The organism is Dactylosporangium sp. CA-139066 (genome assembly GCF_050936175.1).
Taxonomy (GTDB): domain Bacteria; phylum Actinomycetota; class Actinomycetes; order Mycobacteriales; family Micromonosporaceae; genus Dactylosporangium.
The window spans coordinates 222,591-279,593 of sequence record NZ_JBNJNH010000002.1 but is presented as its reverse complement, the minus strand read 5'-3'; the positions used below and the strand labels follow the sequence as shown (position 1 = coordinate 279,593).

The following is a 57,003-nucleotide window of genomic DNA, read 5'->3' as shown; positions in this document are numbered from 1 at the left end:
CGTTGTCGCTGCTCCAGGCGACGTACGGGCGGCTGGAAGGCCTGGCGACGCCCGAGTCCACATTCGTGGTCACCGGCGTGGCACACGCGGCCGCCGTCGCTCGGCAACTGCCGAGCCTGCCGGAGGGCAACATCCTCGTCGAGCCGACCCCGCGCGACTCCTGCGCCGCGATCGGCCTCGCCGCGGCGGTGATCGCCCGCCGCGACCCGCACGCCATCATGGGCGCGTTCGCCGCCGACCAGCTCGTCCGTGACGTGGCCGCCTTCCAGGACACGCTCAACCGGGCGATCCAGGGCGCCGAGGACGGCCTGCTGATGACGATCGGCATCACGCCGACCCACCCCGAGACCGGCTACGGCTACCTGCACGTCGGGGAGCCCACGGGCACGGGCGACGTGTGCAAGGTCGCCGAGTTCGCCGAGAAGCCGAAGCTGGACGTCGCGCAGCGCTACGTCGAATCCGGTGAGTACCTCTGGAACGCCGGCATGTTCGTCTGGCGCGTCGACGTGTTCCTGGACGAGCTCGCGCGCCAGCAGCCGACGCTGCACGACGGCCTGCGCCGCATCGCCGACTCCTGGGACACCCTGACGCGCGAGGAGGTCCTGGCCGAGCTGTGGCCCGGCCTCACGAAGATCTCCGTGGACTTCGGCGTCATGGAGGGCGCCGGCCGCGCCGGCCTCGTCGGCACCGTGCCCGGCAACTTCGGCTGGAACGACGTCGGCGACTTCCACACGCTGGGCGAGCTGCTGGAGACCGACACCGCCGGCAACGTGGTGGTGGAGCTCGGCCCCGACGTGGTGATCGACCCGGGCGACCCGGCCAAGCCCGCGGTCCTGATGCAGGACGCCGAGCGCGTGGTCGTGGTGCCGCGCTCGGGCCGCCTGGTCGCCGCGGTCGGCGTCAGCGACCTGATCATCGTCGACACGCCGGACGCCCTGCTGATCTGCCCCCGCGCGCGGGCCCAGGACGTCAAGAAGCTGGTCGACTCGCTCAAGGAGCGCGGCTCGATCGAGCTGCTCTAGCGTTTCCCTGCCCAGTCCGTCACACGGGCCGGCCGCGCCTCGGGCGTGCCCGGCCCGTCCTCATGTGCGCCGGTCCTCGACCGGTCAGGAGCGCTTGGCCCAGGCCAGGGCGGGGGCGACCAGAACCTCCGTGGCGTCGGCCAGGGGGTCGGGCAGGGCGTCCGGGGCGAACCAGCCCAGGGCCGACGACTCCGCGCTGACCAGCTCGACGGCGCCGGGCGGGGCGATGGCCGCATACCGCACGTCGTAGTGCAGCGACGGGCCGCCCGAGCAGTGCACGTGGTGCACGTCGAGGCCGATCGGGGCCTCGCTGATGCGCAGGCCCACGATGCCCGACTCCTCCGTCGCCTCGCGCAGGGCCGCGCCCTGGACGGTGGCGTCCGCGGGCTCGCAGTGGCCGCCCATCTGGACCCAGCGCTTGATCCGGCCGTGCAGGCACAGCAGCACGCGCTCGGCGGAGGCGTCGACGACGAGGGCGCTCGCCGTCACGTGGCCGCCGGTGTGCTCGCGCCAGACCGTGGACGCGTCGGGGCGGACGAAGTCCAGGAAGCGCTGACGGGTGGCCTCGGCCTCCGCGCTCGGAGCGGCCCAGCCCGACAGTACGGCGAGAGCGTCATCGTGCAGCGTCATAGTGACGGCAGGCTACCGCGCCCGATCGCGAGCACGCCGAGGGGCACGCCGCCCTCGGGCACGTCCGGGGCCAGCGCGGCCGGGTCGGCGATCTCGAGCCAGGCGGTCGCGAGGCCGTCAGCTGCGAGAACGGCGCGCAGGCGCTCCGCGGTGCGGCCCGCCTCGGCGGCGGCGAGCAGGTCGCCGGCGGGGGACCACACGACGACGGCGGCCACGGTGTTGGGTGGGAGCGTCACGCTGCGTGTCGACGGGAACTGGAGGGCGGGCAGCGACACCGGGGCGTCCGGCGCGGCGAACTCCACCGCGTCGGGGAGAGCGGCGGCGGTGCGCAGGCCGCGGGCGACCGCCTCGGCCGTGCCGAGCGAGAAGAGATCGGCGTCGGCGCCGCGGATGAGCTCGGCGGCGCCGCGGCCGTGCGCGGGTGGGAAGCCGGCCGCGAAGCCGCGTACCACGGCCACCGGCACCTGGGCCGTCTTGCCCTTGACCAGCTCCGCGGCCGCGGCGAGCTGGTCGATCTGGGCCATCTGCGTGAGCTGGAGCTCGTTGCCGTACGGGTCGCGCAGGCCGCGATAGTCCACCAGGGCGTCGACGCCGGCCGCGCCGATGGCCACGTCGGTGAGGCCCAGGCGCCACGGGCGGCCCATCGTGTCGGTGATGACGACGGCGACGTCGAGCTGGTACCGGTCGCGCAGCTCCTCGCGCAGCCAGCGGGCCGAGGCGTCCGGGTCCTTCGGCAGCAGGACGAGGTGGGCCGGGTCGACGTTGGACGCGTCGATGCCGGCGGCGGCGAGGACGAAGCCGTGGTGGGTCTGCACGATGCGGGTCGGGCCGCGGCGGGCGACCACGCGGGCCGTCTCGGCGCGCAGCGCGGCCTCGCGGGCGGCCTCCCGGGCCGGCTCGTCGAGCGGGATCTCGACCAGTCGGCCCTCGGCCTTGCTCACGATCTTGCTGGTCACCACGAGCACGTCGCCGTCGGCGAGCCACGGGGCGGCGGCGGTGATGAGCGCGGCGAGGTCGTCGCCGGGGCGGACCTCGCCGATGCCCGTGACCGGGTGGATCTCCAGCGAGGGGATCATGCGACGCCGGCCGTGGACAGGGCGGCGCGGACCATCGCGACGGTCGCGGCCTCGTCGGTCATCCACAGCGGCACGGCCCGCACGGTCAGGCCGGGCACCTCCACGCCGGCGTTGGCCTCGTCGACCAGCCACGCGTCGAGCACGCCGCCGCCGGACCGGGCGCCGAGCAGGGCGCCGACGCCGGCCGGGCTGCACTCGACGCCCATGACGGCGAGGCACTTGTCGGCCATGCCGCGCACCGGGGCGCTGCCGATGATCGGGGAGAAGCCGACCACCGGCGCCGGGCCCGTGGCCACCGCGTCGCGGATGGCCGGCACGGCGAGGATCGGGGCGATGGAGACGACGGGGTTGGAGGGCCCTACGAGTACGACATCCGCGGAAGAAATGGCGTCCAGCACCCCCGCGGCCGGCTTGGCCGTCTCGGCGCCCACGAACACGAAGCGCTGGGTCGGGATGTCGGCGCGGTGACGGATCCACCACTCCTGGAAGTGGATCGCGCGGGTCGACCCGTCGACCTCCACGACGGCGTGGGTCTCCACGCGGTCGTCGCTGGCCGGCAGCATGCGGATGCCGGGCCGCCAGCGGTCGCAGAGCGCCTCGGTGACCGCGGAGAGCGGGTAGCCGGCGTCGAGCATCCGGGTGCGCACCAGGTGGGTGGCGATGTCCTTGTCGCCGAGGCCGAACCAGGTGGGCTCGGCCCCGTACGCGGCGAGCTCCTCCTTGACCGTCCAGGTCTCGCCGACGCGGCCCCAGCCGCGCTCCGGGTCGGCGCCGCCGCCGAGGGTGTACATCACGCTGTCCAGGTCGGGGCAGATGCGCAGCCCGTGCAGCGTGACGTCGTCGCCGACGTTGACCACCGCCGTCACGTCCGCGCCCAGCTCCCGCGCCAGTGCCCGCACGCCGAGCAGGAAGCGAGCGCCGCCGATGCCCCCGGCCAGTACCACGATCCGCATGCCCTCAATCCTGCCCCACGGCCGCCGGGGCCCGGTGCGGGGCCTTCTGTGCACGCGGGATTCGCCGCCGGGAGCTAGGCTGCTGGCGACCTCTTGCACGGACCTTCGACTCGACAGCACCTCGGACCGTCACTTCGGGAGAGCCAGTGAGCACCCAGCCACCCGATCCGACCCCCACGGGGGCATTCACGCCGCCCCCGGCCGGGTATCACACCCCCGCCGCCGTCCCCCAGGCGCAGCCGGTGGCCCAGGCCGCGGCGGTGCCACCGCTGGATGCCAAGAAGGCCCGCGGGCTGCTCGAGCCGTACCGCGAGCTGGCCGCCCTCGCCCTGCTCGGCGCGGCCGGCCTCAGCCTGCTGGGCGGGTTCATCGAGCTGCTCACCGGGGTGTTCAACGAGTTCATGGCGACCTCGAGCGCCGTGTTCGGCAACGTCCTGGGCTGGCAGGTGATCCTGCTGCCGATCATCGCCGTGCTGCTGGTCACCGTCATCGAGCCGGTCTCCGCCCGCGCGAAGCTCATCGTCATGGGCGCCCTGGTGGAGTACGCGGTCGCCGCCCTCTTCGGCGTCGTGCTGCTGCTCGCCGGGCTCATCGGCGACATCCAGAGCGTGTCGCCGATGGGCTACAGCTTCGCGCGCTTCCTGGAGCACCTGGCCACGTTCGGCCTCATCTGCCTCGGCCTGTTCCTCAGCGGCCGCGCCTACCTCGGCGGGTTCACCGCGCCGAAGCCGGCCGCCCCCGTCTACGGCCAGCCCGGCTACCAGTACCCGGCCGGCTACGGCTACCCGCAGCAGCAGTACGCCCAGCAGACCGGCTACGTGACCGGCGCACAGCCGTCGACCACGGCGGCTCAGCAGGCCCAGGCGTACGCGGCCTACGCGGCGCAGCAGCAACAGCAGGCCACGACCGGCTGGGCCCAGCCCGCGGCCGGCGCCCCGGCCAACCCGGCCGCTCCGGGCGTCGTCGCCGGCGCCGCGCCGGGCTATCCCGCGCAGGCCCAGTCGGCCGCCACCACCGGCTCGTTCGCCGCCCCCGGCTACGCGACCCCGACCGGCGCGCCCACCACCGGCGCCCCGACGACCGCCGCGCCCGCGTCGGCGGCCCCGGCCGCCGCGCCGACCTCCGGCGGCTACGCCCAGCCCGGCTATGCCCAGCCCGGCTACACGGCGCCCGGCTACACGGCCCCGGCGGCCGCCGCGCCCAGCTTCGGCGCCCCGGCGACCCCGGCCGCCGAAGCCCAGCCCGTCTCCGCGTCGCCGGCGCCGCTGAGCTCGCCCTTCGCGGCGTACACGGCACCGGCCCCGACCCCGGTCGCCGACGAGCCCGTCTCGGCCTCGCCGGCGCAGACCAGCTCGTCGACCCCGCCGGGCGGCTTCGCCTCGGCCGGCTGGCCCGGCGGCACCTCGACCCACCCGTCCCCGGAGACCACCGGCACCGCCGGCCTGTCCCCGGCGGAGCAGCCCACCGGCACCGCTGGGCTGTCCCCGGCCGAGCAGCCCACCGGCACCGCGGGGCTGTCCCCGGCCGAGCAGCCCACGGGCACGGCCGGGCTGTCCCCGGCCCAGCCGGACGAGGAGGGCACCGCCGTGCTTTCGCCGGTGTCCAGCAGCGAGGAGCCGACCGGCACCGCCGGCCTCCACCCGGCCCAGCCGGACGAGGAGGGCACCGCGGTGCTGCAGCCGGCCGACCCCGACGCCACGACCGTGCTCAAGCCCGGCCAGGGCCAGGGCCGGGGCGAGGACGGCGACGAGACGCAGCGGACCCAGGCGATCCCGCCGGCCTGACCGACGCTCCGGCGTGTTCCCCGCGGCCGCGCGCCGGTCGCGGGGAACTTCACACGCCGGGCTGGCGTGAATCCGCCTGACGGCGGCCTAGGCTGCAAGGCGTGACGTCTGCTGCCAGAGGTACCGAAGACAACGCGACGCGGCGAGCGCTGCGGCGGGCGTCGGACGGCCGCACGCTCGACGCGACCGAGGCGGCGGTGCTCCTGACCGCGCGGGGCGCCGCCCTCGACGAGCTTCTGGCGACCGCGGCCGCGGTGCGCGACGCGGGACTCGCCGACGCCGGCCGCCCGGGCGTCATCACCTTCTCGAAGAAGGTGTTCATCCCGCTCACCCGGCTGTGTCAGGACCGCTGCCACTACTGCACGTTCGCGACCGTGCCGCACCGGCTGCCCGCCGAGTACCTCGAGATCGAAGAGGTCCTCGAGATCGCCCGCGAGGGCGCCCGGCAGGGGTGCAAGGAGGCGCTGTTCACGCTCGGTGACCGCCCCGAGGAGCGCTGGCCCCAGGCGCGGCGCTGGCTCGACGAGCGCGGCTACGACTCGACGCTGTCCTACCTGCGCGCCTGCGCGATCGCCGTGCTCGAGGAGACCGGCCTGCTGCCGCACCTCAACCCGGGCGTGCTGTCGTGGGCGGAGCTGCAGCGGCTCAAGCCGGTCGCGCCGAGCATGGGCATGATGCTCGAGACCACCGCCACCCGCCTGTGGTCGGAGCCCGGCGGCCCGCACTACGGCTCGCCGGACAAGGAGCCGGCGGTGCGCCTGCGGGTGCTCGAGGACGCCGGCCGGGTCGGCGTGCCGTTCACGACCGGCATCCTCATCGGCATCGGCGAGACGCTCGACGAGCGCGCCGAGTCGCTGTTCGCCATCCGGCGGACGATGCGGGAGTACGGCCACATCCAGGAGGTCATTGTCCAGAACTTCCGCGCCAAGCCAGACACGGCGATGCGCGGGATGCCCGACGCCGAGCTGCAGGACCTCGCGGCCACCATCGCCGTGGCCCGGCTCGTGCTCGGCCCGAAGGCGCGCATCCAGGCCCCGCCGAACTTGATCGACGAGGAGTACACCCTCCTGATCCGCGCCGGCATCGACGACTGGGGCGGGGTGTCCCCGGTGACGCCGGACCACGTGAACCCCGAACGGCCCTGGCCGGCCCTCGACGAGCTGGCGGAAAGGACAAAGGCCGCCGGTTTCGTACTGCGGGAGCGCCTCACGATCTACCCGGAGTATGCCCGCCGCGGCGTGCCCTGGCTCGACGCCCGGCTGACCGCGCACGTCGAGGCCCTCATGGAGCGCGACACCGGCCTGGCCGACGAGGGCGCGCTCCCGGCCGGGCTGCCCTGGCAGGAGCCGGACGGCGGCCACGAGGACAGCGGCCGCACCGACCTGTTCGCCGCGATCGACGCCGAGGGCCGCAGCGCGGACCGGCGGGGCGACTTCGACACGGTGTACGGCGACTGGAACGAGGTCGCCACGAGAGTCCCGGCGGCGGCGCCCGAGCGCCTCGACCGCGACGTCCACAGTGGACTTTCGCTGGCCGAGAGCGACCCGGGCAGCCTGCTGCGGCCGGAGCACGAGTCCGCCGCGCTGGCGCTGTTCAATGTGGACGGCCCGGGCCTCGAGCAGCTCGTGCGCATCGCCGACGACCTGCGCCGCGAGGCGGTCGGCGACGACATCACCTACGTGATCAACCGCAACATCAACTTCTCGAACGTCTGCTACGTCGGCTGCCGCTTCTGCGCCTTCGCCCAGCGCGAGCGCGACGCCGACGCCTACCGTCTCTCCTACGAGCAGGTCGCCGACCGCGCCGAGGAGGCCTGGCAGGCCGGCGCGTCCGAGGTCTGCATGCAGGGCGGCATCGACCCGAAGCTCCCGGTCGGCGCCTACGCGGAGCTGGTCCGCGCCGTGAAGCGCCGGGTCCCCGGCATGCACGTGCATGCCTTCAGCCCGATGGAGGTCGTCACCGCCGCCGCGAAGGCCGGCGTGTCGATCCGCGACTGGCTGACCCAGCTCAAGGAGGCCGGCCTCGACACGATCCCCGGCACCGCCGCCGAGATCCTCGACGACGAGGTCCGCTGGGTGCTCACCAAGGGCAAGCTGCCGACGTCGGCGTGGGTCGAGGTGGTGACGACCGCGCACGAGCTGGGCATCCGGTCGAGCTCGACGATGATGTACGGCCACGTGGACCACCCCGGCCACTGGCTCGGCCACTTCCGCGTGCTCGCCGGTATCCAGGACCGCACCGGCGGCTTCACCGAGTTCGTGGCGCTACCCTTCGTACACCACAGCGCCCCCATCTACCTGGCCGGCATCGCCCGCCCGGGCCCGACGTGGCGGGACAACCGCGCGGTGCACGCCATGGCCCGCGTACTGCTCCACGGCCGCATCGACAACATCCAGTGCTCGTGGGTGAAGCTGGGCGACGAGGGCACGGTGGCGATGCTGCGCGGCGGGGCGAACGACCTCGGCGGGACGCTCATGGAGGAGACCATCTCGCGGATGGCCGGCTCGGAGCACGGCTCGGCGCGGACTCGCGAGGAGCTGGAGTCGATCGGTCACGCGGCCGGCCGCCCGGTCCGCCAGCGCACCACGACGTACGGCCGCCTCCCAGCCGACGCCTGACCCGGTCCCGTCGCGCCGCCACGGATATGTCCGCCGCGCCGCCACGGATATGTCCGCCGCTCCGCGACGGACATATCCGACATTTCGGTTATGCGCGCTTTCGCGCGCTCGCGGGGCAGGCCCAGGCACGGCTCGGCGACCGCCACCGTGGAGGCGCTGTACTACGCGATGGGCTCCGCGCGGCGCGCGGAGGCGCCTGCGGTGAAGGCCGCGGCAGCGCCCGCGGTGAAGGCCGCGGCGGCGCGCGAGGTGTGGGGCGCGCAGGGCGCGGCGCCGTGAGGGGGCGCGGCGGGGCCCGAGGCGCAGGGCGCACGGACGCGCGGGGCGCCGTGCTGCGCAGTGAGGGGCGAGGCGCGCGAGACGCGCGGGGCGCGGCCGCGTGGGGCGCGGCCGCGCGGGGCGCCGTGAGGGGCGGGGCGCGAGACGCCGGGCGCGCGGGTGCGCCGGGGCGCGGCGCAGTGAGGGCGGGGCGCGGGCGCACGGCGCGCGGGGCGCGGGGCGCGGGGCGCGGGCGCGCGGGGCGCGGGGCGCGGGGCGCGGGGCGCGGGGCGCGGGGCGCGGGCGCGCGAAGGGTGCGGCGGCTGCGAGTCAGGGTGGCGTCGTGGCGTAGGCCGCGAGCAGCGCGGCCCCCGTCGTGGGCACCATCGCGACGACCGCGACCAGCCCGCCCAGCACGAGCAGGCCCAGCACGCGCCGGCCGGGCAGCAGCAGCGCAAGGAGCAGCGCGACCCCCGTGACCTTGAACGGGTGCGTGCGCACCTGCATCACCGGCCAGCCGACGTGGGGCAGGATCAGGCGTACCGGGCCGACGATGTGCTTGCGGTCGATCGCCCGCGGGTCCGGCTGCGCGTTGGCATCGCCCTTCACCGTGAGGGCACCGTCCGCCGACTGGGAAATCACCCGGTGGGTGATGGCGCCGCGCACATCGGTGTAGGTCACGATCTCGTACACCGAAACGGAGTGGGCGTGCGGATCGACGAAGATGAGGTCGCCGGCGTGCATCGACGGCGCCATGGACTCGGACATCACGACGTAGGGCTTCCAGCCCAGGCCGGCGACGCCGACCGTGAACACGATTGCGGAGACGGCGGCGCCCAGGAGCAAGCGATGGATCATGAGCGGGCCGTAGCGTCGGATCTCAGCTTATGCCGCACATCGGCGCAGTTCGGCCGCCACGGGGGCGGCTTGAGCAAACTTGCCGAGACTCTTCCGGCGCGTCCGGCGTGTCGCCCGTTACCTCCGGTAGGGCTGCGTCGGTATGGGTACAGCACGGGGTGCAAGCGGTCGCCCGGGCGGGCCTATTTAGCAGGTTCGGCTTGACGACGCACGCATTACACGCGTGTAATTTCACGGGGGATGTTCGCCGGGTGGCTCGCAAGATGCCACCAAGCGGGCATAAGGAACACCGCGCCGAGGTACAGCAACCTTGTAGGACATGCGCCTTCCGCGTGGGGGGTTGCGTCGGCATTGACGCCGGCGCGCAAGAAGGAGGCACGCTGATGGACGGCCGACCAGTCGTGGCCGACCTGCTGGGTAACGCTCCGGAGTGGCAAGAGCGCGCTCTGTGTTCGCAGACCGACCCGGAGGCTTTCTTCCCGGAGAAGGGCGGGTCGACGCGCGAGGCCAAGCGCATCTGCTCGCGCTGTGAGGTGCGGGCGGACTGCCTGGAGTACGCGCTGGGGCACGACGAGCGCTTCGGGATTTGGGGCGGGCTCTCGGAACGCGAGCGCCGCAAGCTCAAACGACGGGCGGCTTAGCAGATCGGATTTTTGCAAATTGGGCGTCGGTTCCCGGAAAGGGACCGGCGCCCTTTTTGCGAATTCTCGAACAAATAATTATGCATCCGGGGGAATGACGCGAAGATGACCGCGGCGGCCGAGTGGATGCTGTTGATCCGGTTCCTCCCGATGTGGCGCCGGCCGGGCCGCCTCGCGCACGGCCTCGGCGAGGGCGACGAGATCGTCGTTCGTCGGCGGGGGCGGGCCGTACTCGCCCTCGTGCCGTACCAGGTCCCAACCCCGCGGCGCGGTGAGCCCGCGGGCGTGCGATTCGCAGAGGTCGTAGGAGTGCGGCTCGGCGAAGGCGGCCAGCGGACCGACAACTGCGGTCGATTCGGCATAAACGTACGTCAACGTCGCAACGGGGGGTCGGGGGCAACCGTTGCGCGAGCATCGACGTGGGGTCCTCACGGCCGAACGGTATCTCCCCACGGCCTTCGCGCCGCACCGGTAGCCCCGCGACACGCCGGGGTGACCGGGGCGACACGCTCGCTCGGGCGATAGGGTCCCCTGGCGCTACGCTGACATCGTGGCGAGCCCAGACCGACGACGCAGTGGACCCGGACGGCGCGGTCGCGATCGGCACGGCCGTGGTCTGCGCGGCCGGCTGGTCCCCGCGTCCCTGCCGATGTCCCGCACCCGAGCCGAGATGTTCGACGATCTCGTGCTCGACTCGGTCGAGCAGCTCGAGCAGCGCTTCTCCCAGGAGCTCGCCGGCGTCGAGTTCGCGGTCGAGGACGTGCCGCCGGACCTCAACGTCTACGACTCCGACGTGCTCGAGGACGGCGAGGTCCCGCTCGCCCGCCTGCTGCCCGGGCGCCCGGGCCGCCATGGCGTGCCGCCGCGGATCGTGCTGTACCGGCGTCCGCTGGAGTTTCGCGCCGCCGACCACGACGACCTCGCCGACCTGGTGCACGACGTGATCATCGAGCAGGTCGCCAACCTCCTGGGCGTGTCGCCCGACGACCTCGAGGGCTAAAGCAGCTTCCACAGCCATAGCGATGCGCTCCACTGTGGACTCGCTGGGGAGGCGCTAGTGGCCCAGGACGCGGCCCAGTAGCGCCGCGCGCCGCGACGCCCGGCCGGTGCGGGACTCGGCGGCGTCGGCCGCGGTCATCATCCGCAGGCTCGCGTTCACGCCCAGCCAGCGCAGCGGCTCCGGCTCCCAGCGGCGGGAGCGGTGCCCGACCCACGGCAGGCGCACCAGGTCGCTGTCGACGCGGCGGATGAGGTCGGCCAGCGTGCGGCCGGCGAGGTTCGAGGTGCCCACGCCGTCGCCGACGTAGCCGCCGGCCCAGGCCAGGCCCGTCGCCGCGTCCAGGCCGACCGAGGCCATCCAGTCGCGGGCGATGCCGAGCGGGCCGCCCCACGTGTGCGCGACCGGGACCTCGCCCAGCGCCGGGAAGAGCTCGCCCAGGACCCGCCGCAGCTCCGCGAACACCCGGGGCTCGCGGTCGAACGCCGGGTCGACGGCGGAGCCGAAGTGGTACGGGGCGCCGCGCCCGCCGAAGGCCAGGCGGTCGTCGGCCGTGCGCTGGCCGTAGATGATCAGGTGGCGGTGGTCGGAGAACGTCTCGCGCTGCGCCAGTCCCGCGGCCGACCAGAAGTCCGGGGGCAGCGGGTCCGTCGCGATCATCAACGAGTACACCGGGGCGATCGCGCGGCGCAGGCCCGGCAGGCCAGGCGTGAAGCCCTCCGTGGCGCGCACGACGATCGGGGCCCGCACGGTGCCGTGCGGCGTCTCGGCGCGGCCGGCGGTCAGGCGGGTGACCGGGGTCTGCTCATAGATGCGCACGCCCCGCCGCTCGCACGCCTCCGCCAGGCCGCGCACCAGCTTGGCGGGCTGGATCGCCGCGCAGTGCGGGGTGTAGGTGCCGCCGAGCACGCCGGTGGCGCCGACCCGCGCGCTGGCCTCCTCGGCCGGGAGCAGGCGCAGGTCGATGCCGAAGGCCGCGGCCTCCTCGGCGTCGTGGCGGGCGCGCTCGAGCTGCAACGGGGTCCGGGCCAGCACGACCGTGCCGCCCTTGGCGTAGTCGCAGTCGATGGCCTCGGCGGCGGCGACCCGGCCGACCTCGTCGACGGTGGCCTCCATCGCCGCGTTGAGGGCCAGGGCGGGCTCGCGGCCGTAGGCGCGGGCCAGGGCCAGCACCGACTTGGGGAACAGCGCCGAGCACCAGCCGCCGTTGCGGCCGCTGGCGCCGAAGCCGGCGGTGCGGGCCTCCAGGACGGTGACGCGCAGCGCCGGGTCGGCGGCGGCGAGGTAGTACGCGGTCCATAGGCCCGTGTACCCGGCGCCGACGATGCACACGTCGGCGTCCGCGTCACCGGGCAGCGGCGGGCGGGGCGGCGTCGGCGGCAGTACCGACATCCAGAAGCTCATCGCGCACCTCGCGGATCGGAATGACGCCGGTGGGCGGGTCCCAGCCGTCGTCCTCGGGGCCCGTCTCCGGCCAGCCGTCGCTGACCTTCAGCGACCACTCGGCCAGCGGGAGTGCCAGCACGAGCGTCTGTGCGAGCTCCTTCTTCGACGGCGGGCGGACGAGCGCCCACCGCCCCGGCACGATGTGCTCGCTGATCGCGCGAAGGGCCGGCACCTGGTCCTCGAGCACCGTGCAGGCGCCGAGGACCATTGCCGAGCGGTACCGCATCGACGTCTCGAAGGCGCTGCGGGCCAGCACCAGGCCGTCGAGCAGCGTCACGGTCAGGCAGCACGGCGCGCCTTCCGCCAGGTGGCGGAACAGCCGGCTGCCCGTCGAGCCGTGGATGAGGACCGTGTCGCCGTCGCGGGCGTAGGCGACCGGAATCGCGTACGGCTGTCCATCGTGGACGAACGCGACGTGCGCGACCGTGCCGGCGTCGAGCACGGCGTGCAGCGCCGAGCGCTCGCGGACCGCCTTGTCGGGCAGGCGGCGGATCCGCGTGCGCTCTACAGGCGCGCCCATGCCTCCGTCAGCACCGCGCGCAGGATCTGCTCCATCTCGGCGAAGTGGCTCTCGTCGCAGATCAGCGGCGGGGCCAGCTGGATGACCGGGTCGCCGCGGTCGTCGGCGCGGCAGTAGAGGCCGGCGTCAAAGAGCGCCTTGGAGAGGAACCCGCGCAGCAGCGCCTCGCTCTCCGCCTCGTCGAACGTCGCCTTGGTCGCCTTGTCCTTGACCAGTTCGATGCCGAAGAAGTACCCGTCGCCGCGCACGTCGCCGACGATCGGCAGGTCGTAGAGGCGCTCGAGGTAGGAGCGGAACAGCGGCGAGTTGGCCTGCACGTGGGCGTTGAGGCCCTCGCGCTCGAAGATGTCGAGGTTGGCCAGCGCGACCGCGGAGCCGACCGGGTGCCCGCCGTAGGTGATGCCGTGTGCGAACCAGTTGTGGCCGTCGAGGAACGGCTCGGCCAGCCGCTCGGAGGCGAGCATCGCGCCGAGCGGCACATAGCCACTGGTCAGGCCCTTGGCGCAGGTGATGATGTCGGGGCGGTAGCCGTAGCGGTCGGCGCCGAAGTACTCGCCGAGCCGGCCGAACGCGCAGATCACCTCGTCGGAGACGAGCAGCACGTCGTAGCGGTCGCAGATCTGGCGGACGCGCTCGAAGTATCCGGGCGGGGGCGGGAAGCAGCCGCCGGCGTTCTGCACCGGCTCGAGGTACACCGCGGCGACCGTGTCCGGGCCCTCGAACTCGATCGCCTCCGCGATGCGGTCCGCGGCCCACACGCCGAACTGCTCCGGCGTCATCGACTCGTCGGGCCGGCGGTAGTAGTTGGTGTTGGGCACCCGGAAGGCGCCCGGCACGAGGGGCTCGAAGTCCTGCTTGAGCACGGGGATGCCGGTGATCGACAGGGCGCCCATCGACGTGCCGTGGTAGGCGATCGAGCGGGACAGCACCTTGGTCTTGAGCGGCTTGCCGGTGCGCTTGAAGTAGGAGCGGGCGAGCTTCCACGCGCTCTCGACGGCCTCGGAGCCGCCGGTGGTGAAGAAGACGCGGTTGAGGTCGCCGGGGGCGAGCTCGGCCAGGCGGTCGGCCAGCTCGATGGCCTTCGGGTGGGCGTACGACCACAGGGGGAAGTAGGCGAGCTCGGCGGCCTGCTTGGCGGCCGCGTCGGCGAGCTCGTGCCGCCCGTGCCCGGTCTGCACGACGAACAGCCCGGACAGGCCGTCGAGGTAGCGCCGGCCGTTGCTGTCGTAGATGTAGGGTCCGTCGCCGCGCACGATAACCGGGACCGGAGACTCGGCGTAGGCCGACAGCCGCGTGAAGTGCATCCACAGATGCTCGCGGGCCGCCGCGTCGAGGTGGGCGGCGTCGGGTTGCTGATCGGTGTTCATCGTGTCCCCCACGCATAGGTCTGCTTGGCGAGCTTGAGGTAGACGAAGGTCTCCGTGGCCGTCACGCCCGGGATGCTCCGCACGGTGTCGTTGATGAGGTCGAGCAGGTGCTCGTCGTCGGTGCACACGAGCTCGACGAGCAGGTCGTAGCCGCCGGCGCAGATGACCACGTAGTCGATCTCCGGCACTGCGGCGAGTGCCTTTGCGACCGGTCGCAGAGCGCCCTGGACCTTGACGCCGATCATCACCTGCCGGGCGAAGCCCAGCGTGAGGGGATCGGTCACGGCCACGATCTGCATGACGCCGGTGTCCAACAGCCGCTGTACTCGCTGACGCACGGCGGCCTCGGACAGGCCGACGACCTTGGCGAGGGCGGCGTAGGACATGCGACCATCGCGCTGCAGCTGCTCGATGATCCGCTTGTTGACGTCGTCGAGGGCGGGCTCGGTCACGTGTGGATTCTTGCCCAGGACCCGGCCGTTTGCAACTAATTCCATGGCTGGTAAACGGAAGATCTGCGGATTCGTTAGGGCTGCCGTCGATCAGGGAACCGTGGCAGACTGTGCCTCCTCGTTTCGGCGAGGTGACAACCGTAACCTCGGCTTGATCACATAGCGCTTTTCGTTGTGCGGCCCGATCGTGACAACGGAATCCCTTGTGAGTGATGGGACATCGTGTCAGGATCGGTTGCCGGTCACCTCTGCGGAACCCCCAGGCCGGCAACCGAGATCCGTAGGAGCCTCCCGTGCGAAACCCCTCTCGCCCGCCGCTCTCGCCAGAAGCACAGGCGGTCATCAGCGCCACCGGCCTGTCCCGCCGGACCCTCATGCGCGGCCTGCTCGCCGGCGGCGCTCTCGTCGCCGGCGGTGGTGCGCTCGCGGCCTGCGGCACGAAGCCCGCGAAGAAGCCGGAGGCCGAGCAGAAGGCCTGCGTCGGCACCGACGCCTCGGCCACCGAGAAGAAGCTCAGCTGGTCCAACTGGCCGCTGTACATCGACGTCGACGCCAACGACGACAAGAAGCGCCCGTCGATCGACGGGTTCACCGCCAAGACCGGCATCGCCGTGACGTACACCGAGGACGTCAACGACAACAACGAGTTCTTCGGCAAGGTCCGCAACCAGCTGCAGCAGTGCCAGTCGATCGACCGCGACGTCATGGTCCTGACCGACTGGATGGCCTCGCGCGTGGTCAACCTGGGCTGGGTCCAGCCCTTCGACCCGGCCAAGACCCCGAACTTCACCAAGAACGTGCTCGCCACGCTGCGCAACCGCCCGTGGGACAAGGACATGAACCACGCCGCTCCGTGGCAGTCCGGCCTCACCGGGATCGCGTACAACGGCAAGGTCGCCAAGGAGGTCCGCAACCTCGACGAGCTGCTGACCCGGGCCGACCTCAAGGGCAAGATCGCGGTGCTCACCGAGATGCGCGACACGGTCGGCCTGGTGCTGCTGTCGATGGGCAAGGACCCCGCCACCGTGAGCGAAGCCGACTACGACGCGGCCCTGGAGAAGCTCAAGAAGGCGGTCAGCTCCGGCCAGATCCGCAAGTTCACCGGCAACGACTACAAGGAGGACCTGGCCAAGGGCGACCTCGCCGCCTGCATCGCCTGGTCCGGCGACGTCATCCAGCTCGCCGCCGAGGACGGCTCCCAGGTCAAGTGGGTCACGCCGGAAGAGGGCGTCATGCTCTGGTCCGACAACATGCTGATCCCGGCCCCGGCCACCCACCGGGCCAACGCCGAGCAGCTCATCGACTACTACTACGACCCCGCGGTGGCCGCCCAGGTCGCCGCGACGGTGAACTACATCTGCCCGGTCCAGGGCGCGCAGGACGCGATGACGAAGGTCGCCCCGGACCTGGCCACCAACCCGCTGATCTTCCCCGACAGCGCCACCCTGTCGAAGGCCCATGCCTTCAAGGCGCTGACCGAGGACGAGGACAAGAAGTGGGCCGCCAAGTTCGAGTCGGTGCGGGGAGCCTGATACATGACCGAGCAGCACGACACGGCCAGCGGCGCCGACCTGAGACTGGTCGGCGTGACGAAGCGGTTCGGGGCCTTCACCGCGGTCGACGACCTGACCCTCACCGTGCCCCGGGGTTCGTTCTTCGCCCTGCTGGGCGCCTCCGGGTGCGGCAAGACGACCACACTGCGGATGATCGCCGGCCTCGAGGAACCGACGACCGGCCAGGTGCTGCTCGGCGACCGTGACGTGACCCCGCTGCGGCCGTACAAGCGCCCGGTCAACACGGTGTTCCAGAGCTACGCGCTCTTCCCGCACCTGTCCATCTCCGACAACGTCGCGTTCGGCCTGCGCCGGCGCGGCGTGAAGCAGTACGCCGACCAGGTGGAGCAGATGCTCCGCCTGGTCGAGATGGAGGGCTTCGGCAAGCGCCGGCCGGCCCAGCTCTCCGGCGGCCAGCAGCAGCGCGTCGCGCTGGCCCGGGCCCTGATCAACCGCCCGCAGGTGCTGCTGCTCGACGAGCCGCTCGGCGCCCTCGACCTCAAGCTGCGCCGGCAGATGCAGGTCGAGCTCAAGCGGATCCAGACCGAGGTCGGCATCACCTTCGTGCACGTCACCCACGACCAGGAGGAGGCCATGACGATGGCCGACACGGTCGCGGTGATGAACGCCGGGCGCATCGAGCAGCTCGGCGCGCCGGTCGAGATGTACGACTTCCCGGGCACCGCCTTCGTGGCCAACTTCCTCGGCCAGTCCAACCTGTTCGCCGCCGAGGTGCGCGGCCGCAACGGCGACGACCTGCTCGTGGAGGCCTACGGCGAGCGCTACTCGGTCCCCGCCGCGCGCGCCCGCGCCACCGAGGGCACCGTGTGGCTGGGCATGCGGCCGGAGAAGATGCACCTCACCACCGGCGACGTGCCGTCGGGCAACCAGAGCGTGAGCGGCCTCGTCACCGACTCCTCCTACATGGGGGTGAGCACGCAGTACCTGGTCCGGGCGCCCTGGGGCGAGGAGCTCACCGTCTTCGTGCCCAACTCCGGCGTCGCCGCGCCCCTCGCGGTGGCCAGCGAGGTCACCGTGCACTGGCGGCCCGAGCATGCGTTCCTGCTACCTCGCCCGGCCGGGGAGACCCACGCGCCGGTCGTGGACCCGGAGGAAGTGGCGGCATGAGCGGTACGGAGCGGAGCGGAGTGGCCGCTCATCATGGACGTCTCAACTCATGCGGGCGCCGCAGCGTTGCGGAGGTGTTCGCATGAGCGCCCTGGGCCACGTTGGTGCCGCGGCCGGGACCGCGGCGCCGGTCAAGCTCGAGAAGCCTCGCCGGAAGTGGCTGCCGTACCTCTTGCTGCTGCCCGGCGGCCTGTGGCTGATCCTGTTCTTCGCGGTACCGTGCCTGCAGCTGCTGGCCACCAGCCTCTACGACCCGGACGGGTCGCTCGAGGACGGCTACGCGATGACGTGGCACTTCGCCAACTACTCCGATGCCGTCGCGGCCTACGTGGACCAGTTCTCCCGCTCGATCGGCTACGCCGCGCTCACCACCGCGTTCTGCCTCCTGCTGGGGTACCCGCTGGCGTACGCCATCGCGCAGAAGGCCGGCCGTTGGAAGAACGTGCTGCTCATCTGCGTCATCGCGCCGTTCTTCACGAGCTTCCTGATCCGCACGCTGGCCTGGAAGGTCATCCTGTCCGACAACGGCACGGTGGTGTCGGTGCTCCACGCGCTGCACGTCCCGCTGCCCGACGGCCGCCTGCTGGCCACCACCCCGGCGGTGATCGCCGGTCTGGTGTACAACTTCCTGCCCTTCATGGTCCTGCCGCTCTACGCCAGCCTCGAGAAGCTCGACCCGCGGCTCATCGAGGCGGCCGGGGACCTCTACGCCCGGCCGGTCGCGCGGTTCACCCGAGTGGTGCTGCCGCTGTCGATGCCCGGCGTCGTGGCCGGCACGCTGCTCACGTTCATCCCGGCGGCCGGCGACTACATCAACGCCGAGCTGCTGGGCACGAGCCGGCAGTACATGATCGGCAACGTCATCCAGTCGAAGTTCCTGAAGGTCGGCGACTACCCGGCCGCCGCGGCGCTGTCGTTCACGCTGATGGCGGCGATCCTCGTGCTGGTCTTCATCTACGTGAAGCGGGCCGGAACGGAGGAGGTGCTCTGATGGTCCACCGCCTGCGCCGGTTCGTCGCCGACCACTGGGTCCTCGCGATCGGGATCATCGTCCTGCTGTACCTGTTCGTGCCCATCGCCGTCGTGGCCGCGATGTCGTTCCGCGACGCCGGCCACAACGCGCCCTACACGCTCGACAACTTCAAGTTCACCTGGGACAACTGGGCGCACCCGTTCGGCGTGGCCGGCATCCAGGACGCGTTCCTGGTCAGCATCGGCATCGCCCTGGTCGCCACGCTGCTGGCGACGATCCTCGGCACGCTCATGTCCTTCGCGCTGGCCCGGCACGCCTTCCGCGGCCGCGGCGCGACCAACACGCTGATCTTCCTGCCGATGGCGACGCCCGAGATCGTCATGGGCTCGTCGCTGCTGGCGCTGTTCGTCGCGTCCGGGGTGCCGCTGGGCTTCTGGACCGTCGTCATCGCCCACGTCATGTTCTGCCTGTCGTTCGTGGTCGTCACGGTCAAGGCCCGCCTCGCCGGGCTGGACCCGCGGCTGCAGGAGGCCGCCATGGACCTCTACGCCGACGAGCGGCAGACGTTCCTGCGGGTGACGCTGCCGCTGGTGATGCCGGGCATCGTCGCCGCCGCGCTGCTGTCGTTCTCGCTGTCCTTCGACGACTTCATCGTCACCAACTTCAACTCGGGCACCCTCGTGACGTTCCCGATGTTCGTCTGGGGCGCCTCCCAGCGCGGCATTCCCGCGCAGATCAACGTCATCGGCACCGCCATGTTCCTCATCTCCTTCCTCATCGTCCTCATCGGACAGTTGCCGCGCCTGCGCCGGAAGGCCTGATACCCCATGCGACTCCTGATTGTCGGCGCCGGTGGCGTCGGCACCGCCGCCGTGCGCATCGCCGCCCGGCGCTCATTCTTCGACCATTGCGTCGTCGCCGACTACGACGCGGCCAAGGCCGAGGCCGCCGTGGCCGCGGTGGACGACCCCCGCTTCGCCGCGGCGGCGCTGGACGCCTCCGACGCCGGCGCCGTCGAGGGGCTGTGCCGCGAGCTGCGGATCAGCCACGTGCTCAACGCCGTCGACCCGCGCTTCGTCATGCCGGTGTTCACCGGCGCGTTCGCGGCCGGGGCGCACTACCTCGACATGGCCATGTCACTGTCGCAGGCGCACCCCGAGCGGCCGTACGACAAGATCGGCCGGATGCTCGGCGAGGAGCAGTTCGCCGACGAGGACCGGTGGCGCGACGCCGGCCGGCTGGCGCTGGTCGGCATGGGCGTCGAGCCCGGCCTGTCCGACGTCTTCGCCCGATACGCCGCCGACACGCTGTTTGCCGAGGTGCACGACGTCGGCATCCGCGACGGCTCCGACCTGGTGGTCGACGGCTACGAGTTCGCACCCTCGTTCTCCATCTGGACCACGATCGAGGAGTGCCTCAACCCGCCGGTCATCTACGAGAAGAACCGCGGCTGGTACGTCACGCAGCCCTTCTCCGAGCCGGAGATCTTCGACTTCCCCGCCGGCATCGGCCCGGTCGAGTGCGTCAACGTGGAGCACGAGGAGGTGCTGCTCATCCCGCGCTGGATCGACGTGCGGCGGGTCACCTTCAAGTACGGCCTGGGCAACGAGTTCATCGAGGTCCTCAAGACCCTGCACAAGCTCGGGCTCGACTCGACGAAGAAGGTGCGCGCCGGCGGCGTCGAGGTCTCACCGCGCGACGTCGTGGCCGCCTGCCTGCCCGACCCGGCCACGCTCGGCGAGCGCATGCACGGCCGCACCTGCGCCGGCACCTACGTCACGGGGCTGGGCAAGGACGGGCGGCCGCGGGCGACGTACCTGTACCACGTCGTCGACAACGCGTGGACCATGAGCGAGTACGGCTCGCAGGCGGTGGTCTGGCAGACCGCCGTCAACCCGGTCGTGGCGCTCGAGCTGATCGCGGCCGGCACGTGGAGCGGCGCCGGCGTGCTCGGCCCGGAGGCGCTGCCGCCGAAGCCGTTCCTCGATCTGCTCACCGCGTACGGGTCGCCCTGGGGTATGCAGGAGCTATGACCAGGTACGGCCCCATGTTCGGCCCGGACATCACGTTCCTCGGGGTGCCGGCCTGCGACCTGGCTTCGCTTCCCGAGGCCGACGTGGTGATCGTCGGTGCGCCGTTCGACGGGGGCACCTCGCACCGGCCGGGCACGCGGTTCGGCCCGCAGGCCATCCGCCAGGCCTGCTACCTGCCGCACGACGGCTCCCGCCCGTCGCTCGCCCTCGGCGTCGACGCCCTGCGCGACCTGCGCGTGCTCGACGCCGGGGACGTGGAGATGTACGCCGGGGACGCCGCCGCCGCGATCCGCCGGCTCGAGGACGCCGTCTTCGCCGTCGCCGACGCGGGAGCGATCCCGATCGTGCTCGGCGGCGACCACACCATCGCGTGGCCCGACGCCACCGGCGTGGCCCGCAAGCTCGGCTTCGGCCGCGTGTCGATGGTCCACTTCGACGCCCACGCCGACACCGGCGACGTCGAGTTCGGCTCCCTGATCGGCCACGGCCAGCCGATGCGCCGCCTGATCGAGTCCGGCGCGCTGCGCGGCGACCGGTTCCTGCAGATCGGCCTGCGCGGCTACTGGCCGGGCCCGGAGACGCTGGACTGGATGGCCGCGCAGGGCATGCGCTCGTACGAGATGACCGAGATCGGCGCCCGCGGCCTCGACGAGTGCCTGACCGAGGCGTTCGCCATCGCCACCGACGAGTGCGAGGGCGTCTTCCTGTCCGTGGACGTCGACGTCGTCGACCCGGGCATGGCGCCCGGCACGGGCACCCCCGAGCCGGGCGGCCTGACCGGGCGCCAGCTGCTGGACGCGGTGCGCCGCTGCTGCTACGAGCTGCCGATCGTCGGGGTCGACGTGGTCGAGGTCAGCCCGCCGTACGACCACGCCGAGATCACCGCGTTCCTCGCCAACCGGGTCGTGCTCGAGGCGCTGTCGGCGATCGCCCGGCGCCGCCGCGGCGACCCGTGGGATCCCCGCCGGCCATTGCTGGCCAGATAGCGTCTCAACCTTTCGCCCGCCCGGATCCGTCGGTTGGATGACGGCAGCGAGCGGGAGGAAGCAGATGGGCGCAGAGAGCACACAGGCCGCCTACGTCGCCTATGTCTCGGCGCGGCTGCCGGCGCTGCACCGCGCCGCGTATCTGCTGTGTGCGGGCGACTCGCACCGGGCCGACGACATCGTCCAGAACACGATCACCAAGCTCTACCAGCACTGGAAGCGCGTCTCGCGCACCGAGAACATCGACGCGTACGTGCACCGCATGCTCGTGCACGCGGTGATCGACGAGAAGCGGGCCGCATGGTCGCGCGTGTCGCTGTTCGCCGCGGCCGCCGACGTCCCGGCCGCCGAGCCGCACACCGATGTCGACGAGCGCGACCGGCTCGTCGCCGCGCTCCGGCAGCTCCCGCCCCGCCAGCGGGCCGTGCTCGTGATGCGGTTCCTGCTCGACCGCCCCATCGAGGAGGTGGCCGAGGCGCTGAACTGCTCGATCGGCACGGTGAAGAGCCAGTCCTCCCGCGGCATCGAGGCCCTGCGGGGCCTGCTGGCCAACAACAACCACTGAGGAGGTCGACATGAACCCGTTCGACGAGGAAGACGCCGGCGACGAGCTGCGCTCGCTGATGCTGGCGGTCGACGTACCGCCCCCCGGCGCCGACGTGCAACGCGCCATCACGACCGGCCGGCGGGCCCGGGTGCGCACCGCCGTCACGGGCGGGGCCACCGCGCTGGTCGTGCTCGCCGCGGTCGGCACGTTCGTCGCCTTCGGCCCGATGCGGGCCGGCCCGTCCGGCTCGGCGGCCCCGGCCGCCCCGCCCGCGCCCCGGCTCGCCTGCGCGCCGGCCGAGCTGCCGAAGCCGGCCGGCAGCGCCGACGGCACGGTCACGTCCATGGACCCGTCCGGCCGGATCGTGGGCGGCTATGTCAACGAACGGCAGCCGACGCCGGTCGTCTGGCGCGACGGCCGGCCCGAGGTGGTGCCGGGCGTCACCGGGGAGGTGACCGGCGTGACGAGCGACGGCACTGTCATCGGGTTCGAGCTGGTCGACGGGCACAACACGATCGGCTGGATCGTGCGCAACGGCCACGCGAGCAACCTGGCCCTCCCGGCCGGCTATCAGTACGCCTCCCCGATTGCCGTCAACGAGCACGGCGCCGTCGTCGGCGGGGTGGGCACCGCCGAGCCCAACAGCAGCGTGCCGGCGATCTGGTCGGCCGACGGCACGGTCCATCTGCTCACGGTCCCGGCCGGGGTCGGCGACCGGGATCTGTCCTCCGCCGCGGGAGACATCGGCGACGACGGCACCGTGGTCGGCGATGTGCACGGCCAGGCGATCGCGTGGGCGCCGGACGGCACGCCGACCGTGCTGCCCCGGCTGCCCAACGCCGCCAACGGCGATGCGATGGGGATCGCCGGCCATTACGTCTACGGCTCGTCCGGCCACGACGCGGTCCGCTGGGACCTGCAATCCGGCCGGGTCGTGCGGATACCGACGCAGGTTGATTCCGGCGCCCGGGCCGGCACGGCGAGCGGCGACGCCCTCATCAACGGCTTCGGCGTCGGCCGGACCCTCCTGCAGCCCGCGGACGGCCACGCCGTCCAGCTCCTGGGGCCCAGCGGCGGCGAGCTGACCGGCGCGGTCGCGATCAGCGCCGACGGCTCGACGGTCGCCGGCACCTTCGTGGTCGGCGACGTCAACCACCCGGTCGTCTGGCACTGCGGCTGAGTGGGGCGGCCGGTCCCCGGGCGCGAGTGCCCCGCCCGGGGGCCGGAGCCGGTCCCCGGGCGCGAGTGCCCCAGCCAGGGCCCTGGGACCGGTTCGCCCGGAGGGCGTGCGCTTCCTGATCCGGTTGACCAGCTCGTCGCCGTACAGCGGACCCGCGTCACGGGTGGACGCCAAGGCTGTCAATAACGGGCCGGCCTCAGTGTGGGGTGCGGGACAGCGCGATAGTGATCAACTTGCTTATCGTGGCGGCATGACGTCCGCGCCCACCGCTCCCGAGCCGGCAGACGAGACCGCTCCGGAGACCGCTCCGGAGACCGCTCCGGAAGGTGCGGTGGACGCTGCCCCGGACGCCGCTCCGGAAGTTGCACCGGAGGCCGCTCCGGCTGTTGCTGTGGACGCTGCTCCGGATGTTGCGGCGGAGGGTGCTCCGGAGGTTGCGGTGGACGCAGTCCCGGACGCCGCTTCGGATGTTGCGGCGGAGGCCGCCGCGGAGCTGGAGAGTGTTCCGGAGGTCGTTCGGCCGCCGAAGCGGCGCCGCCTGCTCGTCGGGGCCGCGGCGCTCGTCGTCGTGCTCCTCGCGGCCGGCGGCGTGGTGGCGTGGCGGGTGCTCAACCCCGATCCCCGTGACGTGGCCAAGGACTACTTCGCGCGCCTGGCCGCCGGGGACGCGACCGGGGCCATGCGGGCCATCGACAAGGCCTCGATCGGCGCCGACCTGCCGACCGCGAGCCCGCTGCTGAGCGACGCCGCGCTGCGGGACCCGGCCGTGCGGCCGCAGGGGATGACGATCACCCGCGTCGCCCGGGCCGGGGACACGGCGACGATGACGGTGCAATACCAGGCGGGCGGTTCGACGGTCACCCAGACGCTCAAGGCCCAGCGGCAGGGCCGGGCCTTCCTGCTGGAGTCCCCGCTCGTGAAGCTCGCCTTCGCCAACGTCGCGGACAAGGCCAAGGTCACCGTGAACGGCATCGCGGTCGACCCGGCCAAGGGCGGGCCGGCGTTCCCAGGTGCCTACGCGGTCACCGTGGACGGCAATGCGCTGTTCGTGAGCCGCTCCGCCGCCGCGGTGCCGTCGGCGGACGCCGCCACGACAATCGTTCAGCTGCCGGCGCCGAGCCTGTCGACGGAGGGCAAGACCAAGGTCGACGCGGCGATCGCGGCCGCGCTGGAGCAGTGCGCCGCGAAGAACTTCGTGCCGGACCCGTCCTGCCCGTCCGGCGCCGGCGTCTTCCAGGCGATCAAGCCCGGTGAGATCAACCCCGACGACCTCCTGAACGCCCCGGTGATCGAGACGACCGGCCCGGTCGAGAAGCTGCTCTACGTCAGGATTGTCACGACGGTCACCAAGCAGCCGGCCTGCACATACACGCCCAGTGGCGAATCCGCGGCGTTCGTCTGCGCTGACGGCGTCGTCCGCGTGGAGATGGTGCTGACGACCACTGACGGAAAGTCCGTCAGTGGTCATGACAGCGACGCGCCCCTGAAGGCGACGGGCACGGCGGCCCTCGACGGCGGCGAGATCAAGCTCAAGTTCGAATGAGTCTCAGAGGGCGGACTCCAGCAGGTCCAGGGCGCGGTCGAGCGTGGCGTCGTCCATGACGAGCGGCGGCAGGAAGCGGATCACGTTGCCGTAGGTGCCGCAGGTGAGCAGCAGCAGGCCGGCCTCGTGGGCGCGGCGCTGGATCTCCGCGGTCTTCGCCGGGTCGGGGGTGGCGCCGAGCGGCGCGCCCCGGCCGTAGCCGCGCTCGGCCGTGACAGCGCCCGGTGCGGCCGACTCGGGCACCACGATCTCGACGGCCAGCATCGCGCCGCGGCCGCGGACGTCGCCGATGAACGGGTGCCGCCGCTGGAGTTCCCGCAGGCGCGGCAGGACCTTCGACTCGATCCGGCGGGCCGCGGCGGCCAGGTCCAGCTCCCGCATCGTCTCGATCGAGGCCAGGGCGGCCGCGCAGGCGATCGGGTTGCCGCCGTAGGTGCCGCCCAGGCCGCCGACGTGCACGGCGTCCATGACCTCGGCGCGGCCGGTCACCGCGGCCAGCGGCAGGCCGCCGGCGATGCCCTTCGCGGTGGTGACGATGTCCGGCTCGACGCCCTCGTGGGTCGAGGCGAACCACTCGCCGGTGCGGCAGAAGCCGGTCTGGATCTCGTCGGCCACGAACAGCGCGCCGTTGGCCTTCGCCCAGGCGGCCAGGGAGGGCAGGAACCCGGGCGCCGGTACCACGAACCCGCCCTCGCCCTGGATCGGCTCGATGAGCACGGCGGCGACCTGGTCGGCCCCCACCTGCTTCTCGATCGTGCTGATCGCGAGCGCGGCGGCGTCGGGCCCGGCCAGCCCGTCGCGGAACGGGTAGGACATGGGCACGCGGTAGATCTCGCCGGCGAACGGGCCGAAGCCGTGCTTGTACGGCATGTCCTTCGCCGTCAGCGCCATCGTGAGGTTGGTGCGGCCGTGGTACGCGTGGTCGAACACCACGACGGACCGCCGGCCCGTGGCCCGCCGCGCGATCTTGACCGCGTTCTCGACCGCCTCGGCCCCGGAGTTGAACAGGGCCGAGCGCTTCTCGAACGCGCCCGGGGTGAGCGCGTTGAGCTGCTCGCAGACCGCCACGTAGCTCTCGTACGGCGCGATCATGAAGCACGTGTGGGTGAACCGCTCGGCCTGCGCCTTGACGGCCGCCACGACCCGCGGGTTGGCGTTGCCCACGTTGGTGACGGCGATGCCGGACGCGAAGTCGACCCACTCCCGGCCGTCCACGTCGGACATGGTGCCGCCGGAGGCGTGGTCGACGTACGACTGGATCATGCTGCTGACGCCGCGGGCGACGGCGGCGGTGCGCCGCTTGTGGATGTCCGCGGACGTCTGTGGATGCGGGTCCGTCATCAGAGCTCGATGTTGTGCATGACGTGCTTGATCCGGGTGTAGTCCTCGAGGCCGTACACCGAGAGGTCCTTGCCGTAGCCGGACTGCTTAAACCCGCCGTGCGGCATCTCGGCGACGATCGGGATGTGCGCGTTGACCCAGACGCAGCCGAAGTCCAGGCGGCGGGTCATGCGCATCGCGCGGCCGTGGTCGCGGGTCCACACCGAGGACGACAGCCCGTACTCCACGCCGTTGGCCCAGCGCACCGCCTCGTCCTCGTCGGTGAAGCGCTGCACCGTGATCACCGGGCCGAAGACCTCGTCCTGGATGATCTCGTCGTCCTGGCGCAGGCCGGACACGACGGTCGGGGAGTAGAAGTAGCCGCGCTCGCCGACCCGGGCCCCGCCCGCGTCGAGCCTGGCGTGGTCGGGCAGCCGGTCGATGAAGCCGCCGACCCGGGCCAGCTGGTTGGCGTTGTTCAGCGGGCCGTAGAGCACGTCCTCGTCGTCGGGGGCGCCGGTCTTCGTCCCGGCCGCCTGCTCGGCCAGCGCGGCGACGAAGTCGTCGTAGATGCCGGGGCCGGCGAGCACCCGGGTGGCCGCGGTGCAGTCCTGGCCGGCGTTGAAGTAGCCGGCGACGGCGATCGCCTCGGCCGCGGCGGCCAGGTCGGCGTCGTCGAAGACCACGACCGGGGCCTTGCCGCCCAGCTCCAGGTGGGTGCGCTTGAGCGACGGCGCGGCCGCGGCGGCGACCTCGCGGCCGGCCCGCACCGAGCCGGTGATCGACACGAACTGCGGCGTCGGGTGCGCGACCAGGGCGCGGCCGGTCTCCCGGTCGCCGGTGACGACGTTGAGCACGCCCGGCGGGAGGAACTCGGCGGCGATCTCGGCCAGCAGCAGCGTGGAGACCGGCGTGGTGTCGGAGGGCTTGAGCACGACGGTGTTGCCCGCGGCGAGCGCCGGCGCGATCTTCCACACCGCCATCATCAGCGGGTAGTTCCAGGGCGTGACCTGCGCGCAGACGCCGATCGGCTCGCGCCGCACATAGCTGGTGTGGCCCTTCATGTACTCCCCGGCCGAGCGGCCCTCGAGCAGCCGGGCGGCGCCGGCGAAGAACCGGATCTGGTCCACCGACGGCGGGAGCTCCTCGCTCGCCGTCATCCCGCGCGGCTTGCCGGTGTTGCGGACCTCGGCGTCGATGATCTCGCCGGCCCGGTCCTCCATGGCGTCGGCGAGCTTGAGCAGGGCCTTCTGCCGCTCCGACGGCGTCGTGTCGCGCCAGGTCTCGAACGCCTTGGCCGCGGCCTGCATGGCCCGGTCGACGTCGGCGGCGCCGGACACGGGCGCCGAGGCGAACACCTCGCCGGTCGCGGGGTCGATGAGGTCGGAATAGCGGCCGTCGGCGGGGTCGGTGTGCGCGCCGTCGATGAAGTTCTGCAACTGCTTCGTCATGTCCACTCCCTTGAGTGTTAGCAGGCCCATCCTTCCATCGAATCCGCGGTACACAACCCCCTGGGCAACTGTTTCCGCGCTGTGAACCGGCTCGAGCAGGGGTTAGGGTTGCGTTGTGACCCCGTTCTTCATCGCCGGGCGCCCGGCCAGCAGCGACGACGCCGTCGAGATCCGCCATCCGTTCGACGGGCGAATCGTGGGTACCACCTCGAATGCCACTCCCGAGCAGGTGGAGGCGGCCGTCGCCGCCGCGGCCGCGGTCGCCCGCGAGGCCGCCGCGCTGCCGGCGAGCGCCCGGGCGGCCGCCCTCGACCACGTAAGCGCCCGCCTGAAGGAGCGCGCCGACGAGGTCGCGCGGCTCATCACCGCCGAGAACGGCAAGCCGATGAAGTGGTCGCGGGGCGAGGTCGCCCGCGCCGTGTCGACGTTCCGCTGGGCGGCCGAGGAGGCCCGCCGCTTCTCCGGCGCGGTGCAGCGCCTCGACACCGACCCGGCCGCCACCGGCCGCATCGCGCTGGTCAAGCGGGTGCCCCGGGGGCCGGTGCTGGGCATCGCGCCGTTCAACTTCCCGCTCAACCTCGTCGCGCACAAGGTCGCCCCGGCGATCGCCGTCGGCGCGCCGATCGTGCTCAAGCCGGCCCCGGCGACCCCGCTCAGTGCGCTGCTGCTCGGCGAGATCCTCGCCGAGACCGACCTGCCCGAGGGCATGTGGTCGGTCGTGCCGCTGCCCAACGACCGCGCGCCCGGCCTGGTCGCCGACCCGCGGCTGCCGGTCGTGTCGTTCACCGGCTCCGGTCCGGTCGGCTGGCAGATCCGCGACGCCGTGCCGCGCAAGCACGTGACGCTGGAACTCGGGGGCAACGCCGCCGTGGTGGTGTGCGAGGACTGGGACGACCTGGAGTGGGCGGCCGGCCGCATCGCCACGTTCTCCAACTACCAGGCCGGGCAGAGCTGCATCGCGGTTCAGCGGGTGTACGTCCACGACCGCCACTTCGACGCCCTGGCCGACCGCCTCGTCGCCGCCGTCGAGGCCCAGCGCACGGGCGACCCCGGCGACGAGGCGACCGACGTCGGCCCGCTCATCAGCGAGGACGCCGCCCGGCGGGTCGAGGCGTGGGTCGGCGAGGCGGTCTCGGCCGGCGCCAAGCTGCTCACCGGCGGCGCGCGCGACGGCTCCGCCTACGCGCCGACCGTGCTCGCCGACGTGCCGGCGGACGCGAAGGTCGTCGCCGAGGAGGTCTTCGGGCCCGTGCTCGTGCTCGCCCGCATCGGCTCCGACGAGGAGGGGTTCGCGGCCGTCAACGCGTCGCAGTACGGGCTGCAGGCCGGCGTCTTCACCCGCCGCCTCGACCGGGCCTTCGAGGCGCACCGCGTGCTGGACGTCGGCGGGGTGGTCGTCGGCGACGTGCCCAGCTACCGGGCCGACCAGATGCCGTACGGCGGGGCCAAGGCCAGCGGCGTCGGGCGCGAGGGCCTGGCCAGCGCGATGGCCGACTACACCGAGGAGCGCGTGATGGTGCTGACCGGCCTGGTGCTGTAGTTTGCCGCGGCTATCGGCGGACGGTGAGGCCCGGGAGTCACGGGCCTCAACCACGGCGGACGTCGCGGTAGCTCTATTCCCAGGCCTCGCGGGATGACGACGACCCCGGCGGCCGCTCGGCCGACTCGAACAGCTTGGCGTCGAAGACGTCGGGCTCCAGGAAGATGAAGCACTCGTACGGCAGCTCGTCGCGCACCAGCTTCTCAGCCCGGTTGATCGCCGCGGCCACGTGGGCCATCGTCTCGTTGCCCTTGACCGCCACCTTGGCCGCGATCAGCAGCTGGTCGGGGCCGAGGTGCATGGTGCGCAGGTGGATCATCCGCTCGACCAGCGGCTCCCGCTCGATGGCGGCCTCGATCGCCAGCAGCGTGCGGTTGTCGGCCGACTCGCCGATCAGCAGGCTGCGCATCCGCTGCGACAGCGTGGCCGAGATGACGACCAGCAGCGCGCCGATGGCCAGGGTGCCGGCGGCGTCCCAGCGCCCGTCCCCGGTGATCACGGCCAGGGTGATCCCGGCGAGGGCGAAGGTGAGGCCGGTCAGCGCGCCGAAGTCCTCGGCCAGCACGACGGGCAGCTCGGGGGAGCGGGTGGTGCGGATGAAGCGCAGCCAGGGCACGCCGCGGCGGGACGGCTGGGCCTCGTGCACGGCGGTGCGCAGCGAGAACGACTCCAGCACGACCGAGATGCCCAGCACGGCGAACGCCCAGATCGGGTCCTCGACCGGGCTCGGGTCGCGCAGCTTCTGGTAGCCCTCGTACAGCGCGAACACGCCGCCGACGAGGAAGATCACGAGGGTGACGAGGAAGCCGTAGAAGTACCGGAAGCGGGCGTACCCGAACGGGTGCAGCTGGCTCGCCCGCTGCTGCGCGCGGCGCCCGCCGATGAGCAGCAGGACCTGGTTGGCGGTGTCGGCCACCGAGTGCACGGCCTCGGCGAGCAGGGCGGACGACCCGGTGAAGAGGAACGCGACGAACTTGCTCAACGCGATGCCGAGGTTGGCACTGAGTGCCGCGACGATCGCCCGCAGGGAGTTACCTTCCTCGGCCATGCCTCATCCTGTACCACAAAGGCTTCTCACTTCTCACATCATCAAGTCGGGACTGACACGTGTACGGAGTGCAACCGCACTAGGCTCCGTCGTAGGAACAGCGACCACGACTAGGGGTGCGAGACTGTGATCGACCTGAGCCGGATCGTCAAGGCCTACGACGTGCGGGGCACGGTGCCAGACCAGCTCAACGAGCCGGTGGCGGAGGCGCTCGGACGCGCCTTCGTCCAGACGCTGCGCTCGCGCGGGGAGTTCGCCGACAAGATCGTCACGGCGCACGACATGCGGGCCTCGGGCCCGGCGCTCGCCGCCGCGTTCGCCGCCGGCGCGCGCGCCGAGGGCGCCGACATCCTGGAGGCGGGCCTGGGCTCCACCGACCTGCTCTACTACGCCTCCGGCGCGCTCGACCTGCCCGGCGCGATGTTCACCGCCAGCCACAACCCGGCGCAGTACAACGGGATCAAGCTCTGCAAGCGGGGCGCCAAGCCCGTCGGGCAGGACAGCGGCCTCTCCGAGATCCGCGAGCGGGCGCAGGCGATCCTCGACAGCGGCGCGCCGCGGGTGACCGAGGCGGACCTGCGGGGCGGCCTGGAGCAGTACAGCCTGCTGGAGCGCTACGCGACCCACCTGCTCAAGCTCGTCGACCTGTCGGACATCCGGCCGCTGACCGTGGTCGTCGACGCCGGCAACGGCATGGGCGGCTATACGGTCCCGGCGGTGCTCGGCTCGGGGCTGCCGCTGACAATCATCCCGCTGTACTTCGAGCTCGACGGGACGTTCCCGAACCACGAGGCCAACCCGCTCGAGCCGGCCAACCTCGTCGACCTGCAGGCCAAGGTCCGCGAGACCGGCGCCGACCTCGGACTCGCCTTCGACGGCGACGCCGACCGCTGCTTCGTCATCGACGAGCGCGGCGAGGCCGTGTCGCCCTCTGTGATCACCGCCATGGTCGCCGTGCGCGAGCTGGCCAAGGAGCCCGGCGCCACGATCATCCACAACCTCATCACCTCGCACGTGGTACCCGAGATCGTCCGGGAGCACGGCGGTGTCCCGGTGCGGACCCGGGTCGGGCACTCGTTCATCAAGGGCGAGATGGCCACCACGGGCGCGATCTTCGGCGGCGAGCACTCCGCGCACTACTACTTCCGCGACTTCTGGGGCGCCGACACCGGCATGCTCGCCGCGCTGCACACGCTCGCGCTGCTCGGCAGCCAGGCCGCGCCCCTGTCGGCGCTGGCGAAGGACTACGAGCGCTACACGGCCTCGGGCGAGATCAACTCGACGGTCGCCGACCAGGCGGCGAAGATGGCCGAGATCGAGCGGACGTTCGACGTGCCGGTCGACCGCCTCGACGGGATCACCCTCAGCTTCCCCGACGGCAGCTGGGCCAACGTCCGGCCGTCCAACACCGAGCCGCTCCTGCGGCTTAACGTTGAGGCGCCGACCGCGGATCGGATGGCCGCGTTGCGCGATGAGATGCTGGCCGTCATCCGCAGCTGACGAACAGGCCCCATAAAGGAGTTGGAACGCGTGTCCGTGGACCCCGCCCTGCTTTCGATCCTGCGCTGCCCGGACGAACATCACGCCGAGCTGACCTTCGACGCGGAGGCGCAGACGCTGACCTGCACCGAATGCGGGCGGATCTTCGAGATCCGCGACGGCATCCCGGTGCTGCTGCTCGACGAGGCCGTTTCGTCTGAGGCCGCCCCGGGCACCTCTTCGGACACCGCCGACGAGGAGGGGGAGCAGTGAACCCGCTTGAGGGAACCGCGGGGGTCCGCGGACATCGCGAGGTCGACCTGGCGCTGCTCGACAACGCCGAGGCGCTGGAGCGCAACGACCCGGGCGGCATGCTGCGCGCCACGGCGTCGGCCGGCGCCCAGGTGCGGGAGGCGGCCAGCCTGGCCGCCGAGACCGACCTGAGCGCGCTGGCCGACGAGGGCCGGCCCCGCGCGGTCGTCATCGCCGGCGTCGGCACCGCCGCGCGCACGGGTGACATCCTGGAGACCGTGGCCGGGCCCCGCTGCCCGGTGCCGGTCCTGGCCCACCGCAGCGCCGGCATCCCCGGCTGGGTCGGCGCCGCCGACGTGGTCATCGCCGTCTCGGCGTCCGGCCGCTCCCCGGAGGCGCTCGCCGCCGCGGAGGCCGCCGGCCGCCGCGGCGCCCGGCTCGTCGCGATCGGCGCGCCGGACACTCAGCTGCACGCCCTCGCCGACCGCTTCCGCGCGCCGTTCATCCCGGTGCCGCGGCGCGCGCCGGCCCGGGCCAGCCTCTGGGGCCTGGCCGTGCCGGTGCTGCTGGCCGGCCGCCAGCTCGGCCTGGTCAAGGTCAACGAGGCGGACTTCGCCGAGACCGCGTCGCGGCTGGACGCCGACGCCGAGCGCTGCCGCACGGCGCTCGAGTCGTTCGTCAACCCCGGCAAGAGCCTCGCGCTGGACCTCGCCCACTCGGTGCCGATCGTCTGGGGCTCCTCGCCCCTGGCCACCGTCGCCGCCCGCCGCTTCGGCGACACGCTGTCGGCCAACGCCCGCTACCCCGCGGTCGTGGGCGCGCTCGGCGAGGCCGGCCGCGGGCGGGTCGGCCTGCTCGACGGCGTCTACGGCGGCCTCGCCGAGGCCGATCGGGACATCTTCGCCGACCCCGAGGACAGCGACAGCTCAGCGACCCGCCTGCGCCTGGTGCTGCTGCGCGACGGCGGCCTGACCAGCGACGACGAGGAGGGCGACGAGCCGGTCGCGGTCGAGGAGCGCCGCGCCGAGGCCGTGCAGGAGCTGGCCGAGCGCCGCGGCGTGCGGGTGAGCCTCATCACCGCGGAGGGTGGCTCCGCTCTGGAACGATTGGCTTCGCTCGTCGCCGTGCCGGACTTCGCCTCGATCTACCTGGGCCTCGCGCACGGCTTCGACCCCATGGCCGTTCCGGCGGTGTCCGAGATGAAGGAGCTGGTCAGTCCGTGAGCACTGAAGGTGGGACGAAGGCGATCTTGGCGGCGCTGGCCGCCAACCTCGGCATCGCCGTCACCAAGTTCGTCGCGTTCGTGCTGACCGGCTCGTCCTCGATGCTTGCCGAAGCGATCCACTCGGTCGCCGACTCCGGCAACCAGGGCCTGCTGCTGCTCGGCGGCAAGCAGTCCCAGAGGCGCGCCACCGCCCGGCACCCCTTCGGCTACGGCCGGGAGCGCTACATCTACGCGTTCATCGTCGCCGTCGTGCTCTTCTTCGTCGGCGGCGTCTTCGCCATCTACGAGGCCTGGCACAAGATCAGCCACCCCGAGCCGATCCACTCCTGGCAGTGGGTCCCGGTCGCGGTGCTGGTCGCGGCGATCATCATGGAGGGCCTGTCCTTCCGCACCGCGATCGGCGAGACCCGCAAGATCAAGGGCAAGGCGACCTGGGTCCAGTTCATCCGCCGGGCCAAGGAGCCGGAGCTGCCGGTCATCCTGCTCGAGGACTTCGCCGCGCTGATCGGCCTCGTGCTGGCCCTCTTCGGCGTCGGCATGACCCTCCTCACCGGCAACGGCGTCTGGGACGGCATCGGCACGGCGGCCATCGGCGCGCTGCTCATCGCCGTGGCCGGCGTGCTGGCCGTGGAGATGAAGAGCCTCCTGGTCGGCGAGTCGGCCACCCCGGAGCAGGTCGAGGCGATCGAGAAGGCGATCACCGACGGCCCCGAGGTCGAGTGCGTGATCCACATGCGCACCGTGCACCTCGGCCCCGACGAGCTGCTGGTCGCGGCCAAGATCGCGGTCCGGCACAACGAGACCGCCGACGAGATCGCGCGCGGCATCGACGCCGCCGAGGCCCGCATCCGCGCCGCGGTCCCGATCGCCCGCGTGATCTACCTCGAGCCGGACATCTACCAGGCGAGCAAGGCCGCCGAGTCCGGCGCCGCGGTCGCGACGACGGAGGCGCACTGACCGTGGAACTGCTCGACAGCCCCATCCGCAAGTACGCGTGGGGTTCGCGCACCGCGATCGCCACGCTGCAGGGGCGGCCCACCCCGACCGAGGAGCCCGAGGCCGAGCTGTGGATGGGCGCCCACCCGGCCAGCCCGTCCCGCCTCGCCGTCAGCGGCACGTCGCTGGTCGACGCCATCGCCGCCGACCCGCCGAAGATGCTCGGCGCGGCCAACGTCGAGCGCTTCGGCGCCCGGCTGCCGTTCCTGCTCAAGGTGCTCGCCGCCGCCCAGCCGCTCTCCCTGCAGGCCCACCCGACGCTGGAGCGGGCCCGCGCTGCGCACGCGGCGGGCCACCCCTCCTACGTCGACGCCTGGCACAAGCCGGAGATGCTGGTCGCGCTGACGGACTTCGACGCCCTGTGCGGCTTCCGCGACCCGGCCGAGGCCGCGCGCGACCTGGCCGCCCTGGGCGTGGCCCGGCTCAAGCCGACGATCGACGCCCTGTCCCGCTCCGACGTCGCCGCCGCGCTGCACGACGCGGTCGGCGGCCTGCTGTCCACGCCCGACCAGGAGCTGGTCGCCGACGTGGTGGCGGCCTGCCGCCCGCGCGCGGCCGAGCAGCCGGCCTACGGGCTCGTCGTCTCCCTCGCCGAGCAGTACGCGGGCGACACCGGCGTCATCGTCGCCACGCTGCTCAACCGGGTGCGCCTGCGCCCGGCCGAGGCCGTCTGGATGCCGGCCGGCAACCTGCACGCCTACCTGCGCGGCGTCGGGGTCGAGATCATGGCCGCCTCCGACAACGTCCTGCGCGGCGGCCTGACCCCGAAGCGCGTCGACGTCGAGGAGCTCCTGCGGGTGCTGCGCTTCGAGGTGCTCGACGACCCGGTCACGCGGCCGATCGAGCTGAGCCCGGCCCTGTCGTCGTACCCGGTGCCGGTGCCCGACTTCGCCCTGCACCGCGCGGTCCTCGACGAGACGACCCCGGCGGTGCGCCTGCCCGGCAACGGCCCGCGGATCGTGCTGTGCACGCGCGGCTCGATCCGGGTCGACGACGGTGTCGTGCCCGTCACGCTGGCCCAGGGGCAGGCCGCGTTCGCGCCGGCGGCGCGGCCGCAGCTGTCGGTGAGCGGCTCGGGCGAGGCGTTCCAGGCGGCGACGCCGGAGTAGCTCGGGGAGCCTTTTGCGTCCAGGCGCGCGATCCTTCGGGGCCGCGCGCCTTAGCGTTTCGCTCGCCCCGCCCGGCGGCCTTGCATTTGCGGCGCGGTGCGTTGCCGCGCGCCGCGGCTTGCGTCTTCCGTCTCGCCCTTCGGCCGGTGCGTTGCCGGCCGGCTCGGGCGGGGCGTTGCGGCTTGTCATCGTGCGGCGCGGTGCGTTGCTACGTGCGCTGAGGCTTGCGTCTCCGGTCTCGCGCTTTCGGCCGCTGCGTTGGTGGCGGCCGGCTCGTGCAGGGCGTTGCGGCTTGCCGTTGTGTCGCTGCGGGTACCGAATCTCGCGTTCCTGCCCCAACACCGCGCGACCGATTTATCGCCTGACGACGTATAAATCCGACAAGTCGCGGCGCGGAGCGCCCGACTTGTCGTGACTTGCGCTAGCCAAGCAAGGGAGCGTGTCCGACTTAAGAGGATTTACTTGACATCTGAGTTGCGGACGGTAGTCTTTCAGTTACGCAGGGTTTGAGACCGGGTCCGAGCCTTATGCGGGGGAACCAAACCGGGGGGAAGCACGGGGCGGTGGGAGTAATCTCACCGCCCCGTGCGCTGTCCAAGGGTCGATTGGAGTGCCGCTCCCGTGCCGCGTAACGTGAAGGGTCGCCGTTCGCCTATGCAGACCAGGAGATCGCATTGACCAGCACGCCGCCGCCGAAGACCGTCGCCGATGGTGACTTCAAGGTGGCCGATCTGTCCCTCGCCGCCTTCGGGCGCAAGGAGATCCAGCTCGCCGAGCACGAGATGCCGGGCCTGATGGCCATCCGGCGCGAGTTCGCGGCCACGCAGCCCCTCAAGGGCGCGCGGATCACGGGTTCGCTGCACATGACGATCCAGACCGCGGTCCTCATCGAGACGCTCGTCGCGCTCGGCGCGCAGGTTCGCTGGGCCAGCTGCAACATCTTCTCGACCCAGGACCACGCCGCCGCGGCCATCGCCGTCGGGCCGGAGGGCACCCCGGAGAAGCCGTCGGGCGTCCCGGTGTACGCCTGGAAGGGCGAGACCCTCGAAGAGTACTGGTGGTGCACCGAGCAGGTGCTCGTGTGGCCCGACGGCCAGGGCCCCAACATGATCCTTGACGACGGCGGCGACGCCACCCTGCTGGTGCACAAGGGCGCAGAGTTCGAGGGCGCCGGCGCGGTCCCGTCGCCGGACACCGCCGACTCGGAGGAGTACGCGGTCATCCTCGGGCTGCTGCAGCGCTCCATCGGCGAGGACAACCGCCGCTGGACCCGCATCGCGGCCGGCATCAAGGGCGTCACCGAGGAGACCACCACCGGCGTGCACCGGCTGTACGAGATGCAGCAGAACGGCACGCTGCTCTTCCCGGCGATCAACGTCAACGACTCGGTCACCAAGTCGAAGTTCGACAACAAGTACGGCTGCCGCCACTCGCTGATCGACGGCATCAACCGCGCCACCGACGTGCTCATCGGCGGCAAGGTCGCCGTGGTCTTCGGCTACGGCGACGTCGGCAAGGGCTGCGCCGAGTCGCTGCGCGGCCAGGGCGCCCGGGTCATCGTGACCGAGGTCGACCCGATCTGCGCGCTGCAGGCCGCCATGGACGGCTACCAGGTCGCCACCATCGAGGACGTCGTCGAGACCGCCGACATCTTCATCACCGCGACCGGCTGCCTCGACGTCATCACCGCCGAGCACATGGGCCGGATGAAGCACCAGGCGATCGTGGGCAACATCGGCCACTTCGACAACGAGATCGACATGGCCGGCCTGGCCCGCCGCTCGGACGTGACGCGGATCAACATCAAGCCGCAGGTCGACGAGTGGAAGTTCGACGACGGCCACTCGATCATCGTGCTGTCCGAGGGGCGCCTGCTCAACCTGGGCAACGCGACCGGCCACCCGTCGTTCGTGATGTCCAACAGCTTCGCGAACCAGTCGATCGCCCAGATCGAGCTGTTCACGAAGACCGACGAGTACCCGATCGGCGTGTACACGCTGCCCAAGCACCTCGACGAGAAGGTCGCCCGGCTGCACTTGGACGCCCTCGGCGTCAAGCTCACCGAGCTGACCAAGAAGCAGGCCGAGTACCTCGGCATCCCGGTCGAGGGCCCCTACAAGGCGGACCACTACCGGTACTGACGCAGTCGCGTTCTGACGCGTTCGCACAAGGGCCCCGCCGGCGTACACCGGCGGGGCCCTTGGTGTTCACCAGCATGACCAGGTTCACTCAACCCCCCGCGGCTTGAAGCCTCCGGTCAATGAGGTCTAAGGTATGGCTGACCTAAGTAAGAGAAGGCTAACCTGCGGAGCTCGGTATGACCGCCATCTACCTGATCGGACTGCGTGAAGGACTCGAGATCACGCTCGTGGTGTCGATCCTGGTCGCGTTCCTGGTCAAGAGTGACCGCAAGCACCTGCTCAAATGGGTCTGGACCGGCGTCGCGGCGGCCGCCCTGCTCTCCATCGGGGTGGCCGCGCTGCTGCAGGCCGGCACCGCGTACCTCTCCGGCCCCCACCAGGAGATGGTCGACGCGATCGCCTCGCTGATCGCCGTCGTGTTCGTCACCTTCATGATCTTCTGGATGCGCCGGATGGCCCGCCAGATGGCCAAGGAGCTGCGCGGCCGGCTCGAGGACGCGATCCAGGTCGGCGCGGTGGCGGTCGCCGGCATGGCCTTCCTGGCCGTCGCCCGCGAGGGCCTGGAGACCTCGATCCTCTTCTTCGCCGCGGCTCAGGGCTCCGACACCTGGCAGCCGCTGGTCGGCATCACGCTCGGCCTCGCCACCTCGGTCGTGCTCGGCTGGCTGCTCTACGCCAGCGCCATCCGGATCAACCTGACGAAGTTCTTCACCTGGACCGGCGCCCTGCTCGTGCTCGTGGCCGCCGGCATCTTCAAGTACGGGGTGCACGACCTGCAGGAGGCCAACCTCCTGCCGGGCCTGAACAACCACGCCTTCGACCTCACCGGGGCGCTGCCGCCCACCGCGTGGTACGCGGAGCTGCTGCGCGGCATGTTCAACTTCACGCCCCAGCCGTCCGTCCTGGAGACCATCGCCTGGGTCGCCTACGGAGTGCCGGTCCTCGTTCTCTTCCTGCTGCCGCTGCTGCGCAAGCCGGCCGCACCCGCGCCGGCGCCGCAGCCGGCGAGCACCAACGCCTGAGCCGCGTCACCACCCCCTCTCGTAGGAGAACCATGCGTAAAACACGCCTGCTCGCCCTCGGCGCCGTCCCGGCCCTGGCCCTCGGCCTGGCCGCCTGCGGCGACGACAAGGCCGACAACGCGGCTGCGCCCGGTGGCGCCGGCAACGGCAAGATCGCGGTGACGGCCACCGACACCGAGTGCAAGGTCGAGAAGACCGAGGTCGTGTCGGGGCCGGTGACCTTCACCGTCAGCAACAAGGGCGGCAAGGTCACCGAGTTCTACGTGTACGCCACCGGCGACCGCATCGTCGGCGAGGTCGAGAACGTGGCGCCCGGCCTGACCCGCGAGCTGATCGTGGAGCTGCCGGCCGGCACCTACGAGACCGCCTGCAAGCCGGGCATGGTCGGCAACGGCATCCGCGGCTCGTTCAAGGCCACGGGCGACACGAAGCCGCTCACCGACGACGCCAAGCTCGCGCAGGCGACGAAGGACTACCAGACGTACGTCAAGAACAACACCGGTGCGCTGATCGACAAGACGACCGAGTTCGTCAACGCGGTCAAGGCCGGCGACGTCGAGAAGGCCAAGGCGCTCTTCCCGATCGCCCGCACCTACTGGGAGCGCATCGAGCCCGTGGCCGAGAGCTTCGGCGACCTCGACCCGGCGATCGACGCCCGCGAGGCCGACCTCGAGCCCGGCCAGGAGTGGACCGGCTTCCACAAGATCGAGAAGGACCTCTGGGTCACCAAGGACATCTCGAAGTCCGGCCCGACCGCCGACAAGCTGCTCGCCGACGTGAAGACGATCGTCGACAAGGCCCAGACCGTCGAGCTGTCCCCGCTGGAGCTGGCCAACGGGGCCAAGGAGCTGCTCGACGAGGTGGCCACCGGCAAGATCACCGGCGAGGAGGACACCTTCTCGCACACCGACCTGTGGGACTTCCAGGCCAATTTGGAGGGCTCCCGCGCCGCGATCGCCGCGCTGCGCCCGGTGATCGAGGAGAAGGACGCCGCGCTGGCCAAGACGCTCGACGAGAAGTTCGCCGCGGCGCAGGCCGAGCTGGACAAGTACCGCAACGGCGACGGCTGGAAGCTGCACAACGAGCTGTCGGAGGCCCAGCTGAAGAGCCTCGGCGACGCGATCAACGCGCTCGCCGAGCCGATCAGCAAGGTCGCCCCGCTGGTCGCCGCCAAGTAGCTCACACGCGAGGCGCGCCCGGTCCGCGGGCCGGGCGCGCTGCCGGGAGAGGGACATGGACCGTCGCAAGATGATCGGCCTCGCCGGGGCCGGTGCCCTGGGCGCCGCCGCCGGCGGGGTCGTCGGCCTGCAGGTGTTCGAGGACCCCGAGCCGGCGCAGGCCAACGATGCCGCCGCCGCGGTGCCGTTCTACGGCCCCCACCAGGCCGGCATCGTCACGCCCGCGCAGGACCGGCTGCACTTCGTCGCCTTCGACGTCATCACCGACAAGCGCGAGGCGCTGATCGAGCTGCTGCAGAAGTGGACCGCGGCGGCGGCGCGCATGACGGCGGGCAAGGACGCCGGCGTCATCGGCGCGGTCGGCGGCGCCCCCGAGGCGGCCCCCGACGACACCGGCGAGGCGCTCGGCCTGCCGCCGTCCGGCCTCACGATCACGATCGGCTTCGGCCCGACGCTGTTCCGGGACGCGGACGGCAGGGACCGCTTCGGCATCGCCGCGAAGCGCCCGGCCGCGCTGGCCGACCTGCCGAAGTTCGCCAAGGACGCGCTCAAGCCCGAGATCTCCGGCGGCGACATCTGCGTGCAGGCGTGCGCGCACGACCCGCAGGTGGCCGTCCACGCGGTGCGCAACCTGGCCCGCATCGGCTTCGGCGTGGTCAGCGTGCGCTGGTCCCAGCTGGGCTTCGGGCGCACCTCCTCGACCTCACGCAGCCAGCAGACCGCGCGCAACCTGTTCGGCTTCAAGGACGGCACCGCCAACCTCAAGGCCGAGGACACCCAGCTGCTCGACGAGCAGCTGTGGGTGCGGTCCGGCGACGGCGAGGAGTGGATGACCGGCGGCTCCTACATGGTCACCCGCAAGATCCGGATGGTCATCGAGACGTGGGACCGGACCTCGCTGGCCGAGCAGGAGGCGATCGTCGGGCGCAACAAGGGGGAGGGTGCCCCGCTGAGCGGCGCCAAGGAGTTCGACGAGCCGGATTTCTCCGCCGTCGGTACGGACGGTAAGCCGGCCATCGCCATGAACGCGCACGTGCGCCTCGCCCACCAGCAGTTCAACGACGGCGCCCGGTTGCTGCGCCGCGGGTACAACTTCGTCGACGGCTCCGACGGCCTCGGCCGCCTCGCCGCCGGGCTGTTCTTCATCGCCTACCAGCGTGATCCGCGCAAGCAGTTCGTGCCCATCCAGACGCGCCTGTCGCGCCAGGACGCCCTCAACGAGTACATCCGCCACGAGTCCAGCGGTTTGTTCGCCTGCCCGCCGGGCATCAACGCGGCCGACGACTACTGGGGTCGTGCCCTCTTCGCCTAGGCTCGCCCCCTATGGTGGCCGGGTGGCTTTTGTAACTGGAAGGCAGATGCGGGCTTCGATTGTCGTCCTCGCGGCGGCCGGGCTGATGCTCGGCGCATGCACCGGCGGCGGGGCCAAGCCGTCACCCACGGCCACGATCGGGTTCAACGACTGCGAGAAGAACCCGACCACGTGCAACGGCGGCGAGATCAAGCTGGGCGGCTCGTACACCTACGGCCTCGATCAGCCGGTCACCAGCTGGAACGTCAACGCCAAGGACGGCGGCACGCAGGCGACCCGCCAGGCGATGGCCGGCCTGCTGCCGCGCGTGTTCCAGGTCGACCCGCAGGGCCGCCTCCAGCCCAACGCCGACCTGGTGATCTCCGCCGACATCACCAACCAGAACCCCGAGACGGTCGTCTACAAGATCCGTCCGGACGCGGTGTGGAGCGACGGCATCCCGATCACCGCCGACGACTTCATCCTCACGTGGAAGCAGAACTCGGGGAACCCGGCGCACTGCTCGGCCTGCACGCCGGCCACCACGACCGGGTACGACGTGATCAAGAGCATCGTCGGCTCCGACGGCGGCAAGACGGTCACGCTGACCTTCGCCGACGGCAAGACCTTCGGCGACTGGAAGGGCGACTTCTCCAACGACGGGCTGTACCCGTCGCACCTGGCCACCAAGCAGGGCTTCGACCTGGCCAAGCCCGAGGGCGTGGCCGGCGCCGCGGACTGGTTCGCCAAGACCGTCCCGACGTGGTCGGGTGGGCCGTACCAGATCGAGTCCTACGCCAAGGACCAGGCGCTGGTGCTGAAGAAGAACGACAAGTGGTACGGCAAGACGAAGCCCTCGCTGGACCGGATCACGTTCAAGTTCGTCCTGGACCCCGCGGCCATCCTGCCGGCCGTGCGCGCCAAGGAGCTCACCGGCATGTCGCCCGCGCCGAGCCAGGCGCTGCTCAGCGGGCTGGCCGCCACCCCCGGGGTGATCCACGAGGTCGGCGAGAGCTACAGGTGGGAGCAGCTCACGCTCAACGTGCGCAACAAGTACCTGGCCGATCCGGTGCTGCGCCGGGCCATGTTCACCGCGGTCAACGTCAAGACCGTCATCGAGAAGACGTACGGCACGGTCGACAAGAACCTCAAGCCGCTGGGCAGCCACAACTTCGTGCCCGGCGACGCCGGCTACAAGGACGTCGTCAGCGGCACCGGCCAGGGCTCGGGCGATGCGGACAAGGCGAAGAAGCTGCTCACCGACGCCGGGTACAAGATCGAGAACGGTCACCTGGTCACCAAGGCCGCCGAGCCGGTGCCCGCGCTGCGGCTGCGCTACGACAAGGACAACGCCATGCGCGCGGTGGCCGCCGAGCAGATCGCGGCGGCGCTCAAGGGCATCGGGATCGAGGCCCGGCCGGAGACCACCGAGGGCCTCGCGCAGACGCTCACGGCCGGCGACTTCGACCTGGTCCTCGGCGACTGGGTGAGCGGGCCGCTGTACCAGAGCGCGCCCGAGCAGCGGTGGGCGACCGGGGCGCCGGGCAACTACGGCGGCTACACCAACCCGGCGCTGGACCGCCTGGTGCACGCCGCGGCCATGGACGTCGACCCCCGCCACGCCGCCGACACGCTCAACCAGGCGGACGAGCTGCTGACGAAGGACGCCTACGTGCTGCCGCTGATGCAGCGGCCGACGCTGACGTTCACCTACCAGGAGTACGCCAACATCCGCGACAACCCGTCCGTCTGGGGTCCGACGTACAACATCCAGGAATGGGGCCAGCGCGAGGGCTCCTAGCGCGGTGGTTGCAGCATCGCGACCGGCCGCGGCGGTTGCAGCGTCGCGACCGGCCGCTGCGGGGCCAGGGCGGGCCACACGCTCGCCGGCACCGCCCGGGCCGGCGCGAGGGCTCCTAGCGCGGCGGTTGCAGCGTCGCGACCGGCCGCGGTGGTTGCAGCATCGCGGCCGGACGCTGCGGGGTCAGGGCGGGCCACACGCTCGCCGACACCGCACGGGCCCGGGCCAGGCGGTGGCTCGCCCGGCGGTGGCGCTCGGCGAGCACCGCCGCCAGGTAGGCCCAGCCGGGCACGCCCGGCGGGGGCGGCGGGGTGGTGCAGGCGGCGACCTCGCTGGCCAGGGCCTGCCCGAGCGCGGTGCGGGCCGGCTCGCCGATCTGGCGGTTGCGGGCCAGGAAGTGCCGCACGGCCAGCGCCAGGCTGTCGTCGAGCCCGGTCAGGTCGAGCAGCGAAGCCCAGCCGGCCAGCTGCGGCGGCATCGCCGGCACCCACCCCCAGGCGGCCGGCGTGCGCTCGTGGATCACGATGGTGCCGGCCACCAGGTCGCCGATGCGCTTGCCGTTGGGGTTGAGCATCAGCACGATCAGCGAGAACAGCCAGGACACCACCGGGAACAGCAGCCCCGGCCACTCGATCGCGAGGCCGACCAGCGCCCGGGCGAGCGCCTGGCGCAGCCGGATCGGGCCGCCGTCGTCGCGCACGACCCGCAGCCCCATCGCGAGCTTGCCCGGCGTGCGCCCGCGCAGCAGCGTCTCCCAGACCACCGGGTAAACAATCAGCACGATCACCAGGTCGACCACGAACAACGCCTCGATCAGCCCGCCGTCGAGCACGCCGGTGCTCGCCGCGAGGACGCCGGCGAAGGTGGTGGTGATCATCAGCACGAACAGCAGGATCGCCTGCAGCACGATGTCGATCATCAGCGCGAGGATCCGCGACCCGGCCCGGGCCACGCGCACCTCGAGCTCGACGGCCTCGCCGCTGACCAGCCGGTCGACGGTCGTCGCCGGTGCCGTGCGATCGTTCATGGCTGACAGTGTCCTACAACGGGTCACCCCGGGGGTGCCCCGTCCGTCTACGCTGCCGGGGTGGACCTGGATGCGTACGTCGCCGAGCACGGCGGTGAGTGGCGGCGCCTGGAGCAGCTCTCCCGCCGCCGGCGACTCAACGCCGCCGAGGCCGACGAGCTCGTGGCGCTGTACCAGCGCGCGGCGACCCATCTCTCGCTCATCCGCAGCCGCTCGCCCGACCCGATCCTGGTCGCGCGCCTGTCCCGGCTCGTCCTGGCCGCCCGAAACGCGCTGACCGGCTCCCCGTCGTTCTCCATGGCGGGCGTCGGCCGCTTCTTCGCCAGGACGTTCCCCCTGACCGTGTACCGCGCCTGGCCGTGGTGGTGCGGCGTGGCGACGGTGTTCACGATGCTGTCGTTGGCCGTGATGCTGTACATCGTCAACAACCCGGAGGTCGCGGGCTACTTCGCCACCGACGAGCAGATCAACCAGCTCGTCAACCAGGACTTCGCCGGGTACTACAGCCAGTACATGCCGCAGAACCAGTTCCTGCGCGTCTGGACCCACAACGCCCTGCTCACGGGCATGTGCCTGGCCTCGGGCGTGGCCTTCATCCCGGTCATCTACCTGCTCTTCGCCAACGCCTTCGACGTCGGCCTCATCGGCGGCGTGATGATCGCCTACGGCCACGGCGACGTCTTCTGGGGCCTGATCCTGCCGCACGGCCTGCTCGAGCTCACGGCGGTCTACATCGGCGCCGGCGTCGGCCTGCGCATCGGCTGGGCCTGGGTCGCACCTGGCCCGTTCCGCACCCGGGGCCGGGCCCTGGCCGAGACGGCGTCGGAGGGCATTCTGGTCGCGCTCGGCCTGATCGCGGTGCTGCTGGTGAGCGGCCTGCTGGAGGCCTTCGTGACGCCGGCCCCCGTCCCGTACGTCGTGAAGGACCTCGCGGGCTTCCTGGTCTGGATCGGCTTCTTCGTCTACGTCTTCATGCTCGGCCGCAAGGCGCACGTTGAGGGCGCCACGACGGAGGCGGAGGGCGAGATCGTCCAGGCGGCTCTCCCGGCCACGTAGCCCGCGGCTTCGCCGCCTCGCCTCGCCTCGCCGTGCCGCGCCGGGCTTCGCCCTGCGCCGTGCCGTGCCGCGCCGGGCTTCGCCCTGCGCCGTGCCGTGCCGTGCCGCGCCGGGCTTCGCCCTGCGCCGTGCCGTGCCGTGCCGTGCCGCGCCGGGCTTCGCCCTGCGCCGTGCCGTGCCGTGCCGCGCCGGGCTTCGCCCAGCGCCGTGCCGCGCCGCGCGGCACCCGGAGCGGATCCGGATATGTCGGGCGCTCCGCGCCACGACATATCCGACATTTCGTATATGCGCGTTTGCGTCGCACGACGCTCGGGCATCGGCTCCGCGACGGATTCGGCGGGTGGCGGTCGAATCCAGGCTGTGGGTCAGTCTGCGCTCCGGTCGGTTTCCGGCATCGGTGCTCGGACGTCGACTAGCGATCGGCACGGCGAACAAGCTCGCGGCGGCCCGGTCCGCCCTCGATCCGGCTTGCGCCCGCGGCAGGCGAGCGCCGGTTCGCGATCGGCTTGACAGGCGGCGATCGAGCCGCGGCGCGGGTCTGTCGGCTCGGCGGGCGGCGGTGCGGTAGGGCCCGCGGCGCAAGCCTCTCCGTTCGGCAGGCGGCGATCGACCTTCCGCCATGGGTTCTCCCCGCTCCACGATCGGCCCGAAACAGATTTTTCGCCTGACAGGCGAAAAATCCGACAAGTCGTGGCACGGAGTGCCCGACTTGTCGCACCGAAGGCCGCGGACGCGACCAGCTACAGGCGGCCGGTGTGCTTCAGCGCGAGATAGTGATCCGTCAGCCGCGAAGCGAACTCGTCGGCCGGCGCGTCCACCACCTCCACGCCGTGATGGCGCAGCGCCGCCGCCACCCGCTCCCGCTCGGCCAAAGCCCGCTGCGCCGCCGCCGCCGAGTACACGTCCGCGGCGCTCGCCCCCGGCGCCACCCGCGCCATGCGCGCCAGCTCGGGATCGTGCACCGCGGCCACGATCACCTTGTGGCGGGCGGCGAGCTGCGGCAGTACCGGCAGCAGGCCCTCCCCGAGCGCCCCGGGCTCCAGCGCCGTGAAGAGCACGACCAGCGCCCGCTTCCGCTCGCGCCGCAGGACCTCGCCGGCGACCAGGCCGAAGTCGGTCTCCACGAGGGCCGGCTCCAGCGGCGCCATCGCGGTGACCAGGCGGAAGAGCAGCGTGCGCTTTTCGACGTTGGTGACGGAGGCGCGTACGGCCGTATCGACCGCCAGCAGGTCCACCCGGTCGTCGGCGCGCGCCGCGACCGAGGCGAGCAGGAGCGCGGCGTCCATGGCGGCGTCGAGGCGCGGCTCGTCGCCGATGCGGGCGGCCGAGGTGCGGCCGGTGTCGAGCACGCACACGAGGCGCCGGTCGCGCTCGGGGCGCCAGGTGCGGACCACGACGTCGGAGCGGCGGGCGCTGCCGCGCCAGTCGATGGAGCGGACGTCGTCGCCGAGCACGTACTCCCGCAGCGTGTCGAACTCGGTGCCCTGGCCGCGGCCGCGCGTCACGACCGAGCCGTCCATGATCCGCAGGCGCGACAGCTTCTCGGGCAGGAGCCGGCGGGAGCTGAACGCGGGGTACACCCGGACGCGCCACGCCGGCGTCAGGCGGTCGGCGACCTTCCGGCTCGTCTGCCGGTACGCCAGGCGGAACGGCCCGAACGAGCGCACCATCACGCGCACGGCCTCCCGGTCCCCGCGCCGCGTCGGGGTGAGGCGGGTGGCGACGGCAACCCCGCGGTCCGGCTCGATGCGCACGTCGTGCGTGGCCGGCGTGGCCCCCGCCGACGGCACCCACGAGTCGCGGACCCGAGCGGTGAGCACCCGGTTGGAGCGGTTCTGCAGCAGCAGCCGGACCTCGCCGCTCTCGCCGAGCCACAGCGCCTGGTCACCGGAGCGGCTCAGGCGCAGCAGCTTCGGCGACGCGGCGGCGATGAAGTCCACGACGCACGCGGCGGCGACCAGCAGCACGATCAGGCCGGCGGCGGACCACAGCCACGGCGCGGAGATCGCCGAGCCCGCGACGAGGCCGACGACCGCCAGCAGCACCGCACCGGCGCCGATCAGCCCCGCCGCCCGCCACGTGATCATGCGTCGCCTCTCGCGCCCAGGCCGGCGCTCATCGAGGGGTCGGCACGGTGGCCAGCACCGAGTCGAGCACGGCGTCGGTGGTCACGCCCTCCAGCTCCGCCTCGGCCCGCAGCCGGACGCGGTGGCGCAGCGTGGGGCGGGCCAGGGCCTTGACGTCGTCCGGGGTCACGTACTCCCGCCCGGTCAGCCACGCCCACGCCTTCGACGCCGCCAGCAGCGCGGTCGCGCCGCGGGGCGAGGCGCCGAGCTCCAACGACGGCGAGACGCGGGTCGCCCGGCAGAGATCCACGATGTACGCCAGGACGCCCTCCGCCACCGCCACCCGCTGCACCGCGGCGCGCCCGGCGGCCAGGTCGGCGGCGGTGGCCACCGCCTGCACGCCCGCGTCGCGCAGCCGCCGCGGGTCGAAGCCCTGGTGGTGCGCGCGCAGCACGCCGAGCTCCTCGTCCCGCGTCGGCAGCGGCACCGTGAGCTTGAGCAGGAACCGGTCGAGCTGGGCCTCCGGCAGCGGGTACGTCCCTTCGTACTCGATCGGGTTCTGCGTCGCGGCGACCAGGAACGGCTCGGGCAGCGGCCGCGGGCGCCCCTCGACCGACACCTGCCGCTCCTCCATGACCTCCAGAAGCGAGGCCTGCGTCTTCGGCGGCGTGCGGTTCACCTCGTCCGCGAGCAGCAGGTTGGTGAACACCGGCCCCTCCCGGAACTGGAACTCGGCGCTGCGGCTGTCGAAGATCAGCGACCCGGTGACGTCGCCGGGCATGAGGTCGGGCGTGAACTGCACCCGCTTGGAGTCAAGATCAAGAGCCGCGGCAATGGTACGGATGAGCAGCGTCTTGGCGACGCCGGGCACACCCTCGAGCAGCACGTGCCCGCGCGCCAGCAGCGCGATGACCATGCCGGTCACGACGGCGTCCTGCCCGACGACGACCTTGGAGACCTCGGCGCGCAGGCGCCCGAGCGCGGCCCGGGCCTGCTGCGCGCCGGCCTCCGGCGAGCCTTCGATCAGCGGGGTGGCGATGTCGGTCACCGTGGCTCTCCTTCATCTGTCTCGCCCGGCGCCGATGCCCCGGTCGTACCAGGTGGTGCGTTCCAAACGTCCGCCGCGGCGGGCGGTGGTGCCGCGTTCGCGTCCGGTGTTGCCTCGGTGCGCTCCGCCGTCGCCGCCTCGACCAGCTGCTCGAGGGCCGTCGCGGCGGCGACCAGCTCGGCGTCGGTCGCCGGCGGCCGCCCGAACAGCACGTGCGCGACCGTCGCCGCGGGCCACCCGCTGCGGGCCGCCACGGCGTCGGTGAGGACCCGGCGGTCCACCGCCGGATCGAGGCGCAGGAGCCGGGAAAGGCGGGCCAGGGCGGCGTCGCGGAGGATCTGCAGCGCCTCCGGCCGCGCGCGGGCCCGCTGGTAGAGCCGTCCCCGGCCGAGCGCGGTCTCGCTCGAGCGCACCGCCACGGGCAGCGGCTCGACCACGGGCGCGCCGAGCCGGATCGCCATCGCCACGGCGAGCACGAGGGCGCCGAGCAGGACGAGCGAGGTCGTGGGGTACACCCATTTCGGGAACGCGTACCACAGCGGGTTGGGCGGATCCTCCGGCTCCGGCGGCGCGCTGCCGCCCCCGCCCGGCTCGCCCGCGGGCGGCCGCTGCAGCTTGTGGTTCTCGATCGGGAAGTCCTCGTCCGTCTCGCCCGGCTGGACCGGGCGCAGCGACGGCGGCGCGAGCGGCCCGCCGGCGAGCGCCGGGTCGCTCGCGATGGCCGGCGGCGGCTCGAGGTGGTGCAGGTCGAGCCAGATCAGCTTGGGCGCGCCGGTGAGCAGGCCGGTGGCGAGGGCGGCGTTGCCGTCGTTGCCGAGCCGGTCGTTGCGGAACGGGTACGACGACCCGACAACTGTGACGGTGGCGGCCCCGCGCTCGTACACGAACAGCGAGTCGTGGTAGCAGCGCTCGACCATCCGGCCGAGCTCGGGCTCGAACCCGCCGTATCGGGTGCGCTCGACCTCGGCCGGCCCGGCCTTCGCCGCCGGCGAGTAGCTGCAGCCCGGCCCGGCGACCTTGGTGGCGTAGTTGCGGCGCAGGGCGTGGAAGGGCAGCAGGCCGTCGATGATCGTCCCGGCGTCGGGCTCGACGATCACGACCTTCGTCGACGCCGGCAGGACCCTGATCATCCGCAGGTAGAGGTTCTGCACCAGCTGCGGCGTGGTGATGAGCAGCGTGGCGTTGCCGTTGTACGCCGCGACGAGCGCATCCGAGGTCTTGCGCTCGGGAATGATCGTGACGCCGGCCGCGCGGACCTTGTCGGCGAGGTCGGCCGAGCCGATGCCCGCGTGGCTGTCCGGCGACAGGAAGTCGGCGTCCTTGTCGCTGGGCTCGCCGAACTGGTAGAACCCGATGCCGAGCAGCACGAGGAGGATCACGGCCAGCGGCGGCCCGACGAGCCGCAGCCACCGCCAGCTGCGCGGTCTCCTCGTGGCGCTTCCGGCCGCAGCGGTACTTCCGGCCGCAGCGGTACTTCCGGCCGCAGCAGTACTTCCGGCCGCAGCAGTACTTCCGGTCGCGGTGGTACTTCCGGTTGCGGTGGTGCCGGCGGCGGAGGTGCTCGGGGGTGCGGCGGGCCTCATCGGTTCACCTCCGCGGCGAGACGGCGCATCTCGTGGTCGTGCTCGGCGGTGGCGGGCCTTTCGGCGTACCAGATATCGGAGAAGATCCCCGACGCGTTGCGCATCGGCGCCTCGACGGCCGGCTCGGCCGCCCCCGCCGCGCGCGCCAGCTCGGTGACCGTCATCCCGGGGCGATGCTCGAGGACCTGGCGCTCGACCAGGCCGCGGACCATCGACCGCAGCCGCTCCCGGACGGCCTCGGCGAAGCGCCCCTCGGCGGCCAGGCGGTCGGCCAGCGAGGCGAACACGTGCGCGGGCAGCTCGGGCACCTCCTGGTAGTCGGCCGGCGGATCGGGCTCCGGCTCGTCGTCCTCGAGCTCGACGTCGACGTCGAGCTGTTCGCTCTCCTCGTCGGCGCGCTGGCGGCCCATGCGCAGCCGGGGGAAGCTCTTCGGGATCCAGCGGGGGTAGAAGTAGTACAGCAGGCCGATGATGACCGCCGCGACGAACAGCAGGACGCACGCGAGCGGCACGCCGATGAGCTCGTCGACGGCCTGCAGGAGCAGGTCCCACGCCCGGGTCATCGCACCGCCGCCCCGAGGATGACGGAGTTGGCCAGGTCGATCGGGCGGCCGAGGCGGCGCAGGCGCCCGATCGCCACGTCGAGCCCCTCGACCCGCATCCGGACCTCCAGGTAGAGCACCGCATCGATGCAGGCGAGCGTGGCATACGCGACGGCATCGATGAGTGCCCAGATCGCGATCATGGCGATGGTGTACACCACATCGGTGTCGCGCAGCCAGATCTCCAGCAGCGCCGAGGCGCCGAGCCCGAGCGCGATGCGGATGAGGGCCCAGCTGACGTAACCGCCGACCCGGATCGCCGCGCCGCGCAGGCCCTTGCCGGCGAGCTTGAACGAGCGGCCGATCGCCCGGAAGGGGCCGACCCGGTCGACGACCAGCGCGGGCGCGGCCAGCCCCAGCAGCCCGAAGACGAGCGGGAAGGACAGCAGCCCGACCAGCGACGTGACGAACACCAGCGCCGCGGTGGCCAGCGCGACCACGAGCAGCGGCAGGGCCCGCCCGCCGGCCTGGCGCAGCAGCTCCCGCGCCCGCGTGGGCCGGCCGAGCAGCCCGGGACCGGCGGCGGCGCCGGCGAGGCCGCCGAGCAGCGCGATGATGGTCGCCTCCGAGCTGATCCCGATGCAGAACGCCACCCAGGACTCGCCGAAGCGGGAGGCGTGGGGCCCGAAATACGGCAGCTGCGTGTCCGACCACTCGCGCAGGGGATACAGGAGCGCCTGCTCGCAGCCCGCGAGCACGAGCGCTGCGACGAGGAGCAGCGGCGCCTGGGCGCGCAGCAGCGACACCGCGGCGTCCAGCAGCTCCCCGAAGGTGAGCGGACGCATCGGTATCACGGCGCGGATCTCCACGCCGGACACCGTAGTTGGTGCGGGCGACTTCGGAGGACCGGGTTACGCACAGTTGCAAGATCGACACGTACGGGCACGAAAATTCCAAGATCCTTGGCGGATTCCCACGGAGGGGCGATGAGGTGAAATATTGGACCGCATGAGAGCCCGTGTCCTGGTGGTCGACGACGACCCCGCCCTCGCCGAGATGCTCGGCATCGTCCTGCGCAGTGAGGGTTTCCTGCCCTCCTTCGTGGCCGACGGTGAGCGCGCTCTCGGCGCTTTCCGGGACACCCGCCCCGACATCGTCCTGCTCGACCTGATGCTTCCGGGCATGAGCGGGATCGACGTGTGCCGGTCCATCCGCGCGGAGTCGGGCGTGCCGATCGTGATGCTCACCGCCAAGAGCGACACGGTCGACGTGGTGCTGGGCCTGGAGTCGGGTGCCGACGACTACGTGATGAAGCCGTTCAAGCCCAAGGAGCTGGTCGCCCGGATGCGGGCCCGCCTGCGCCGCGGCGAGGACGTGGCGCCGGAGCTGCTGACCATAGGGCCACCGGGCAACCAGATCACCATCGACGTGCCGGCGCACACCGTCATGCGCGACGGCGACGAGGTCAAGCTGACCCCGCTGGAGTTCGACCTGCTGGTCGCCCTGGCCCGCAAGCCGCGCCAGGTGTTCACCCGTGAGGTGCTGCTCGAGCAGGTGTGGGGCTACCGCCATGCGGCCGACACCCGCCTGGTCAACGTCCATGTACAGCGGCTGCGCGCCAAGATCGAGCCGGACCCCGAGAAGCCGGAGATCATCCTGACGGTGCGCGGTGTCGGCTACAAGGCCGGGACCGGCTAAGCCGGCATGGTTCGCATCGACCCGCTGATCCTCCGCGCGCGCCGCCTGCGGCCCCGGCGGATCCTGCCGCAGGTTGTGAGCCGGCGCCTCCGCCGGCTCTGGGCCGTGCTGCGCCGGCAGTGGCGCCGCTCGCTGCAGTTCCGGGTCGTCGGCATCACGCTGTCGCTGTCCGCGGCGCTCGTGCTGGCCTTCAGCTACACGGTCGCGTCGCTGATCAGCAACGGCGTGCTGCAGAACAAGATCGACCAGACCAAGATCATGGTGGACAACGGCGCCGCCTACGCCACGGGCGAGCTGACCGGCTTCACGCAGCTCGACGACCCCGGCCTGCAGTCCGCGCTGAGCAGCGTCGAGTCCCAGCTCTACGGGTCGGTCGGCAACCCGCAGTCCGAGGTCGTCATGCTGCGCCAGAGCGGCAGCCTCGCCGTGTCCTGGCCGCCGGCGCGCAGCAAGTACGTCATGGACGACCCGCAGGTGCGCGGCATGCGCGACCTCGTGGTGGGCGGCAAGTCCGGGACCTACAAGTCCGGGACCTACCAGCAGATCGCCACCCTGGACATCGACGACGGCCGCGGCCCGCAGAAGTACCTCGTGATGGGCACGCCGGTCCAGGTCGGCGGCTCTCCCATCGAGCTGTACTACATCATTCCCCTGCAGGCCGAGGACGAGCTCGTCCAGTTCACCGGCGCCGTGGTCACCGGGACCGGCATCGCGCTCGTCGCGCTGCTGGCCCTGATCGCCGCGATGATGACCCGCCTGGTGGTGACCCCGGTGCGGGTCGCCGCGCGCACCGCGCAGCGCCTGTCGGCCGGCCTGCTCGACCAGCGCATGGTGGTCCGCGGCGAGGACGACCTGGCCCGGTTGGCCGCCGCGTTCAACCAGATGGCCGCCAACCTCCAGCGCCAGATCGTGCGGCTGGAGGAGATGTCCCGCCTGCAGCGCCGCTTCACCTCCGACGTGTCCCACGAGCTGCGCACCCCGCTGACGACCGTGCGGATGGCGGCCGACCTGCTCTTCGCCTCCCGCGACGACTTCGACCCGGCCGCCGCCCGCAGCGCCGAGCTGCTGCAGGCCGAGCTCGACCGGTTCGAGGGCCTCTTGACCGATCTGCTGGAGATCAGCCGGTTCGATGCCGGCTTCGCCGCTCTCGACGCCGAGCCGACCGACCTGGTCCCGGTCGTGCGCCGGGTCACCGACCAGCTCGGCTCGCTCGCCGAGCGGTGCAAGGTGGCGCTCAAGCTGGTGGTCCCGGACGGCGAGGTCATCGCCGAGGTCGACCCCCGCCGCGTCGAGCGGGTCCTGCGTAACCTGGTCGGCAACGCCGTCGAGCACGGCGAGGCCAAGCCGGTGATCGTCACCCTGGCCGCCGACGGCGCCGCGGTCGCCGTGACCGTTCGCGACCACGGAGTGGGTCTCAAACCGGGGGAGGAGAAGCTGGTGTTCAACCGCTTCTGGCGCGCCGACCCGTCGCGCGCCCGGCAGACCGGCGGCACCGGCCTCGGCCTGTCGATCAGCCTGGAGGATGCCCGCCTGCACGGCGGGTGGCTGGAGGCCTGGGGCGCGCCGGGCAAGGGCGCCCAATTCCGCCTCACCCTCCCGTCTCGCAGCGGCGACCGCCTCGTCTCCTCGCCCCTGCGCCTGGTCCCCGACGACGCCCGCGCCGACGAGGCCGCCCTGATCGGCGAGGCCCCATGACCCGGCCCGGCCGTCCTCGCCTGCTCCCGGCGCACCCGCTGCGCCGCCCGGATCGGCCCGACGCCCCGCCGCGCGCCGGCGATCCCGCTCGCTCGTGGTGGTCGGCCAGCCGCGCCGCGCTGGTGGTCGTGGTCGGCGCGCTGCTCGTGCTGAACGGGTGCGGCCTGCCGTCGAAGACGGAGCCGAAGTACGCCGGGGCGGCCCAGAGCGCGGCCCCGCCCGCGAAGGTGTCCAACCCGGACGGCCCGGACGTGGCGACCACGGCGTCGGCGCTGGTCACAAACTTCCTGGAGGCCTCCGTCGGGGCCAACATCTCCAACGCCGACAGCAGCGACCCGCCCAACCAGGAGGTCCTGGATCGGCTGCGGAAGTTCATGACCGACGCAATGGCGAACAGGTGGCGGCCGGGCGGCGACCTCACCGTCATCCGGAAGGCGCAGGTCAAGCAGGAGCTCCAGCCCGGCGGCAAGTACAAGGTCACGGTCGACGTCGACCCGATCGGCACGCTCAACAAGTCGGGCACCTTCACCCCCGCCCAGCTCAGCCCGGAGAAGCGCACGGCCGGGTTCAAGGCCACGTTCACGGTCGCGCCGGTCGGCAGCGGCTTCCGGATCGAGGACATGAACGACGCCTCGACCGGCCTGGTGCTGCTGAGCGAGGACGGCTTCAAGCGGTGGTACGACTGGAACCCGATCTACTTCTGGGAGTCCGGCCCCAACGCGAAGCTGATACCCGACATGCGATACATGCCGCGAACGCTGAGCGACGTCAAGCGGGTCGGCGCGGTGCTGGACGCGCTCAAGTCCGGGCCGAGTAAGCTGCTGGCGGGAGTCGTCGCCGCCCTGCCCGGCGACTACGAGTTCCAGGGCAACTCGATCGTCAAGCCGGGCAGCGTCCAGATCAACCTCAACAACAAGGCCGCCGGCAAGGGCGATCTCTCCCCGCTGGCGCGGCAGATCCGGTGGTCGCTGGTCCTCCACCCCTTGGTAACCCTGACGATCGAGAACCAGCCCAACGCGGCCGACTCCGAACGCGGATTCAACGCGGACAACGTGACCTCCCAGCAGACCGCAGGCACCTCTTTCAGCCAGCCGGACAAGTTCTATGTCGCCAACGGCGTGGTCCACTCTGTGTTCCCCGGCACCCCGGCCGGTGATACGCCGCTCTTCGCGGCCGGCGGCCAGAACACCCAGGTGGCCTCCGCGGCGATCGACCGCCAGTTCAGCCGGGCCGCGCTCGTGCGCCCGGGCAACACGCCGGCGTCCAAGGGCAAACCGGCGCTGTGGGTCAGCTCGACCGAGATGCCGCCGGCCAAGCCGCCCACATATCTCGAGACCAACGTGCACGGCACGAAGCTGAGCCGCCCGGCGTGGATGACGTACCCGATGCGCCGGGTGCTCGTCATCGCCGACAACGTGCTCTGGATCGGGGCCGACGACAAGTCCGCGAACCTCGTGAGGGTGAGCCTCAGCGTTCCCCTGACGAATGCGGAGATCACGGCCTTCGCCGTTGCGCCCGACGGGCACCGCATCGCCCTCGTCTTCGGCGGCGATGTCATGGTGGCGTCACTGCAGTTCAAGGACGGCACCCCCGCTATCGGCCAGCTACAGCCGATCGACACGCTGCTCGGCAGCAACGAGGCCGTCGACTGGCTGACCGAGACGGTGCTGGTGGTCGGCGGCAAGCCAACCCCGGAGCCGCCGTACGGCGAGAAGCCGTACTCGGTCGTCGCGATCACGCTCGACGGCGCCGCCAGCATCCCCCTGCCGCTCGGCAACCCCGATACGCCGCAGCCCATCGTGACGAGCCTGGTGGCCCAGGTCGGCGATCCGCTCGAGCCCGCTACGCAGTCGTTCACCAACCCGCCGGTCAACGTCATGGTCGAGGCCGGCAACCGGGCGCAGGAGGTCTTCCGCAACGAGATCGGCCCGCTGCAGCTCCCGGATCCCCCCTCGTCCGCCGAGCCGATCAACCCGACCGCTCCCTTCTACCCGGACTGACCGTGCCGCCCGGTCCCGCTGCCGTGCCGCCCGGCCGTGGTCCGGCGCGGCGTGCCGACATGCCGCGCGGCGGCCGTGGCGAGTCGCTGCGCAGTGGTTCCTCGAGCCGCCGCGGCGCGCCGGCCGGCATCCAGCCGGTGCGCGGTGGCGCGATGCCGACTCGTGGGCCGCTGGGCGGCTGGGTCGGCGGGATGATCGAGGGGCTCGTCGACCTCGTGCTGCCGGCGACGTGTGCGGGGTGCGACGAGCCGTCCGTCCGCGCGCTGTGCGAGCCGTGCCGCGTGGCGCTCGCCGAGGCGCGGCCGCAGCGGACGCGGCCGGATCCGGAGCCGGCCGGGCTCCCGCCGACGTACGCGCTGGCCGCCTACGCAGGGGCGCTGCGGCGGGCGATCGTGCAGTACAAGGAGGAGAACCGGCACGAGCTGACCGGAGCGCTCGGCGAGCTGCTCGCCCGGGTGGCCGCCCGGGCGGTGCCGGCGGGGCCGGTCGTGCTGGTCCCGGTGCCGGCGACCGCGGCCGCGATCCGGCGGCGGCACGGCGACCACATGCTCCGGCTCGTGCGCGGCACGGCCCGGGTGCTGCCCGGCGCGGCGATCGCCCGGCCGCTACGGGCGCTGCCGAAGGCCGAGGACTCGGCGCAGCTGTCGGCCGTTGAGCGGACCCGGGCCGCCCGGCACGCGTTTGCGGTGCATCGGGGTCGCATCGCGACGTTGCGGGAGCACCTGAGGCGCAGCGGGGCCGCCGTGGTGCTCGTCGACGACATCGTCACCACCGGGGTCACCCTCGCCGCGGCCGGCGGCGCACTCGCGGAGGCGGGAATCGCCGTGCATCGGACCGCGGTCCTCGCCGCTACTCAACGCCGCCGGGGACCGTCGGCGAGCGGGGTGGTTTGAGCCGATCGGGGGTGGGAACCGTAGGACTCTCCGGGGTGAGGGGCTACGCAACGTCAGCACTAGAACACGCGAAATATCCGATTTGTACGGAAAGTGACTTCGCGCGTAGCGTGGGGTAATCCCTCGGGAGGGTTTCGGCGTGGGAATGCAGCGTTCTTCTGAACCGGGGGTGACTAGTGGCTGTCCTCGGTTTAACGTCGAGAGACGACCAACGCTCGCCCTGGCCGCTTGTAAGCGTTCCGTGGCGAGTCCGGCCGCGCGAAGGGAGGACCTGACACCCGCTGTTCGGTCGCGTGCCGCGCGGGCTGAGCCTCTGGGGAGGCGCGTTTCCGGCCGAATCTGAGAACCGAAAACCCGAACCCGAATCTGTGAAGTACCCGTGGGGGAGGTCAGGAGTGGACATCGTCGTCAAGGGCCGCAACGTCGAGGTGCCCGACCATTACCGGCAGCATGTGGCAGACAAGCTGTCGAAGGTCGAGCGATACGACCACAAGCTCATCCGCGTCGACGTCGAGCTGTTTCACGAGCGCAATCCGCGTCAATCCGATCACTGTCAGCGAGTCGAGATCACGTGCTACTCGCGTGGTCCGGTGATCCGAGCGGAAGCCTGCGCCGCCGATTTTTACAGCGCGTTGGACACCGCGATCGCGAAGCTGGACAGCCGGCTCAGCCGGGCCGCTGATCGCAGACGGGTCCATCGGGGCCGGCACGCGCCGGTTTCCGTCGCCGCGGCGACCGCGTCACTCGCATTCACGCCACCCGAGCGGAACAACGGCACAACACTGGCCACGAAGACCGAAGCCGCGCCGGCTGCGCGCGCCGGTGAGGGCTTTGACCTCGTCGAGGAGGCCGACGACCAGCCCTGGCACATTGTGCGCGAGAAGGAGCACCCGGGCGAGCCGATGACCGTGGACGACGCCCTGTTCCACATGGAACTGCTCGGCCACGACTTCTATCTGTTCAACGACAAGGAATCC

The 57,003-nt window shown here is 72.2% G+C and carries 50 protein-coding genes (2 of these 50 running past the window's edge); 32 read left to right on the top strand and 18 right to left on the bottom strand.

All coding sequences use genetic code 11. The features are described from left to right. Positions 1–1,022: the 3' portion of a mannose-1-phosphate guanylyltransferase gene (locus ACQEVU_RS45815; protein WP_433335892.1), read on the top strand. Its footprint begins 106 nt before the window's first position; 1,022 of the gene's 1,128 nt are visible here — the last part of the coding sequence; its start codon lies beyond the left edge, outside the window; the stop codon is at positions 1,020–1,022. A gap of 84 nt (positions 1,023–1,106) precedes the next feature. Here ACQEVU_RS45815 and ACQEVU_RS45810 read toward each other — a convergent pair whose 3' ends face one another. The 3 genes from ACQEVU_RS45810 to cofD are packed head-to-tail and all read right to left on the bottom strand — an operon-like array spanning position 1,107 to position 3,681. Beyond that, complete coding sequence (locus ACQEVU_RS45810) at positions 1,107–1,652, bottom strand: NUDIX hydrolase (protein WP_433335890.1); 546 nt, start codon at positions 1,650–1,652, stop codon at positions 1,107–1,109. Continuing rightward, positions 1,649–2,728, bottom strand: a complete 1,080-nt coding sequence (locus ACQEVU_RS45805; RefSeq protein ID WP_433335888.1) for a coenzyme F420-0:L-glutamate ligase — start codon at positions 2,726–2,728, stop codon at positions 1,649–1,651. Before ACQEVU_RS45805 ends, ACQEVU_RS45810 begins: the two co-directional genes overlap by 4 nt. Beyond that, positions 2,725–3,681: a 2-phospho-L-lactate transferase gene (gene cofD, locus ACQEVU_RS45800; protein ID WP_433335886.1), complete on the bottom strand. Its 957-nt coding sequence runs from the start codon at positions 3,679–3,681 to the stop codon at positions 2,725–2,727. The genes ACQEVU_RS45805 and cofD overlap by 4 nt, the downstream gene beginning before the upstream one ends. Before the next feature lie 146 nt (positions 3,682–3,827). Here cofD and ACQEVU_RS45795 point away from each other — a divergent pair, with 146 nt between their 5' ends. The 3 genes from ACQEVU_RS45795 (at position 3,828) to ACQEVU_RS45785 (ending at position 8,362) form a co-directional block, all read left to right on the top strand. Further along, a complete protein-coding gene (locus ACQEVU_RS45795; RefSeq protein ID WP_433335884.1) occupies positions 3,828–5,465 on the top strand; it encodes a hypothetical protein in 1,638 nt (545 codons plus the stop codon). Positions 5,466–5,566: 101 nt separating this feature from the next. Beyond that, positions 5,567–8,083: a bifunctional FO biosynthesis protein CofGH gene (locus ACQEVU_RS45790; protein ID WP_433335882.1), complete on the top strand. Its 2,517-nt coding sequence runs from the start codon at positions 5,567–5,569 to the stop codon at positions 8,081–8,083. A 90-nt stretch (positions 8,084–8,173) separates the two neighbouring features. Next, a complete protein-coding gene (locus ACQEVU_RS45785) occupies positions 8,174–8,362 on the top strand; it encodes a hypothetical protein (RefSeq protein WP_433335880.1) in 189 nt (62 codons plus the stop codon). A 309-nt stretch (positions 8,363–8,671) separates the two neighbouring features. Here the strand turns inward: ACQEVU_RS45785 and ACQEVU_RS45780 are convergent, their stop codons facing one another. After that, positions 8,672–9,199, bottom strand: a complete 528-nt coding sequence (locus tag ACQEVU_RS45780; protein ID WP_433335878.1) for a signal peptidase I — start codon at positions 9,197–9,199, stop codon at positions 8,672–8,674. A gap of 383 nt (positions 9,200–9,582) precedes the next feature. On the opposite strand from ACQEVU_RS45780, the gene ACQEVU_RS45775 reads away from it, so the two are divergent. Next, positions 9,583–9,840, top strand: a complete 258-nt coding sequence (locus ACQEVU_RS45775) for a WhiB family transcriptional regulator (RefSeq protein ID WP_033364663.1) — start codon at positions 9,583–9,585, stop codon at positions 9,838–9,840. A 78-nt stretch (positions 9,841–9,918) separates the two neighbouring features. On the opposite strand, the gene ACQEVU_RS45770 is transcribed toward ACQEVU_RS45775, so the two are convergent. Next, positions 9,919–10,272 (bottom strand): DUF3499 domain-containing protein, encoded by a 354-nt coding sequence (locus tag ACQEVU_RS45770; protein WP_433335876.1) that lies wholly within the window; start codon positions 10,270–10,272, stop codon positions 9,919–9,921. A gap of 118 nt (positions 10,273–10,390) precedes the next feature. Between ACQEVU_RS45770 and ACQEVU_RS45765 the strand changes: the two genes are divergently transcribed. Continuing rightward, positions 10,391–10,840, top strand: coding sequence for a metallopeptidase family protein (locus ACQEVU_RS45765; protein ID WP_345134834.1), 450 nt, complete (start codon positions 10,391–10,393; stop codon positions 10,838–10,840). Between the two features lie 54 nt (positions 10,841–10,894). Here the strand turns inward: ACQEVU_RS45765 and ACQEVU_RS45760 are convergent, their stop codons facing one another. Genes ACQEVU_RS45760 through ACQEVU_RS45745 form a run of 4 tightly spaced genes read right to left on the bottom strand, consistent with a single transcriptional unit; the run spans position 10,895 to position 14,667 of the window. Continuing rightward, the gene (locus tag ACQEVU_RS45760) at positions 10,895–12,241 is read right to left on the bottom strand and encodes an NAD(P)/FAD-dependent oxidoreductase (RefSeq protein WP_433335874.1); all 1,347 of its coding nucleotides are present in this window, start codon (positions 12,239–12,241) and stop codon (positions 10,895–10,897) included. Next, on the bottom strand, positions 12,183–12,803 hold the full coding sequence (locus tag ACQEVU_RS45755; RefSeq protein WP_433335872.1) for a pyridoxamine 5'-phosphate oxidase family protein: 621 nt from the start codon (positions 12,801–12,803) through the stop codon (positions 12,183–12,185). Before ACQEVU_RS45755 ends, ACQEVU_RS45760 begins: the two co-directional genes overlap by 59 nt. Continuing rightward, on the bottom strand, positions 12,788–14,170 hold the full coding sequence (locus ACQEVU_RS45750; RefSeq protein ID WP_433339689.1) for an aspartate aminotransferase family protein: 1,383 nt from the start codon (positions 14,168–14,170) through the stop codon (positions 12,788–12,790). The genes ACQEVU_RS45755 and ACQEVU_RS45750 overlap by 16 nt, the downstream gene beginning before the upstream one ends. Beyond that, on the bottom strand, positions 14,167–14,667 hold the full coding sequence (locus ACQEVU_RS45745; RefSeq protein WP_433335870.1) for an Lrp/AsnC family transcriptional regulator: 501 nt from the start codon (positions 14,665–14,667) through the stop codon (positions 14,167–14,169). Before ACQEVU_RS45745 ends, ACQEVU_RS45750 begins: the two co-directional genes overlap by 4 nt. Before the next feature lie 248 nt (positions 14,668–14,915). Here ACQEVU_RS45745 and ACQEVU_RS45740 point away from each other — a divergent pair, with 248 nt between their 5' ends. From ACQEVU_RS45740 to ACQEVU_RS45700, 9 genes are all read left to right on the top strand, one after another. Next, positions 14,916–16,154, top strand: coding sequence for a polyamine ABC transporter substrate-binding protein (locus tag ACQEVU_RS45740; RefSeq protein WP_433335868.1), 1,239 nt, complete (start codon positions 14,916–14,918; stop codon positions 16,152–16,154). Between the two features lie 3 nt (positions 16,155–16,157). Next, the gene (locus ACQEVU_RS45735) at positions 16,158–17,303 is read left to right on the top strand and encodes an ABC transporter ATP-binding protein (RefSeq protein ID WP_433335866.1); all 1,146 of its coding nucleotides are present in this window, start codon (positions 16,158–16,160) and stop codon (positions 17,301–17,303) included. An 82-nt stretch (positions 17,304–17,385) separates the two neighbouring features. After that, on the top strand, positions 17,386–18,294 hold the full coding sequence (locus tag ACQEVU_RS45730) for an ABC transporter permease (RefSeq protein ID WP_433335864.1): 909 nt from the start codon (positions 17,386–17,388) through the stop codon (positions 18,292–18,294). Next, positions 18,294–19,097 carry an ABC transporter permease gene (locus ACQEVU_RS45725; protein ID WP_433335862.1) on the top strand — a complete coding sequence of 268 codons (804 nt, stop codon included), beginning with the start codon at positions 18,294–18,296 and terminating at the stop codon, positions 19,095–19,097. Before ACQEVU_RS45730 ends, ACQEVU_RS45725 begins: the two co-directional genes overlap by 1 nt. 6 nt (positions 19,098–19,103) lie before the next feature. Further along, positions 19,104–20,309, top strand: coding sequence for a saccharopine dehydrogenase C-terminal domain-containing protein (locus tag ACQEVU_RS45720; protein ID WP_433335860.1), 1,206 nt, complete (start codon positions 19,104–19,106; stop codon positions 20,307–20,309). After that, the gene (speB, locus tag ACQEVU_RS45715) at positions 20,306–21,295 is read left to right on the top strand and encodes an agmatinase (RefSeq protein ID WP_433335858.1); all 990 of its coding nucleotides are present in this window, start codon (positions 20,306–20,308) and stop codon (positions 21,293–21,295) included. Before ACQEVU_RS45720 ends, speB begins: the two co-directional genes overlap by 4 nt. Positions 21,296–21,359: 64 nt before the next feature. Then, positions 21,360–21,860 carry a SigE family RNA polymerase sigma factor gene (locus ACQEVU_RS45710; protein ID WP_433335856.1) on the top strand — a complete coding sequence of 167 codons (501 nt, stop codon included), beginning with the start codon at positions 21,360–21,362 and terminating at the stop codon, positions 21,858–21,860. A 10-nt stretch (positions 21,861–21,870) separates the two neighbouring features. Then, positions 21,871–23,022, top strand: coding sequence for a hypothetical protein (locus ACQEVU_RS45705; RefSeq protein WP_433335854.1), 1,152 nt, complete (start codon positions 21,871–21,873; stop codon positions 23,020–23,022). A gap of 439 nt (positions 23,023–23,461) precedes the next feature. Then, a complete protein-coding gene (locus ACQEVU_RS45700) occupies positions 23,462–24,565 on the top strand; it encodes a hypothetical protein (RefSeq protein WP_433335852.1) in 1,104 nt (367 codons plus the stop codon). 3 nt (positions 24,566–24,568) lie between these two features. On the opposite strand, the gene gabT is transcribed toward ACQEVU_RS45700, so the two are convergent. Continuing rightward, positions 24,569–25,906 carry a 4-aminobutyrate--2-oxoglutarate transaminase gene (gabT, locus tag ACQEVU_RS45695; protein ID WP_433335850.1) on the bottom strand — a complete coding sequence of 446 codons (1,338 nt, stop codon included), beginning with the start codon at positions 25,904–25,906 and terminating at the stop codon, positions 24,569–24,571. Further along, positions 25,906–27,336, bottom strand: a complete 1,431-nt coding sequence (locus ACQEVU_RS45690) for a gamma-aminobutyraldehyde dehydrogenase (RefSeq protein ID WP_433335848.1) — start codon at positions 27,334–27,336, stop codon at positions 25,906–25,908. Before ACQEVU_RS45690 ends, gabT begins: the two co-directional genes overlap by 1 nt. 115 nt (positions 27,337–27,451) lie before the next feature. On the opposite strand from ACQEVU_RS45690, the gene ACQEVU_RS45685 reads away from it, so the two are divergent. Next, positions 27,452–28,876, top strand: coding sequence for an aldehyde dehydrogenase family protein (locus ACQEVU_RS45685; RefSeq protein WP_433335846.1), 1,425 nt, complete (start codon positions 27,452–27,454; stop codon positions 28,874–28,876). Positions 28,877–28,949: 73 nt separating this feature from the next. Here ACQEVU_RS45685 and ACQEVU_RS45680 read toward each other — a convergent pair whose 3' ends face one another. Next, complete coding sequence (locus ACQEVU_RS45680) at positions 28,950–29,924, bottom strand: cation diffusion facilitator family transporter (RefSeq protein ID WP_433335844.1); 975 nt, start codon at positions 29,922–29,924, stop codon at positions 28,950–28,952. A 126-nt stretch (positions 29,925–30,050) separates the two neighbouring features. Here ACQEVU_RS45680 and ACQEVU_RS45675 point away from each other — a divergent pair, with 126 nt between their 5' ends. The 10 genes from ACQEVU_RS45675 (at position 30,051) to ACQEVU_RS45630 (ending at position 42,418) form a co-directional block, all read left to right on the top strand. Then, a complete protein-coding gene (locus tag ACQEVU_RS45675; protein WP_433335842.1) occupies positions 30,051–31,424 on the top strand; it encodes a phosphomannomutase/phosphoglucomutase in 1,374 nt (457 codons plus the stop codon). A gap of 30 nt (positions 31,425–31,454) precedes the next feature. Further along, positions 31,455–31,676 carry a Trm112 family protein gene (locus ACQEVU_RS45670; protein WP_433335840.1) on the top strand — a complete coding sequence of 74 codons (222 nt, stop codon included), beginning with the start codon at positions 31,455–31,457 and terminating at the stop codon, positions 31,674–31,676. Further along, entirely contained in the window at positions 31,673–32,878 is a 1,206-nt protein-coding gene (locus tag ACQEVU_RS45665) for an SIS domain-containing protein (protein ID WP_433335838.1), read from the top strand. Before ACQEVU_RS45670 ends, ACQEVU_RS45665 begins: the two co-directional genes overlap by 4 nt. After that, positions 32,875–33,837, top strand: a complete 963-nt coding sequence (locus tag ACQEVU_RS45660; RefSeq protein WP_433335836.1) for a cation diffusion facilitator family transporter — start codon at positions 32,875–32,877, stop codon at positions 33,835–33,837. Before ACQEVU_RS45665 ends, ACQEVU_RS45660 begins: the two co-directional genes overlap by 4 nt. Before the next feature lie 2 nt (positions 33,838–33,839). After that, positions 33,840–34,985, top strand: coding sequence for a mannose-6-phosphate isomerase, class I (gene manA / locus ACQEVU_RS45655; protein ID WP_433335834.1), 1,146 nt, complete (start codon positions 33,840–33,842; stop codon positions 34,983–34,985). Positions 34,986–35,659: 674 nt separating this feature from the next. Next, positions 35,660–37,126: an adenosylhomocysteinase gene (ahcY, locus tag ACQEVU_RS45650; RefSeq protein ID WP_433335832.1), complete on the top strand. Its 1,467-nt coding sequence runs from the start codon at positions 35,660–35,662 to the stop codon at positions 37,124–37,126. Between the two features lie 176 nt (positions 37,127–37,302). Then, positions 37,303–38,148 carry an iron uptake transporter permease EfeU gene (gene efeU / locus ACQEVU_RS45645; protein ID WP_433335830.1) on the top strand — a complete coding sequence of 282 codons (846 nt, stop codon included), beginning with the start codon at positions 37,303–37,305 and terminating at the stop codon, positions 38,146–38,148. Between the two features lie 32 nt (positions 38,149–38,180). After that, positions 38,181–39,326 carry an iron uptake system protein EfeO gene (gene efeO, locus ACQEVU_RS45640; RefSeq protein WP_433335828.1) on the top strand — a complete coding sequence of 382 codons (1,146 nt, stop codon included), beginning with the start codon at positions 38,181–38,183 and terminating at the stop codon, positions 39,324–39,326. A 55-nt stretch (positions 39,327–39,381) separates the two neighbouring features. Beyond that, positions 39,382–40,638 (top strand): iron uptake transporter deferrochelatase/peroxidase subunit, encoded by a 1,257-nt coding sequence (efeB, locus tag ACQEVU_RS45635; protein WP_433335826.1) that lies wholly within the window; start codon positions 39,382–39,384, stop codon positions 40,636–40,638. 46 nt (positions 40,639–40,684) lie between these two features. Continuing rightward, entirely contained in the window at positions 40,685–42,418 is a 1,734-nt protein-coding gene (locus ACQEVU_RS45630; RefSeq protein WP_433335824.1) for an ABC transporter family substrate-binding protein, read from the top strand. 115 nt (positions 42,419–42,533) lie between these two features. Here the strand turns inward: ACQEVU_RS45630 and ACQEVU_RS45625 are convergent, their stop codons facing one another. Then, positions 42,534–43,445 carry an RDD family protein gene (locus ACQEVU_RS45625; protein ID WP_433335822.1) on the bottom strand — a complete coding sequence of 304 codons (912 nt, stop codon included), beginning with the start codon at positions 43,443–43,445 and terminating at the stop codon, positions 42,534–42,536. Between the two features lie 60 nt (positions 43,446–43,505). Between ACQEVU_RS45625 and ACQEVU_RS45620 the strand changes: the two genes are divergently transcribed. After that, complete coding sequence (locus ACQEVU_RS45620; RefSeq protein WP_433335820.1) at positions 43,506–44,501, top strand: stage II sporulation protein M; 996 nt, start codon at positions 43,506–43,508, stop codon at positions 44,499–44,501. 740 nt (positions 44,502–45,241) lie between these two features. Here ACQEVU_RS45620 and ACQEVU_RS45615 read toward each other — a convergent pair. Genes ACQEVU_RS45615 through ACQEVU_RS45595 form a run of 5 tightly spaced genes read right to left on the bottom strand, consistent with a single transcriptional unit; the run spans position 45,242 to position 50,609 of the window. Next, complete coding sequence (locus tag ACQEVU_RS45615) at positions 45,242–46,588, bottom strand: DUF58 domain-containing protein (protein ID WP_433335818.1); 1,347 nt, start codon at positions 46,586–46,588, stop codon at positions 45,242–45,244. 28 nt (positions 46,589–46,616) lie between these two features. Continuing rightward, complete coding sequence (locus tag ACQEVU_RS45610; RefSeq protein WP_433335816.1) at positions 46,617–47,615, bottom strand: AAA family ATPase; 999 nt, start codon at positions 47,613–47,615, stop codon at positions 46,617–46,619. After that, complete coding sequence (locus ACQEVU_RS45605) at positions 47,612–49,198, bottom strand: DUF4350 domain-containing protein (RefSeq protein ID WP_433335814.1); 1,587 nt, start codon at positions 49,196–49,198, stop codon at positions 47,612–47,614. The genes ACQEVU_RS45610 and ACQEVU_RS45605 overlap by 4 nt, the downstream gene beginning before the upstream one ends. Next, on the bottom strand, positions 49,195–49,761 hold the full coding sequence (locus ACQEVU_RS45600; protein WP_433335812.1) for a DUF4129 domain-containing protein: 567 nt from the start codon (positions 49,759–49,761) through the stop codon (positions 49,195–49,197). Before ACQEVU_RS45600 ends, ACQEVU_RS45605 begins: the two co-directional genes overlap by 4 nt. After that, positions 49,758–50,609, bottom strand: a complete 852-nt coding sequence (locus ACQEVU_RS45595; protein WP_433335810.1) for a hypothetical protein — start codon at positions 50,607–50,609, stop codon at positions 49,758–49,760. The genes ACQEVU_RS45600 and ACQEVU_RS45595 overlap by 4 nt, the downstream gene beginning before the upstream one ends. A 139-nt stretch (positions 50,610–50,748) precedes the next feature. On the opposite strand from ACQEVU_RS45595, the gene mtrA reads away from it, so the two are divergent. The 5 genes from mtrA to hpf form a co-directional block, all read left to right on the top strand. Beyond that, entirely contained in the window at positions 50,749–51,438 is a 690-nt protein-coding gene (gene mtrA, locus ACQEVU_RS45590) for an MtrAB system response regulator MtrA (RefSeq protein ID WP_392802508.1), read from the top strand. 6 nt (positions 51,439–51,444) lie between these two features. After that, positions 51,445–53,133 carry an MtrAB system histidine kinase MtrB gene (mtrB, locus tag ACQEVU_RS45585; protein WP_433335807.1) on the top strand — a complete coding sequence of 563 codons (1,689 nt, stop codon included), beginning with the start codon at positions 51,445–51,447 and terminating at the stop codon, positions 53,131–53,133. Beyond that, positions 53,130–55,133 carry an LpqB family beta-propeller domain-containing protein gene (locus tag ACQEVU_RS45580; RefSeq protein ID WP_433335805.1) on the top strand — a complete coding sequence of 668 codons (2,004 nt, stop codon included), beginning with the start codon at positions 53,130–53,132 and terminating at the stop codon, positions 55,131–55,133. Before mtrB ends, ACQEVU_RS45580 begins: the two co-directional genes overlap by 4 nt. Before the next feature lie 152 nt (positions 55,134–55,285). Continuing rightward, complete coding sequence (locus ACQEVU_RS45575) at positions 55,286–56,026, top strand: ComF family protein (RefSeq protein WP_433335803.1); 741 nt, start codon at positions 55,286–55,288, stop codon at positions 56,024–56,026. Positions 56,027–56,421: 395 nt separating this feature from the next. Next, on the top strand, positions 56,422–57,003 hold the 5' portion of the coding sequence (gene hpf / locus ACQEVU_RS45570; RefSeq protein WP_433335801.1) for a ribosome hibernation-promoting factor, HPF/YfiA family. Its footprint extends 66 nt past the window's final position; the window shows 582 of its 648 coding nt (coding positions 1–582); it begins with the start codon at positions 56,422–56,424; the stop codon falls past the right edge of the window.

Excerpts from the sequence above, each read along its gene's own strand:
- ACQEVU_RS45720 (WP_433335860.1), top strand. The coding sequence starts at position 19,104 with ATGCGACTCCTGATTGTCGGCGCCGGTGGCGTCGGCACCGCCGCCGTG.
- ACQEVU_RS45680 (WP_433335844.1), bottom strand. The coding sequence starts at position 29,924 with ATGGCCGAGGAAGGTAACTCCCTGCGGGCGATCGTCGCGGCACTCAGT.
- efeO (WP_433335828.1), top strand. The coding sequence starts at position 38,181 with ATGCGTAAAACACGCCTGCTCGCCCTCGGCGCCGTCCCGGCCCTGGCC.
- ACQEVU_RS45600 (WP_433335812.1), bottom strand. The coding sequence starts at position 49,761 with ATGACCCGGGCGTGGGACCTGCTCCTGCAGGCCGTCGACGAGCTCATC.
- ACQEVU_RS45580 (WP_433335805.1), top strand. The coding sequence starts at position 53,130 with ATGACCCGGCCCGGCCGTCCTCGCCTGCTCCCGGCGCACCCGCTGCGC.
- ACQEVU_RS45760 (WP_433335874.1), bottom strand. The coding sequence starts at position 12,241 with ATGAGCTTCTGGATGTCGGTACTGCCGCCGACGCCGCCCCGCCCGCCG.
- ACQEVU_RS45735 (WP_433335866.1), top strand. The coding sequence starts at position 16,158 with ATGACCGAGCAGCACGACACGGCCAGCGGCGCCGACCTGAGACTGGTC.
- efeU (WP_433335830.1), top strand. The coding sequence starts at position 37,303 with ATGACCGCCATCTACCTGATCGGACTGCGTGAAGGACTCGAGATCACG.
- ACQEVU_RS45630 (WP_433335824.1), top strand. The coding sequence starts at position 40,685 with ATGCGGGCTTCGATTGTCGTCCTCGCGGCGGCCGGGCTGATGCTCGGC.
- speB (WP_433335858.1), top strand. The coding sequence starts at position 20,306 with ATGACCAGGTACGGCCCCATGTTCGGCCCGGACATCACGTTCCTCGGG.
- ACQEVU_RS45725 (WP_433335862.1), top strand. The coding sequence starts at position 18,294 with ATGGTCCACCGCCTGCGCCGGTTCGTCGCCGACCACTGGGTCCTCGCG.
- ACQEVU_RS45745 (WP_433335870.1), bottom strand. The coding sequence starts at position 14,667 with ATGGAATTAGTTGCAAACGGCCGGGTCCTGGGCAAGAATCCACACGTG.
- ACQEVU_RS45690 (WP_433335848.1), bottom strand. The coding sequence starts at position 27,336 with ATGACGAAGCAGTTGCAGAACTTCATCGACGGCGCGCACACCGACCCC.
- ACQEVU_RS45730 (WP_433335864.1), top strand. The coding sequence starts at position 17,386 with ATGAGCGCCCTGGGCCACGTTGGTGCCGCGGCCGGGACCGCGGCGCCG.
- mtrA (WP_392802508.1), top strand. The coding sequence starts at position 50,749 with ATGAGAGCCCGTGTCCTGGTGGTCGACGACGACCCCGCCCTCGCCGAG.
- ACQEVU_RS45780 (WP_433335878.1), bottom strand. The coding sequence starts at position 9,199 with ATGATCCATCGCTTGCTCCTGGGCGCCGCCGTCTCCGCAATCGTGTTC.
- ACQEVU_RS45605 (WP_433335814.1), bottom strand. The coding sequence starts at position 49,198 with ATGAGGCCCGCCGCACCCCCGAGCACCTCCGCCGCCGGCACCACCGCA.
- cofD (WP_433335886.1), bottom strand. The coding sequence starts at position 3,681 with ATGCGGATCGTGGTACTGGCCGGGGGCATCGGCGGCGCTCGCTTCCTG.
- ACQEVU_RS45710 (WP_433335856.1), top strand. The coding sequence starts at position 21,360 with ATGGGCGCAGAGAGCACACAGGCCGCCTACGTCGCCTATGTCTCGGCG.
- mtrB (WP_433335807.1), top strand. The coding sequence starts at position 51,445 with ATGGTTCGCATCGACCCGCTGATCCTCCGCGCGCGCCGCCTGCGGCCC.
- ACQEVU_RS45805 (WP_433335888.1), bottom strand. The coding sequence starts at position 2,728 with ATGATCCCCTCGCTGGAGATCCACCCGGTCACGGGCATCGGCGAGGTC.
- ACQEVU_RS45575 (WP_433335803.1), top strand. The coding sequence starts at position 55,286 with ATGCCGACTCGTGGGCCGCTGGGCGGCTGGGTCGGCGGGATGATCGAG.
- ACQEVU_RS45705 (WP_433335854.1), top strand. The coding sequence starts at position 21,871 with ATGAACCCGTTCGACGAGGAAGACGCCGGCGACGAGCTGCGCTCGCTG.
- ACQEVU_RS45615 (WP_433335818.1), bottom strand. The coding sequence starts at position 46,588 with ATGATCACGTGGCGGGCGGCGGGGCTGATCGGCGCCGGTGCGGTGCTG.
- ACQEVU_RS45625 (WP_433335822.1), bottom strand. The coding sequence starts at position 43,445 with ATGAACGATCGCACGGCACCGGCGACGACCGTCGACCGGCTGGTCAGC.
- ACQEVU_RS45785 (WP_433335880.1), top strand. The coding sequence starts at position 8,174 with ATGCGCGCTTTCGCGCGCTCGCGGGGCAGGCCCAGGCACGGCTCGGCG.
- ACQEVU_RS45775 (WP_033364663.1), top strand. The coding sequence starts at position 9,583 with ATGGACGGCCGACCAGTCGTGGCCGACCTGCTGGGTAACGCTCCGGAG.
- gabT (WP_433335850.1), bottom strand. The coding sequence starts at position 25,906 with ATGACGGACCCGCATCCACAGACGTCCGCGGACATCCACAAGCGGCGC.
- ACQEVU_RS45810 (WP_433335890.1), bottom strand. The coding sequence starts at position 1,652 with ATGACGCTGCACGATGACGCTCTCGCCGTACTGTCGGGCTGGGCCGCT.
- ACQEVU_RS45750 (WP_433339689.1), bottom strand. The coding sequence starts at position 14,170 with ATGAACACCGATCAGCAACCCGACGCCGCCCACCTCGACGCGGCGGCC.
- ACQEVU_RS45755 (WP_433335872.1), bottom strand. The coding sequence starts at position 12,803 with ATGGGCGCGCCTGTAGAGCGCACGCGGATCCGCCGCCTGCCCGACAAG.
- efeB (WP_433335826.1), top strand. The coding sequence starts at position 39,382 with ATGGACCGTCGCAAGATGATCGGCCTCGCCGGGGCCGGTGCCCTGGGC.